We start from the raw sequence: 57,671 nt of genomic DNA on the forward strand, positions 1-57,671 counted from the left end.
TGATGTAGTCGCTTGGGCAATTCGTGCAATATGGCAGTCGATAGTATAGGCCTCGGAGGCGACAACACAGGGCAGTTTTGAGCAATAGCCTCGATAGATGCCTTCCCACAAACACCACAGCTTGAAGTCATATAAAAATTGCGGTCGAGCTGTTGCCAATTAACTACAACGGTAGGTTGTAGTTCCACCCGAACAATATTGTTGGCGTGGGCCTGTTTGCCTTGGTCGCTACAATATTTAATGCTATTAATTTGAGTGAAATCTTGGATTATTCCTTCTGTAAATAAAAAACCTGTGGCCAGTTCAAAGTCATGATTGGGAGTTCGCATGGTAACCGCCAAGCTTTTTTGTTGTCTGTGCTGACTAGAGCCATAGCCAATGCGTATTTCTAGGGGTTCTTCTATGGCAACAAGGTCGTCCAGATATTGCCATTCTGGATTAGCTTCAGAAGACCTGATAAGTTGTATAGGGGCAACACTTGGCATAATTTATATAAGTTATTGGGTGAATCGATGGTTTAATCGTACCATTGTTAATGTATCTTCTTATTGGGCAATCGGGTGTTTTACTTACTTACTTATGACACAAAATATAGCAAGATGTTTTCATAAAAATACTAATTTGTAGTACATTATCAGTGATAAGCCTTGGGATATGTCAAGGCTTATCAAAAGGGTAAGATATTTTGTCGAAAAATCTCCACCAATGGATGTGGGATTTTGAGATTGTGTAATTGATTATAAAAGTTGAAAAACTCAAATTCCTGTTGGATGATAAACCCAAATAAAGGTTTCGAGGGTTTTTAATGAAGTGCAGAGTGTCGTGCTTATAGGCCTTCTTCTGGTATTTTCTATGTTTTTAACAATTTCAGCTATAACTTAACAACGCAATGTATTATGAACAAGAAAAACATTTTATTGGGTTTTGTAGGAATATTGGTACTAATACAGTTTATCAGACCAGCCCGCAATGAATCGGTAGGTGTAAGTGCCAATGATATTACCAAACAATACCTTGTACCCGATAATGTACAAAAAGTACTGAAAACATCATGTTATGATTGTCATTCAAACAACACAAAATACCCATGGTATACCAATATTCAGCCACTGGGATGGTGGATTAATCACCATATTGAAGAAGGAAAGCAAGAATTGAATTTTTCGGAATTTGCTACTTACAAACCCAAAAAAGCAGCACATAAGCTAGAAGAAGTAGGCGAGGCAGTAAGCGACCACTGGATGCCTTTAGAATCATATACACTGATTCATAAAGATGCTATTCTGTCAGAAGACGATACCAAGGCGATTGCCTCTTGGGCAAAGGCTTTGCAAGATACCATCACAAAGACAATTCCTGCTGGCGAACTACAACCTCATAAGTAGAAATGCCAAATTGGTAGGGCTTTAATAATATAATGGAATCATGTTTTGTTACTAGCAGGTAAACTATTTATCTGCTAGTAATAGGCAAATAGAATTAAAGGTTGAATCATTGTTTTCAGCTTTACATTTTCAGATACATATTTAGCTCTTCTTGAATATCACTTCGCCATTTTTCTTGTCCAACAATATTGATAGAATGCCCGCTATCGCTGTCATATTGTTTTTGGAGCTGGTTCATAGTTCGGTACATATCTATAAATAGTAGCTGTAGTTCGCTGTCGTAATCTTCGGGCGAGCTAATAGTTAAAGCCTTTCTTTTAAATCGTTCAATAATGGTTTTGGTAATATCAAAATGGAGTTGTTCATGTGCTAAAGCACTCAGGCTATTGCCAGCCGTAGCGTTCCAAGACGAGGATTTGAGCATATAAGCCTTCATTTGTAAATCTATTTGGATAATACCTTTTACCATTTTGGCATTGCCAGTGTATTCAAAGTTGGTAAAAACCTGTGCTGCATATTTGTTATTGAGCGAAGGTTTGCCTTCAAAGTCGCTCCAACGAAGTTTTCTAGTAGGATGCCAAAATATGGTATCTCCTTTTTCTGGATTTTCATAACCATAATCGGGCAAAATATTGATTTTGATACTTTGTCCAAGTTGTGGATTAGCATCATAGTTTACTTTCATCCATTGGTTGAGATACAGAGCTGATTTGCGGAGGATCTTATCAATTATCTGCTGGTAATTGTCGTATTCACCTATCGAGCGGCTATAATTGGTAGAATTATTGAAATGAGTAATTTTGACAGGCTCGTTGGTACGATAATAGTGAAAGTCTAAGCCAATCGAGCATTTGCCTATAATTTTTTTATCCTGAATTTTTTCTTCAATCTCAAAAGTATGGATATGGATTTCGATAGGGTAGGCCGTAGAATCATTTTTAAATGTAGACTTATAATATTGAGGAATTATTTTACCAAGAGAAATACTTGGCTTTAGAGAAGCAACAAGGTTATTTTGCACAAAAACTTTTCCAATATTGCTAGTTTCCGTTCTTGTATCAATTACACGAAGGATATAGAACTTGTATGGAACAATAGGCTCGTTCATTTGGAAAGGCACAAATTTGGTTCGTGACTGAGCAAAAACACCGTTTGTATTACCAGTAAACGCTATTAGCAGCCACATAAATAGCAAATCGAATGAAATTTTCATTAAAATTTGATTATCAAGAAGTTCACAAGCATGAATATATAAAAAAATACTAGGAGTAATGTTTGAAATTATATATATTCCATAAAAAATATAACTATTCATTTTGACTATGGGAAATACACATCATTCGCACGAAACAGAAAATGACTTATCAACATTTGAACTCATAGCTTTGTTCATTGTATTCAGTACAATTTTGATTTGGCTTGGCGATACCTTTACGGCTACGGTAGGTATTATTCTGGAAGGGATTATTTTTGCAGTAGCCTACAATGCAAAGCATAACCAATTGTGATGTAATCAAATGAGCATTAGGGCATAAAAGATAAGTTATTATGATATAACAAAAGCGACCTCAGCAGGCCGCTTTTGTTATATAAGGGGTATTCTTAACGCATATTATGATATACGTTTTGAACGTCGTCATCTTCTTCAAGTTTTTCGATAAGTTTTTCAACGTCAGCGATTTGCTCTTCAGTTAACTCTTTTGTATCGTTAGGGATTCTTTCAAAGTCGGCACCTTGCAATTCAAAACCATTTTCTTCTAAGTATTTTTGAATAGCCCCAAAAGCGGCAAATTCACCATAGATATTTACTTGGTTGGTTTCTATATCCAAGAAAACCTCATCAGCACCAAAGTCGATAAGTTCGAGTTCGAGTTCTTCAACGTCGATATTCTCAGTTTTGGCAACTTTAAAAATACACTTACGGTCGAAAATAAAGTCGAGCATCCCCGAAGTACCAAGGCTACCACCACATTTGTTGAAATAACTACGAACGTTGGCTACAGTACGGTTGGTGTTGTCGGTAGTACATTCTACCAAAACAGCAATACCATGAGCACCGTATCCTTCATAAACTACCTCTTTATAATCCTCTTGGTCTTTTGATGAAGCACGTTTGATAGCATTTTCAACGTTTACTTTAGGCATGTTTACAGCCTTAGCATTTTGCATAATGGCACGTAAACGAGAGTTAGAGTTAGGGTCTGTTCCTCCTGCCTTTACTGCAATTGCAATATCTTTACCAATTTTGGTAAATGTTTTGGCCATTTGGCCCCATCTTTTAAATTTTCTTGCTTTACGGAATTCAAATGCTCTTCCCATTTTTTAGGTAATTAGTTTATCAAGGTGATTAGGTGATTAGGTAAAGTTGTTAGGGGAGGGCTGAAAAATACTTTCAACGACCAGTTCCCTAATCACTTAAAGGACTAATACCTAATGCCTAAAATTTAGAAAACGCAAAGGTACAAAAGTAGTTGGGAATTTCAGAGAGGAATTAATGATTTAGTATTGTAGAAGTATATTCATTCAGGCCTATGAGCTTGCCTGAATGAATATCGATAATGGTATTGGTTATTTTTACCAGCCGTCGTCAGCTTTAGGCTTCACATTGGCAGATGATTTTTTGACAGGTTTTGGAGCAGGAGCAGTAGCGGTAGTATTGCCAGCTACAGCACCACTTCCTTTTACGGTAGCATCCAAATCGGCACGACTAAATACACGGCTTACGATTTTCCAGTCGTCGCCAAATTTTAGCATACTCAATAAGTCAACATATTTGAATTCTCCAAAACGGAGCTCTACTGTTGCCAAAGCCGATACGCCAATATATGAATATGAAACCAGCTTGGTTGAGCCTCCTTTGGTTTGGATACCCCCTGCAGGTGTTGTTGCAACAAATCTTCTTACAGGAATATCTTGCAAAGCACCAGTGTTGGTATTGATGCTTCTAAGCATAGCTGTTGGGTGAAAAGCACGGTTCAAGCGAGCGGTATCGCCTTTTAGCACACCTTCTAAATAATTGTTAACACAGGTTTTGACAGCCTCGTCTTCGCTCTGAGCTTGAACAGAGAGGTTGAGGCCAGTCACCAATAGAAAAATTCCGAGAAGTAATGATTTCATCTTCATGATGTTGGAGAAATTTGGTTTTGAAGCTTTGGGAAATTTCGTATTTGAAAGAATAAGTGTTTGTCTAAATAATGGATTTTTGCTATCAATAACCTTACTCTTTTCAAAATATTAAGCAACCTGCCAACCAGAAAGGCATCATACTGTATTTTTGATTTGTTTCTATTTGTCGTTTTACTTAATGCTTGTAAAGTTATAGTAATTTTTATTGTTTTAAATACTTCAGTCCCTTAAACTTCATTTTAAACGTTGGTAGCAACAAAATATTATAGCACTATACAAGTGCCTTATTTTTCATGACCACCTTCTACTTCTTCAGGAATACTTTCGCCATTCATAAAGTACCATGCCTTTTCGGGATACAGAATAGACTGTGCCACCTTTACACGAGCCAAAGCATGATTGGCTACATTTTGTAAAATAATAATAGATGAATTATCTTTTTGATTGTGCAAATAGTAATTCTTGAAGCCATGCCACCAACCTGTATGAAAAGTAAGCCAAGAGCCATCGTCTAATAATTGCAAACGCCAGCCATAGCCGTAGTTTTTGTTGATAAGGTTTCTGAAATGATGAGCTGGCTGAAATGCTTCTTGTAGTGTGGCAAGCTTTACCAGTTTTTCGCTATTGAGTGCCATATCCCATTTGTACATATCCTCGACAGTCGAGTATATGCCTTTGTCACCGACGGCCCCATCGAGGTGGTCGAATGGAATTTGCCAATAGCCTCCTCTACGAGGAGTATGGCCTACGGCTGCATGGGCTACCTGTTCGGTATGAGTAGGGTCATAAATAAAGGTTTTTGACATACCCGCAGGAGCAAATAGCTTTTTCTGAGCATATTCTCTAAAAGACATTCCCGATAGTTTTTCTACAATATAAGCCAATACCACATAATTAGAATTGTTATAATTGAATCGGGCATTGGGCAGGTAGTTGATACCAGGCTTGTATTTGGCAAATAGACTAACGATTTGCTCGTTGGTCATAGGTGTTTTTTTGTCAACAACTTTGTCTAAGGCATAAGCATAATTAGGAATACCCGAGCAGTGTGTAAGCAAACTGCGGATAGTGATGCTTGGGTCGTAAGGAAAATTTGGAATAAATTTATAAACAGGGTCGTTGTAATCTATTAAGCCTTTTTCGTGCAATTGCATAATGGCTACCGCTGTAAACTGTTTCGATACCGATGCCAATTGAAAGAGTGTTTGGGTGGTATTGGTATCTTTTTTGCTAAAATTGGCATAACCAAAAGCCCCTTTATAGATAATTTTTCCGTACTGCGATACCAAAACAGCACCATTAAATTTGGCGGTTTTGTGCAAATGTTTGAAAAATGTATCAAGTTTGGCAGCTTTTTTAGCGGCTAATTGAGGGTCAAAAAATTTGGCAATACTGTCGTTTCTTACAGAAGTTTTGGAAGTTGCTTCATCGCCCCATTGGTTAGGCTGATGTGAACAGGCAATGATGCCTAAAACAAATAACAAGGTAAGAGAAAAAAACTGCTTCGTAATCTGAGTCACTATTATTAAGGTATTTAAGGATGTGTAATGTTGTTTTAGCGGTAGGTTTTATGTTTTTATTACAAAAACCGTACTGCAATTTACATCTCTAAACGTTTTTTTTCCAATTTTTGGTAGAGAATATATGAAAAATCAAAAGTGAGGAGGAAGGCATTACTGAATTGTAAGCAGTAGACGAAGAATTGCTAGAGGCTATGGTTAGTAGAAGGATATTACAACAGGATTTAAGGATTTACAGGAAAAGTATACAAATACTGTCATCCTGTAAATCTCTTAATGCTAAAAATCCTGTTCACGTACTATTTACTAATAGCTTAACCCATATTGTTTGAGTACCTCGTCGGGTACGCCATTCCATTCGTTTGGACGGTTGCCAACGTAGCCTATGTCGTTGATACCCATTTCGCTAGAGAAAAATCCAGAAGCGGTTAGGTTACGCATCAGGCTAAAAAAAGAAACCCCTTGTGAAAATTGAGGTTGAGCTTTTTCTGGATAGGCAATATCATCAACAATCTCCAATCTTTGTTTTTCGGTAAGACTGATAAAGTTTTTGTTGAAGCGTTTTATTGACTGAGAATCGAGCCAACGCAAACCTCCACGAAGGGGTGTTTTAAATTCCGTTGGGCGGTCTTTGGCCATAAATTCAATAAAGGCAGGCACACCAGCTTGCGAAGCACTTCCCGACTTATCGTCGGCAGGAATAATAATATCTACCAACACCGTAATAGTTTTCATTTCGTGGTCGGTAAAAAACTTTTCGGCCATTAATTTGGCATCACGGATTGCCTCATCTTTGGTACGTCCTCCCGGAATTTTGATTTCGGCATTTTTGGCCAATACCGACTTCCCTTTGGGTTTTGGTTTATCTAACAGTTCTGCTGCTTCGGCATCAGCACCAAGCACGGCCATACCGAGCGAGGTAAAACCTATATTTTTAAGATAATCTCTTCTTTTCATGGTATAATTGTTGATTGGAAAACCTCAAATTATAAATTTTTCTTTTTCACTTCATTGATAATAAACTCTGAAGTACGCATAGCCAAAGCCATAATAGTCCATGTAGCATTTTTGTCGCCTTGTGTTACAAAAGGAGCAGCATCGGCTACAAATAGATTTTTGACATCGTGTGCTTGGCAGTGTTTATTCAAAACGGACTTATTAGGGTCGTTACCCATACGAGCCGTTCCTACTTCGTGAATGATTTTGCCAGGATCTTCCAAGCCATAATTGCGGTCGGCACCAGGTTTTGCTCCTAGCGGAATAGCTCCTAGTTCATGGATAATTTGTTCAAAAGTATCCTGCATGTGTTTAGCCTGATTGATTTCGTGCTGACTCCATTTATAATGGAATCGCAAAACAGGAATACCATATTTGTCTACTACATTAGGGTCGATTTCGCAATAGTTACTTTCCAAAGGAATAGGTTCGCCACGGCCAGCCATACCAATATAAGCCCCATAAAAACGACGATAGTCGTCTTTGAGCGATGCCCCATATCCACCTGCAGCTTGCTGAATTCCTGAGCGGCTAGGGAATCGGCCGTTGATGCCCTCAATACCCCATCCAAAACCATACGCTGGCATACCCATACCCCCCCAGTATTCGATATGATACCCTCTTGGGAAGTCTAGTTTTTTGTTGTCGAGCCACCAAGGCGTATAAACGTGCATACCGCCTACACCATCTTCATTGTATCTTTTTCTGTCGAAAAGAGCAGGTACAATAGCAGCCCTAGACGCCCCCGTTGAGTCGTTGATATAACGCCCTACAATACCACTAGAGTTGGCTAGTCCTTGTGGAAAACGAGCCGATTTTGAGTTTAATAACAAACGAGCCGTTTCGCCAGCACTGGCAGCCAAAATCACGATTTTGCCTCTTACTGTGTACTCCTTCATATCGAACGTATTGACATACGAAACGCCCGTTGCCAAGCCTGTAGCAGGGTCGGTAAGTACCTCACGAGCCATTGCATAAGTAATCAGGGTTAGATTACCTGTTTTTAAGGCAGGCTTAATCAAAACCGATGACGACGAAAAGTCGGCATAGGCCTGACACGCTCTACTACATTGGCTACAGTAAAAACATTGGCCACGCTCGTTGTTGATAGGTTTTGTTAAAATAGAAAGACGTGAAGGAATTGTAGGAATACCTAAGTTTTTGTTGCCTTTCTGAATCATCAACTCATGTAAACGTTGTTTGGGAGCAGGTAAAAATATACCATCTGGCTCGTTGCGAAGTCCTTCTACCGACCCAAATACGCCTACTAATCTATCCAGACGGTCATAATAGGGCTTAATGTCGTCATAGCCAATCGGCCAGTCGTCGCCAAGACCATCTAGGCTTTTTCTGCGAAAATCGTCTGGTCCAAAACGCAAAGAAATACGTCCCCAGTGGTTGGTACGGCCACCCACCATACGAGAACGAAACCAGTCGAATTTAGTGCCAGCTACCCTTGTATAAGGCTCGCCATCAATGTCCCAGCCACCATACGCAGCATCAAAGTCGCCAAAAGGGCGAGTGGTATTTGCACCACGTCTTGGCGATTCCCAAGGCCATTTGAGTTGCGTAATATTTTTGGGGTCGGCAGGGTCATAAGGCTGACCAGCTTCCAAAACACAAACTTTTGCTCCTGCTTTGGTTAGCTCGTGGGCGGTCATACCTCCACCAGCACCCGAGCCTACAATTACTACGTCAAATACTGTGTTTTGCTCTTTTATTTGAAAATCAAGCATAGTTTTATAGTTTTCGATAATATTGGATGAATTGATATTCTTGGGTTTTGAAGGATTGAATCGCTGATAAATACTAGGCTTTACAATCAATCATTGTACTGTATGAAATATATTGGTTTCAAAATGCAAAATAGTACTTTTTATACTCAAATTTATACTTGTTTGGGATAAGTTATGGCAAAATTAATCAGAGTTATAAGCCACAATATTACAAACCCGTCTTGTGGTTATTGGAATGGGTAATAGCTTGTAGCTCGTTGCCTATCTATTTGTAGATAATTACCAAATAAATTTGCCAGCTAACAAGGAAAATACCTAGCATAGATTCAAAAAACTGATCTCGGGGAGTGTTACAAGGATATGAAACGAACCTAAAATCAGGCATCGTATAATTCCGTTGTACAAGTCTAGTTTACCACAATTTCATCTACAATAAGCCATGCTTTATTTCCTGCTCCGTACTCACCTGCTGGTACAATCCCTTTGTTGATACCCGTAATTTTTATATAACGTGCCGATATTGGAGTAATAGGTACTTTAATCGTATTGATGGCATTTGAGGGAAATGCTGTTTGTTGATACACTTCTATAAAGTTTTGCCCATCGTTTGAAATGGCGAAGGTCAAAACACTGGGTTCCCACATTCTTTGCCAATGATATTTTAATATACTAATACCTATTTCTTTGATGTTTTGGCTTTTTTCAAGGTCTACAACAGCCTCAAGGTTTTCGCCACTAAAGCCCGACCATTGCCCTTCATTATACCGATGTGTGCCAATAATCCCATTGTTAAGAGTAAAAGGATTTTTAGGGTTAAAATTTCCCTTAGGGGCATTGGTCAGCGTTATTTTTTTGCCTGTAGCTTTATTGATGTCGACCATTTGTTCAAAAACTTTTCCATAGGGTTTCTTTCCTACAAAGATTTGGGCTTTTACAGTATTGGTTTTTTCAATCAATAATTCTTTAGGAACAATAGGGTCGGTAATTTGTGGAATATGCCCATCGAGCGAATAGCGAATTTGGGCATTGGGCAAAGTCGTATTCATGATTATAGAGGTTTTTCCTGTGGCATAGGTTGTAAACGAATAGTCGATTTCTTCAAAACACTTGAAGAAATTCACCTTTTTGGCTGCTAGAATAGCCTGGTGTTTTCGTAAACGCTGTAAAAAAAAGGGGTAATTTTTTGCTACCTTAGGCGACCAAGCCGTTTCGGCAAGAGCCAAGGCCCTTGGAAAAACCATGTATTCGGCTTGAGCCTCAGAAATTAAATATTCAGACCAAACATTGGCTTGGATCCCCTTGATATACTTTTGCTCGCTTGGCAAAAGTACCGCTGGTACGGGTTCATAATTATATACCTTTTGTAGTGGGGTGAATCCTGCTGTTGCAATAGGCTCGTCGAGGTGTAAAGACTGGTAATAGTCGAGGTAATAATGGCTTTCGGGACTCATGATAACATCGTGTTTTTGTTGTGCTGCAGCAATACCCCCGTCTTCCCCTCGCCAGCTCATAACGGTGGCATTAGGGCTTAGTCCTCCTTCCAAAATTTCGTCCCAACCGATAATACTTTTACCCTTTTGGTTAACATATTTTTCAATTTTTTGGATAAAATAGCTTTGTAACTCATGCTCGTCGGTCAAGTGATTATCGTGTAGTACTTTTTGGCATTTAGGGCAAGTTTTCCACCTCACTTTAGGGCATTCGTCGCCTCCAATATGGATATATTTGGACGGAAATAAGGGCAAGATTTCATCCAATACATTGGTCAAAAAAAGAAAAGTACTGTCGTTGCCAGCACAAAAAACATCATCAAATACCCCCCAAAAGGTAGCAGTTTGATAAGGCCCTCCAGTACAACCCAGCTGAGGATATGCCGCTAAGGCTGCTCGTGCGTGGCCGGGCATTTCTATCTCTGGAATAATAGTTACATGACGAATTTGGGCATATTTTACCAGTTCTTTTACTTCTTCTTGGGTATAATAGCCACCGTACCTTTTACCGTCAAAGCGATGTGGTGAGTCTTTTTTGTGACCAATAATGGTTTCGTTGCGATAGGCCGATACGCTTTGTAGGCGGGGATATTTTTTGATTTCTATTCGCCAGCCTTGGTCTTCGGTCAAGTGCCAGTGGAAGGTATTAAGTTTGTAAAAAGCTAACAGGTCAATATATTTTTTGAGAAAACCTAACGAAAACATATTTCTGCCTACATCTAAATGCAAACCTCGATAGCCAAAACGAGGATAGTCGATGATTTTACAACTAGGCAACTGGGTTTTGTGCTGATACAAAAGTTGTATGAGGGTTTGAACACCATAAAATACGCCAGCTTCATCATGGCCAACAATTTGAATCTGATGGGGCTGTATCTCTAGTTGATAGCCTTCTGTTTGTTCTACCGTTTGCGGAGCAACGATTAGTTTGATGTGCTGTTGAGTATTTTGCGTAATGAGTTTTTTACCACCTGTCAGGGTCAAAAAAGCTTCCTGTAATAACTCGGCTTGAGTGGCTAAAGCAGTATTGTCCCATGAGCAAGATACCTGATTACCTATTACAAAATGCGTAGAATATTGCTGAATAGAAACAGGCTGGGGAATAATGTTTAGGGTATTTTGGGCATATACAAGAGGCATTAGCCAACAAAATAGTAAAAATATAAGGGATATTTTTTTCATAGGAAATTCGTTTGGGGCTGAAATAAGAAGAGATGAACGGATAGCTCATCTCTATGATCAAAGGGAAGTAGTGTTTTTGGGGCTTATTGCCATGCTTTTCTCAAAAATCTAAGCCAGTTGCCGTGCATTACGTTTTTGATGTCGCTTGGCGAGTAGCCTCTTTTAGTAAGCATATCAGGGATTTTTTGTAAATCAGCAATGGTTTCTAGGTCGTAAGGGCTTTGTTCTTTGCCAAAAGCCCCATCCAAATCCGAACCAATACCAATATGCAAGGCATTTCCTGCGAGCTGACAAATATGGTCGAGGTGGTCAATCATAACTTCCAAGTTACAGTTCATGCCTTCAGGAGTAGACACCCCTCTTACCCAGTTGGGTACCATCATCCAAGTGTCTAAAGCACCCCCAATTACCGCTCCACGACTAATAAGTTCTTTGATTTGCTCGTCGCTAAATTGGCGATTATGATTAACCAAACTACGACAAAGGTTATGGCTTGCCCATACATTTCCTTGAAAATTGTCCATTGCTTCCCAAAAGCTATCGTCGCATAAGTGTGTAGCATCCAGGATAATATTAAGGCGTTCCATCTCTTTGAGTAGAGCTTTGCCTTTTTCGCCCATAAAACCCGTGGCATCAGTACCTTGGGCGTATCTGCCTGGACCATAATGAGCAGGGCCAATAGCACGTAATCCATAATGGTAAGCTCGCTCAACGTGGTCGATAGTTACCAACGAATCAGCCCCTTCAAGGCTTAGGATATAGCCAATGGGTTTTTGATGGTTGGGTGTGCCGTCGTTCCACAAAGCAAGGTGATTTTCGAGGCTAGCCAAATCATTGATTTGAGTCATTTCGCCACATTCTTCCATCGCCTTGTACCATGATACCTGTGCTTGGGTTTGTGCCCATGCTTGTTGGGGCGATGCCCAACCCGGTAAGGGATTGTCGGGAGCAACGTATCGGGCAATTTGGGTGGCTACAACCAAACCTATATTTCCATTTCGTAATTCAGGAAAAGCGACAGTACCTTTGGCACGGTCGGGTTTGTCGGTCATGCCTATTTCTCGGTCACGAATTTCTTGTACTGTTAATCTCAAATCTCTGTTCCATTCCATAGCATTCATGCTAAGGTCAAGATGGGCATCTATTGTAAACATGGTAGTTGTCTGTTTTTATAAAAGAGATAAATAGCCGTTTGATAAAAGCGTTGGAAAGCCCTATGAGTATCCTTTCCTAAGTATTAATCTTTCTATCTCTTGCTACGATTTTCCATTCTGTTGGGGTAATTTGCTGTTGTTGGGCTGTGAAAGCTTTTTCATAAAGAGCCACAGTAGGGCAGATATGAATAGGCAAGCCATAGAAAATATCGCCAATTTGATATGAATGCCCTTGGGGTACATCCAAAACCAAATGTTCTTCGCTTTGTCCAACAAAAGGTAGGTTGGGCGTATTTAGAAAGTGAACTCGTTTGCTAAGTTCGTTTTCAGCAGCGACAGACTTATGTCCTAAATCCAAACATATTTTGGTGGCTTCGGGCAATGAAATCACTTTGGTAAGTACCAATGCCGCAGGCAAAAAAGGCTGTTCGGGAAAGGCCATTTCGTAGCCTTTGTCCCAAAATACAAATGTACCTGGGCTACATTCAACATCCTTTCGTTGGGCATGAATCGGAAAAGTAGGTGTACCGCCCGCTACAATTACCAGATTGCTGAAACCCTGCTGGGCTAAACGATAGACCAGTTGCTCGACAGGAGCAAAAGCTTGGTCGCAGGCTTTTTTGCGTGAATCAAGTGCCAAATCGCGGATATTGCCATCGTAAACATGAAAGCCTTTTACTTGAATTCCTGATAGTTTTTGGAGGTTTTGGAACAGTATTTCAGCCTTTTCGGGCATAATTCCTGTTCTATTCATGCCTACGTTTAGGTCGATATACACCCGAATAGGCTGATGCGTTGTAGCACTGGCAATAGCCTGTCCAACGGCGAGGGAATCGACCAAACAAGAAAATTGGGTATTGGGATACTGCTCAATTAAAGAGAGAAAACGCTGTATTTTTGCCCCAACAGGCTGATACGCCAACAAAACATCGGGGGCATTGGATAAAGCCAGCATTTCGGCCTCGGCAATAGTGGCACACTTAAATTTGGTAATACCTGCGTTTTGTAATAATTGTGTAACAGCAATATTCTTATGGGTTTTTACATGAGGCCGAAGGCGACTAATATCGTCTATCATTCCTATCAGTAAATCTATATTATGCTGTACTCGTTCTGGATATACTACCAATGCCGGAGTATCGAGTGTTTCGGGGTTTTCTAAGTTGTACCAAGTAGTATTATTCATATTGATGGTGCTATTGACCTTTAATAGCTTGGATAGTTGCCAAAAGAGTATCCACACGTTCACGGATTTTTTCGGGCGAACTCAAGCTTTCTGCTGAAAATAAATTTGAACCAATGCCTACACAATGTACCCCTGTGGCAAACCACGACATGAGGTTTTCTTCGGAAGTAGTAACACCGCCAGTAGGCATGATGTTAATACAAGGGCAAGGAGCTTTGATGGCTTTGATAAATGCAGGGCCGCCCAATGCATCGGCAGGGAAGATTTTGACCAAGTCGGCCCCAAGCTGATGGGCTTTTACAATTTCGGTAAGCGTAGAAGCCCCCGGACACCAAAAAATATCGTTGTCACGGCAAAATAAGCCAACCTCCTCGCTCAACATAGGTGCAACAATAAAATCAGCCCCTAAGGCCAGATACCTTTGGGCATCGGCTACCGTAATAATAGTACCCACACCAAGCATCATGCCGGGCATAGACGTGTTGGCATATTCTCGCAAAGCCTGAAATGTTTCGGGCGAGTTGGGGGTACGGCTCGCAAATTCAAAAACACGAATACCTGCCTCATACGATGTTTTGAGTACCAGTTTGCACAGGTCGGTATCGGCGTGTGAAAACAACGGCATGATACCTTGTTTTTTAAGGAGACTATTAATTAGTTCACGTTTATTGGTCATAATACAGATGATTTTTAAAACAAGGTAATCGTTTTAACGAATAATTCTTCCAGAAATACCCGCTACGATAAGCTGTTCTACCTCTTCTTTTCTGATTACAGCAAAATCGCCACGAATACTTTGTTTGATAACGCCACAAGCAGTAGCAAATTCTATGCTTTGGGCAGGTGAATATTGCTGTAAAATAGCGTACAGCAAACCACCTGTAAACGAATCTCCACTACCGATTTGGTCGGTAATATGGGGTAAAATATGCGTTTTAGAATACTGAAAAGTATTTTGGTGCATGATTGCCCCCGAATAGTGATGCAAAAGATTTTCGCCCGATTTTCTGAAGCTCATGGCCAATGTACTCAAATGTGGCATATAAGTTTTGAGCAATTGGGTACATTGTTCAAAGCGTTCTTCTAACGAAGCATGAATATTGGTTTCGATACCAAAATATACCTTTGCCGAATCGAGGTCTGCTACTACGATTTGGCTCTTTTCTAAGAGCTTGGGCATAATTTCGGACGGTAACTTGCCATAGTCCCAAAGGGTTGAGCGATAATTAAAATCGACCGAAATCGTGATGCCAAGCGATACCGCCGCCTCTATGGCCTCTTCGCAAACTTGGGCTGCCGATGCTGAAACTGCTGCCGCAATACCCGACCAATGGAATACCGATGCTCCTCTGAGTACCGTTTTCCAATCAATTTGCCCTTTTTGTAATTGAGAAAAAGAAGAGTTTTTTCGGTCGTATATAACCCTTGTAGAACGAATACCATTGCCGTTTTCGGTAAAATATAAGCCTATTTTTTGTCCTTCAAAAAGTATTTTGGAGGTATCTACACGTTGTTTTTGAAGGTGTTCGGTGGCTGTGTACCCCAACTCATTGGCAGGAAGGCGTGTAATCAATCGGGTATCGACTCCTAAGCGAGATAATAGCACACAAACGTTGGCTTCGGCACCAGCATAATAAGCGTCAAAAGAGTCGGTTTGGTTGAATCGCAACCCATTCGGACAACTCAGTCTCATGAGTAGCTCACCAAATGCGACTATTTGAGGAGGTTGAAAAACCATATTGGTTTTAAAATTTAGTGAATTGTGATTGACTTGATTGGGAGTTAGTTATTGATCGAGATTGAGTAAATTATGAATAGAACATCAATTAGATAAGTATTTTGGGATATGCCTATTATTGATAAATGGTTGTTTACCAGCTCTTTATTGGTTGAAGAATTAATATATAAATTCACAATTTACTCAATCATTTCTAATGAACTAGCTTAATCATGTAGTTCAAACAAAGCCTCTATTTCTACCGGAATATTGTCGGGAAGAGTACCCATTCCTACAGCACTTCTTACACCGATACCATTTTCTGTTCCCCAGATTTCGGCAAAAAGTTCGCTACAACCATTAATAATATAAGGATGTCTTTCAAAGGTGTCGACGCAGTTTACCATGCCCAAAATCTTGATAACTCTTTTTACTTTATCCAAGCTACCAATATGTGTTTTGATAGTAGAAAGAATGGTAAGCCCAACCTGACGAGCAGCCATTTTCCCCTCTTCCATGTTTAATTCACGGCCAATTCTGCCAATAATTAATCTTTTATCGTCTTGGACAGGGCCATGTCCAGAAACATACAAATATTTGCCGTCGATTAAATAAGGTTTATAAACACCCAAAGGCAGTGGTGCAGGAGGTAACGAAAGGCCTAATTGTTCAAAAGCTTGTTCTGGCGTAAGTTGTTCTGTGATTTGTTCCATAATTGTTTTTATTGAAAATTGAAGGTTATTACTGATTTTGTTGGGTTTACTTTGCTCCATCTATAGTACTTTGAGAGGTCTTGCTAGTAATATTTTTTCTAAATTTAGCATTTTCTATTTTCAAAACTACAGCATTGCCCCATTGATTGTTGGTATAGAAGCGTTGTCCATTGACGGCACTGATTACTAATCCTATTGAAGTAGGTGCCAAATAAGTACTAGCATCGAAGCCATTTTTGTATTCTACCAGCTCGCTTTTGTAGCCCAAAATACTCACCTTGGTATTGGCGTTACCCTCAAGGTGGGTTAGTACCAAATTTTTGCGAGTACCATACTTCCAGTCGTTGGGGGTATTTCTTTGTACAATAGCATAAATATACTTTTCATCATTCGACTGAGTGTACCAAATATTGTCTTCACGTACTACAGGCAAAGGCTTGACGGCATATATAGCTTCGGCATTGGCAAAGTTCCACAAAGCCACCTCCTGCAAAAGAGCCTGCTGTTCAATCTGGATTTCGCCATCTTGTTTAGGGCCTACATTGAGTAAAAAATTACCCCCTTTGGCACGCATTTCTACCAACATATTAATAATTTCTGTACCCGATTTATGAGGGTCGTTGGTTGGCTTATATTGCCAGTCGGTACCCATTGTGTAGCAAGCCTCCCATGGGCGGGGCATTGGCTCGTCTGGTGTGTTTTGCTCTGGCGTAGTCATAATATCACGAGTAATTACCAGCTCGGGGTTCAAGCTCCAAGCATATTCACGCAGGCCATCGCCAGGGCCATCAATAAACAAAATGTCGATTTTGCCATAGTTGGTCAATAGCTCTTGTAATTGCTTTTTATCGTAATCCATCAAACTAGGATTTTTGGCTGGAAAATGCTGAGGCAATTGCAAACGGCCAATAGGAATATTGTTTTTATGGAAAAAATAAAAATCTTCGGGCGAAAAGTAAATACCAATAGCAATCCCTTGCTGGCGAAAGGCATCTATTACTTCTTTGGTAATATCACGACCAAAGGGGGTATTCATGACATTGAAAGGCGTAGTTTTGGTATTGAACATACAAAAACCTGAATGGTGTTTTGTTGTAAAAACTACGTACTTCATTCCTGCCAATTTGGCCAATTTAGCCCATTCTTGTGGATTAAATTTTTGTGGATTAAAGAACTTTGGCAACTCGGCGATGTATTTGTTTACATATTCGGTAGAAGCCCCAGCCATAGAGTGACTAATTACAGCACCCAACGACACATCTACATTCCAGTGAATAAACATTCCGAAACCTAAATCCTGAAACCAGTTGACCCGATTAGGTAAATTATTGGTTTGTTGTTTTTGACCAAAACCATAAAATGCTAAACAAAAAAAGCCGATAAAGAGATAAGATTTTAGTTTCATAATTTATACATTAATAAGAATGAGTAAACAAGTATTAAGTGGTATGATATTGGCGTATATATTAGTAAAAAATGAAGTCGATGATTAATACGCCCATTAGGCCAGTAACTGCTACAATAGACTCCATCATCGACCACGAGCGTAGGGTATCTTTCATACTGAGGTTGAAATATTCTTTGAACATCCAAAAACCAGGGTCATTCACATGTGAAAACATGAGGCTACCAACTCCAATTGCCAATACCATCAAATTGGGGTCAACGTGTAGCTCGCCCATCAAGGGTGCCATAATACCAGCCGTAGTGAGTCCTGCTACCGTAGCCGAACCAAGGCAAACCCGAATAAATGCCGATATTAACCACCCCAATATAAGAGGATGAATCGCTATGTTTTTGAGTGTTCCTGCAATTTCGTTGCTTACGCCACTATCCATAAAAATTTGTTTCAAAGCACCAGCACCAGCAATAATCAGTAATACCATTGCTACGTCTTTTACCGAATCGCTATAGATAGTCATAGTGTCTTTGATACTTTGGTGTTGATTGACACCCAGAGTAAAAGTGGCCACTATCACAGCAATCAACATAACCATAGAAGGGTCGCCAATAAAATGGCATAGCCTGATAAGGTTGTCATGAGTTGAAAACAAGGTGGTGGCAAGTGTAGTACCTGTTAGTAAAAACACTGGCAATAACGATGTAAAAAAACTTATGAAACTACTTGGTAAAGGCTTATTCTGTAGGTTTTTACCCGAAAAAGACAAATTTGGTTCTGATTTGATATTTTTGAGGGTTCTGGCAAATAATGGCCCCGCAATAATAATAGCAGGAATAGCAATAGCAATACCATATAATAGGGTTTTGCCCATGTCGGCATGAAACTGTGCTACCAAAGCCGCAGGAGAGGGGTGTGGCGGCAAAAAACCATGAGCTACCGACAGCGAAGCAAGCATAGGAAGGCCTATATACACGGCTGGCAATTTGTACTGATACACTACCGAAAAAATCAAAGGAATCATCAATACAAAGCCTACATTATAAAACAAAGGAATACCAATAATAAACCCCGTACAAACTAAACCCCACTGAATGTATTTGACACCAAAAATTTTCATCATTACCGAAGCAATTTGCTGAGCAGCACCGCTTTCGGCTACCAATTTGCCCAACATAGCCCCCAAGGCAATAATAATAACTAGCGAACCAAGCATATCGCCCATGCCTTTCTGAATAGATTTGCTGATTTGGTCGAGAGGAATACCCATGAAGCAACCTGCCGTAATAGACGTAATTAAAAAGGCAATGAAGGCATTGGTTTTTCCAACGGTAATCAATAAAACAAGCAGTACAATACAAAGAATAACAATCAATAAAGTCATAGTCAGAAATGCGTAATTAGCTTAGAAATCTCATGCCAAGAAAACCCAAAGAGCTTAAAAAGCTCTTTGGGTCGGGTATTCATTTTTCACTTTATTTGTCCCACCATATTCTGGTAGTTAAGGTATTTTCACCTTGACTTGCCACAGCGGCTTTGAAATTAGGGCCGTTGAGGTTTTCCTCGGCCAAAGGATATAACAAACGGCGAGGAATACTACCGTTGGTTAGGTTGCCTGTAATATTGACAGGTGTTAACTTAGGATAACCTGTGCGTCGCCAATTAGAATATACTTCTACTTCGTTCGGGAATAATGATACCCACATTTGCGAGTGGATTTGTTCCATTTGGCTTTCAAAAGAACTAGCAAATAGATGACCCGCCAAATAAGTATTGATTTTGGCAGTAGAAATTGCAGCGGCGTCGCCATAAAGAGCCATACTACGCATAGAAGCTGCAATACCATTTTTGTAATAAGTGGCAGCGTCGCCACTAGCCCAGCCACGAATAACGGCTTCGGCCATCAACAAATTCATTTCGGCATTGCTCAGTACAATCAATGGAGCGTCTAGTTTTAATACTGTATTGATATTGGGTTCTGAATAAGTAATAAAATCAGCAGGCTTTTGTAAAAGTCCATTAGGCATCCCTTTCTGGATAGCCAACGTGGTGTCCTGTGTTTTGTTTACCCAAACTACCGAAATAGAATTCAGACGAGGGTCTTTGTTTGCAGTCAAAAAAGAAACAAAAGTTTTGGCAAACTTGCCTCCTTCGGTATTGTCGTTGCCATTGGCTACGGCATAGTTATTGCCACGCAAAGCCAACGAAATAGGGTTTTTGTTGATGTCTTGTCCATTGGCAATATACTGAACTTTGGCTAGGTCGGCATCGTCCAAGATAACACCACCAGCAATGGCTTTTTGAGCCCATGTTTTGGCCAAGTTAGCATCTACCTTTGTTAAACGCATCGACAACCGGAACATCATAGAATAAGCAAATTTTTTCCATTTTGTTACGTCGCCACCATAGATAAGGTCGGCCGAGCCATACGATGCTTTAGAGGCATCTAGGCTAGTGGCTGCTTGCTCAAGCTCTTTGAGCATATCTTCATAAATACTTTTCTGAGAATCGTATTTTGGTGTAAAATTGGCATTGGTATAGCCAGTTCCAGCTTCCGAGTAAGGCACATCGCCATACAAATCGGTAATACGATGAAAAGTAAAAGCTTTCCATATTCGAGCAATCGCATGCAAGTTGGCTTGGGTAGGGTCGTTTTTTACGGCATTAATTACCGCTCCGATTTCGTTTACACCAAGAGGATAGGCATTGTTGAAAAAATCGTAAGGGTATGTACCTTGCGAGAAAAAGTATTTGTCGCCAATGGCAGGAACATCTTTGTATGTCGAGAAATGTTGTACCGAACCACCACAAGCAAACTCGTAGGTACTAGCACAGCTATTGTTTAGGGCATCGTATTGGGCTTTGCTAAACATATACGAAGGTACAATAATCGGCGAAGTGTCGGGATTGATATTGAGTTGCTCAAAACCTTTGTCGCAAGCACTCAATAAAGCAACACTTGATAAAAGAGCTAGGGTTTTTATAGTAAAAAGCTTTTTCATGATTATATCTTTTTTAACAGGCTTTTTTCAAAAGAAAAGAGTTCAGCCTTGATGAGTTATCTGTTGTTGGTTTTATCAGAAAGATACTATTTCTTTAAAACTTCACGGATAAGTTGATACCATAGCTTCTTGTTCTTGGCAAACCAAAGGCTTCAAATCCTTGAGCATTGCTATTGGTATAGCTCGACTCAGGGTCAAAGTTGTCGGTCTTTTTGTACAGGATAAATAAATTTCTTGCTACGAAAGAAATAGAAGCTGATTGGATTTTGGCAAATTTTAAGTACTGAGCAGGAATCTTATAACCGAATACCACTTGGCGCAATTTGATAAAGCTACCATCGTAGATAAATAAATCTGAATAGTTTTTCAGGTTGTCATAATACAAACGCAGGTTCGACACAGGAATAGTTTTGGTGAAAGCCTCGCCTTTGGTATCGACCCCCGATACCTGTAAGCCCGATTCACGACCTGCCAAAGTACTTTTTTGTAAACCAAATCGAGTAGCATATACATTCATTACCGAGAATACATCGTTGCCAAATTTGCCATCCAATAATATATCTAATGAAAAGTTTTTGTAGCTGAAGCTATTACTCAATCCCATCGTAAGTGGAGCTACTCCCTGACCTATTTCGGTAATTGGTCCTTTTACAGGATAACCTGTCGATGGGTCAAATACAATATTGCCAGCCTTGTCTTTTACCATAGTGTACCCCTTAATAATACCATAAGGGCGGCCAGCGTCGGTATTGATAAATGCCCACGAACCTACCGAAGTTGCCAATTGAATCGTATTGACACCTTCTGTGAGTTTTACTACTTTGTTTTGGTTATAAGCAAAGTTGAAGCTAGCATTCCAATTGAAGTTTTTCGACTTGATAAGCCCACCTGTCAATAACAACTCGATACCGTGGTTGTCTACTTGTCCAACGTTTACGTAAGTATATTGATAACCACTTGTGCCAGAAATAGCCGTTTTTACAATATCGTTAGTAGTTCTTCTGAGATAATACGTAAGGTCGATTCCCAAGCGATTGTTAAACAATTTGGTATCTAAACCAGCCTCCCAAGTAGTTGATGTAAAAGGTTTTAAGCTTGGGTTGTTAAGAAGATATTCGCCATTGGTTGTTGTAATTTGTTGTAAAGGCTGTCCACTACTTGTTACCATACTATAAGTTTGGTTGAGTGTATAAGGGTCAGGAACACCACCACCTACTTGAGCCCACGAAGCACGTAACTTGGCATAATTAACAAACGAAGGCATTTCGGTTGCTTGCGATAGCACAAAGCTTGTCCCTACAGCAGGGTACAAAATGGTGTTGTTTTTGATACCCAAAGTAGAGAACCAGTCTTGACGAGCAGAGGCATTTAAAAACAAAATTCCTTTGTAGTCGAGGTCGAGTGACCCAAATACCGAATTGGTAGCCAAACGTTGTGTAACAGGACGAGTAGTAGCTGTAGCAAGGTTGGTGAAGCTATAAAAATTAGGTATAATGTATTGTGTACCAGATGTATAGATTTCTTCACGCTCAAAGCTACGTTTGTTGCCACCAATCATTGCATTCAAGTGTACATTATTGAAATCGGTATTATAATTGAGGGTTAGCATCGAGTTGCTTTCACTTACCGACGATTTGATACCTTGATATTCACCAGCCGCATTGATTGTATAAACCGTTCCAGTAGGAATAATACCCGTAAAGTTGTAGTTATAAAAATCACGACTGATATTTCCTTTAACAAAAAGGTTTTTCAAGATGTCGTATTTGATACCAAACTGACCGATAAAACGATTTTTGGTATCGTCGTTAGTAAATTTATTAACAACAAAGTAAGAATTAGAAGCGTAAGGCGTTTCGTTCCATTGTACTTCTCGGCCATTGGCATCATATCCTGGCGAAAGCCATCCAATATCTACAGTATTGGCAATCATGTAGTTAGCCCAGTTGGGGTTTCCAGGGGCATCGCCTGCACTTGGGCGATTATGAGCTTTTTCGAGGTTGTATTGAGCCAAGGCATCTATCGAAAGGCGTTCGTTAAGCTTTGAATTCAGGCTTAAATTGAACACCTTTCGGTTGAATGTAGAATTAGGCAAAATACTTTTGTTGTCGATATCGGCCAACGAAGCACGGAAATTAAGAGCTTCTGTTCCGCCACTAAAAGCAACGGTATTAGAAAAAGTAAAGCCCGTATTATAAAAATTTTTGATATTGTTCTTTTGAGGAGAATACGCATGTTGTTGCCCATCGAATGCTGTATACTGTTGCCCATCCATTTTGGCCCCCCACGAGCGACGGCCCCAGCTAATAGCCTGAGCCTGCGATGTTGGCTTTACACCACCGTCACCTTGCCCGTACTCGTACTGCCAATCTGTAAAATCTACGACATCGTCGATAGTTGCAGTTGAGTTATATTCAAGTCCAATACCTTTTTTTACAGTACCCTTTTTGGTTGTAATCAAAATAACACCATTGGCAGCACGAGAGCCATACAACGCTGCGGCAGTACCTCCTTTTAGAACACTGATACTCTCGATGTCGTCGGGGTTGATACCACCAATACCATCGCCACGGTCAACGTTGTGTCCGCTACCACCTGTAGTTGGGCTACCACCTGGGGTACTGTTATCAATAGGCATACCATTAATAACATACAAAGGTTGGTTATCGCCCGAAAGAGAACCATTGCCACGAATAACCACACGGCTAGAACCACCAGCACCAGTAGCCAAGCTAGTGGCATTTACCCCTGCAATTTTACCCGAAAGGGCACTTGCCAAGTTGGTTTCACGAGCCTGCGTAAATTCGCTACCACTTACTTCAGTAACAGAATAAGCAAGAGCTTTTTTATCTTTTTTTACGCCCAAAGCTGTTACCACTACTTCACCTAAGGCTTCAAAACTTTCTTTTAAAGTAATACTTAAAGAAGTTTGCCCCGATGCAATAGCTATTTGTTGTTGTTCATATCCAATAGTAGATACAACAATGCTGAATTTTGCACTAGCAATATTATCAGGAATCAGGAGTTTGAAATTACCCTGAGCGTCGGTTGTAGCACCCACTTTAGGGTTTTCTTTGACAAATACCGAAGCCCCAGCAATAGGTGTTCCGTCTTTGGCTGAAGTAACGTTTCCTGTCAAAGGAACAGTTGCAAGTGTTGTAGATTCAATAACTTTAGTTAGATGGTTAGAACCATATTCAACATTCGAATAGCCATTCAAGGTAATGCCGCCTAGTACAGAAAGCCACATCAACCGTTGAGAAAAATGTAATAGTCTAATTTTTTTCATGAGCTGTTGAGTTATTATGGTAAGTAGTTATTTTGCAAATTTTGCAATTAATTATTGCATTGATTGCACAAACGTACATAATATTTTGTAATAACAAGCATTTATTGCAAATAAAATTGGTTTTTTCTTCAAAAACTGAGTATTTATTCTCAAATTTTGCAAATTTTGAATATATGGTATTTAAGACAGGATGCTGAAAGTTGTAGTTTTTGCTATATTTGTATCGTAAAAACAAATACTCAAAACCTTATGTCGGTTAATCTTTTAAAGAAGGAGAGAAAGGATTTGATTTTGAAAGAAATCAATGTGCATACTCGGGTATCTTTCGCAGAATTAGTGGAGGTATTAAATGTATCGGAAGATACGATTCGTCGGGACTTGAATGAACTGTCGGAAGAAGGGGCTATTATCAAAATACGAGGCGGTGCTATGTCCAAAGCCTATCACCATTCGTCGCAGTTGAAAGAAACGTATGCCCATAATGCTAAATTGCAGATAGCTCAGAAAGCATTATCGCTTTTGAAAGATGGTATGCTAATATTGGTAGGTGGGGGTACAACCATTCGAGAATTAGTAAAAATCCTTCCCGATGATTTGAAGGTTACCTTCATGACTGTCAATCCATTAACGGCTGTAGAATTGCTAGATAAGCCTAATGTCGAAATTATTTTGATAGGAGGGCAGCTTTCTCGTTATAGCCAAATGGCCGTTGGGGGTGAAGTACACCTAAGATTGTCGGAAATGAAAGCTGATTTGTGTATTTTGGGAACAAATGCCATCGATGCCAAAGGTGGCCTAACCGACTCTGATTGGGAAACTGTGCAGGTAAAAAAGACCATGATTAAAGCTGCTGACAAGGTAGCGGTATTGTCTATTTCTGAAAAACTCAACTCAGTGATGAAAATGAAAGTGGCCGATTTATCAGAAATTAACTACCTCATTACCGAACTCCCTGCCGATGCCTTAGAGTTAATGGCTTACCAAAACCAGACAATAACTGTACTGTAAGTTTTTATGATAAATTGCTCAACAAAGAAGGATAAAACCATTCCTATTAGGATATGAATCTATTCAGATACTAATAGGAATGGTCAAATAGCTTTATCTTTCACAAACATATCCGAGCCTTTTTTCCTCAGTTTTGTTGTGCGGCCTCAGTGGCTTTCTTATCTTCTAAAGTTTTCTTTACCTGTTTGAGTTGCTCCAAAAGGTGTTCTCTCATCTGTACAAATTGCATCAATTCGGTATGATTTTCAGAGTATTTGAGATTTGGAAAAAACAAAGAAGGAAATAAGATAAACTCATGCACCTTTTCGTTTGCTTTTTTGGCTTTAGGATTTTTGGTAGTTACTGTTACTTTAGGAGCATTGAAATCTCGGTGCTGACTTTTGGTATCAATATGAATATCTTGAATATGCTCGAAAGGAATTTCTTGGGTAGTAGTTACCGACGTTCCTACGGTATGAATATGAATCAATTTTTGGTCGGATAATGCAACATAAACCGCTCTTTTTTTCTTAAAAATGGCATTGATAGAATCCTGCAAACTTTGCAAACCATTTAGGGCTGGGTACTGAACCGAAACAAGTGCGTGAATGGGATGATTAACGGAATTACTAATGTGAGAAAACGAATCTAATACTTGAAATCTTTTAGCCATACTATTGAATATTATGAGGGTTGAATCGCAAGAGAATCGTAAGGGTGGTATCTCAAGGATATGTACAGATTAACGACAAATGCTTGTGTTTATGATTTTGAACAATTGCAATTTACAAAGAAACGACAAAAAAGCCTTTACACGCAAATGTTATACTCACTTTCAATATTTATGCCAGAAACATTAGAAAAGTTAACATTACAGATACATCAGTGAGCCCAATACGAATACCTTGCTTGCTGCACACCAATTGTATGGCTTTGGGCGTTGGGTATATTAAGTGTTTCATCAATAGAATGATAAGAACAGTTTGTTGATAAAAATCAACAAAAAAAAGGCGTTAGATGTATGTTTTTGCTGGTTTATAAAAAAAAAAGCTAAAAAACTATACTTTTAACATTTTTTAACTACGAAAATCAAAAACAAATTTCTATCTTTACGCAATACAAAGTCACAAGAACTTTTTAACCCCAATATTCCATTTTCCTAACCCGATGGTATTAATGAGTTATAGAGTTCTATATAAACTTCTTTAAATTTTATTGGTAATTCGGCCAAGAATCTCAACAGTATATGAAATCTTTCAAAATCTATAAATGGCTACTCCCTTTTTTGCTATGGTCTATAGCAACGAACAGCTATGCTTTTGATGGAGGAAATACTAATAAAGAGATTGCAAAAGTTAAGAAAAGTATTTCTCGATTTAGCAAAAAAAGAACTTTTGGCCGTCACTTTGAAGTTGAAAATCACTGCTTATTAGATAACCAAGAAGAGAAAGATGAACGTTCGGAAGATTCACGTTGTCTTGCAGCTCCTTCAGATGTCTATTGTCAGGTATTAACAACTATTCAAAGCTTACAAGGAGTGGGTACTCGAATAGGAGTGGCCATATATCCTCCTCAAAAATTATTTGAACTTCATTGTGTTTATCTGATTTGAGATAAATAGCTTCACTTTTTTATTCCCTAAAACAATAATTTATATCAAAAGACTATCTTTGATTGGTATTTCAAAGCAACTAGCTGATAATCAGTAATTAGTTTGTTATAGAATGCTGTTGAGAGAATCGAGAAAAATCTTTTGAGAGAAAAGGTATATTACCAATCACGAAAGTCAGAACAAGGTTTGGGCAAACCGTTTTGAACAATCGGGTTTGTCGATAATACCCAAGTTTTGCTTATACATTGGCGTGGTATAGGTAATGTATTGTTGTGTCGTTAGTTTTCTTTCACCAGAAAGCTTGCTTGTCTTGTTGTGCTTTGTATTTGGTACAATAGGTTAATTATTAGGGAGAGTCCGTTTAACTTTTTAATATCACTTGACTATAAATTCTATGAAGTCCTATTTTGTGTGGATAATAGGCTTTTGTCTTTTATCGAGTCCGATAATAGCACAATCGTCTGATTCCTTAAAAATTTCGATTAGCGATGCTGAGCAACAGTTTGTCAAAAACAATTTAACCTTGCTAGCACAGAAGTATAATATAGAAGCCTCAAAAGCGGCAATTATACAAGCTAAGTTACTACCCAATCCTGAAATCAATATTGAGCAAACCCTCAATACTACACCAACAATTGCCAATGATGCTATGATTGGGGCTTTTGGGCAACGTGCTTTTCAAGTTCAACAACTGATTCAGTTGGCTGGCAAACGCAATAAGCAAGTAAACATTGCTAAAATCAATGCCGAAATTACTGATTATCAGTTTTTTGAAATCTTGAGAGGACTTTCGTATCAGTTGCGTACTAGCTTTTATGCGATTCATTTCTTACAAAAAACCTTGACTACCTACGAGCAAGAAATCGTAACCCTCGCAAGGTTGATTAGTGCTTATCAAGAGCAAGTTCTGAAAGGTAATGTACCTCAAAAAGAGGTAATTAGGCTACAATCATTCTTAGTAACCCTAGAAACAGAGCGTAGTAGTATCTTGATGGACATAGCTGATAATCAGGCTACATTTAAGGTACTAATAGGAGATGTAAGTGCCAAACCTATCGAGCCAATTGTAGACGAAAAGGTTTTGGGCGATATGGATTTGGATAACCTGAAGTTGGCTGATTTGACCAACACAGCTACCGACGGCCGTTTTGACCGCAAAATGCAAGAAGCAACAGTACGCCTTGCTTCGGCTAATTTGGCTTTACAAAAATCATTGGCAACCCCCGATATTACGGTAGGTTATAGCTATGACCGTGCAGGAAGCTACCTCAATAATTATCATGCCCTTACGGTGTCGATGTCGCTGCCGATATTCAACAAAAATCAAGGAAATATCAAAATTGCAGAGAACGAGATTTTGGCTAATAAACAGTATTTGGCACAAACCGATGTCCAAATTACCAACGATGTCCTACAGGCTTTATTAAAAGCCAAAGAAGCTGAAAGGCTGTATAGAACGCTCGATAAAAACTATTTGCCTAGCTTTAATAAGCTAATAGATGGAGTAATCGAGAACTATCAAAAGCGCAATGTAACCTTGATAGAATTTACAGATTTCTTAGAGTCGTATAAAAACACCGTTAGTCAAATTAATTCACTTAATAACACCAGAATTCAAGCATTTGAAAACTTGAATTTTGTAGTAGGTAAAAAGGTTCTTTAAGACAAAAACAGACAATAACGTATCATGAAAAAGCATATCATATATATATCAGTAGCGTTGGCATTTTTATCTGTATCGGCATGTACCAGTACTCAGGCTGATACCGAAACAAAAGATGAAAAGCCTTTTGAGCTTTCGGCTCGATTAAAACAAGAATTAAGCTTAGCAACAGCCACATTAGAGCCCATACAAACCCAATTACAGCTAACAGGAAAAGTAACGCCTTATGAAGATAAGCAGGTGAAAGTTTCGCCTTTGGTCGATGGGGTTATCGAAAAAATTAGTGCCAACTTAGGCGATTTTGTAGGCAAAGGACAAACTTTGGCTATCGTACATTCGTCGGAAGTAGCAGATGTTGAAAACCAAACCGTAGGGTCAACCTCCGATTTGTTGTCGGCACAAAAGAATTTACAAGTTCAAAAAGATATGTATAAAGCAGGCTTAGCATCGGAAAAGGATGTTACGTTTGCTCAAAATGATTTGCTAAAAGCTCAGGGGTCGTTGAAAAGAGCCAAAGAAGTAGCTAGTATCTATAATGTAAAAAATGCTTTTTATACCTTAAAAGCTCCTATTGCGGGTTATGTTATCGAAAAAAACAATGCTATTTCTGATAAAATGTCTTTTCATGAAGGCGAAACAGGTGCATTTTTTACCATTGCCGATTTGTCGCAAATCCAAATCGTAGCCAATGTTTATGAGGCCGATATTGCCAAAGTAAGAGTAGGATCGCCAGTAGAGGTTAAATTGATTTCGTACCCCGACATGGTACTAAAGGGTAAAATAGATAAAATGAGTAATGCCCTCGACCCCGAAACACGTACTTTACAAGTGCGTATTAATTTGGCCAACCCTCATTTTTTGATGAAACCCGAAATGTTTGCTCAGGTAAATGTAAGTTTCAGCACCGATACCCGCAGTATTGCTGTGCCGTCGTCGTCAATCATTTTTGACCAAAACAAAAATTTTGTTGTGGTTTACAAAGACGACCAGCACATGGAAGTGCGTGAGGTACAAATTGCCAAACAAAACGCTAATAAAACCTACATTACAAGTGGCCTCAAAGAAGGTGAGAAAGTAATGAACAAAAATCAATTGTTGGTTTATAATGCTCTTATTGAATAAGAGTATTTGATTTCAAATTTGGGAGAAAAGAAGGAGAAAGAGGGGCTTCCCCAGATTTTGGTTCATTTTTTAGCATCTAAAAACACGGAAGTTTTATGAAAAAGTTATTGGCGTTTTCGCTAAAATATAAATTTGCAGTATTCTTTTTTACTGCCGTAATTGTTATAGGTGGAGTATCAAGTTTTATGAATACACCTATCGATGCCTTTCCCGACGTTACCAACACACAAGTAACGATTATTACACAGTGGCCTGGAAGAAGTGCCGAAGAAATAGAAAAGTTTGTGACTGCTCCTTTGGAGATTTCAATGAATGGCGTACAAAAGAAAACAACTGTTCGGTCTACTACGCTATTCGGGTTGTCGGTAGTAGTAGTGATGTTTGACGATGGTGTTGATAATAATTTTGCTCGTATTCAGGTTAACAACGCATTACAAGGTGTCAGCTTGCCCGACGACGTAGAGCCCGACATACAGCCTCCTTATGGGCCAACGGGCGAGATTTTTAGATATACCCTCGAAGGTAAAGGCCTTACGTCGCGTCGGCTAAAAGAAGTGCAAGATTGGGTAGTTGACCGAAACTTACGGTCGGTTCCGGGTGTGGCAGATATTGTAAGTTTTGGTGGAGAAGTAAAAACCTACGAAATCAGTGTAAATCCAACCCTTTTACAAGATTATAAAATTACGCCACTCGATGTATTTACGGCTGTCGAAAAAAGTAATATCAACGTTGGGGGCGATGTAATTACTAAAAACAATCAAGCGTATGTAGTACGTGGGATTGGCTTGCTCAAAAACATTCAGGATATTCAAAATATCTTGGTGGATAATATCAATGGAGTACCAGTTTATGTAAAAACGGTTGCAACGGTAACAGAGTCGGCTTTGCCTCGTTTAGGACAAGTAGGCCGTGGTACCAACAACGATGCTGTAGAAGGTATTGTGGTGATGAGAAAAGGCGAAAACCCATCGGAAGTTATTGCTAATTTGAACCTAAAAGTAGTAGAACTAAATACCAAAATTTTGCCTAATGGTATCAAAATTCAAACTTTCTATAATCGTCAAACCCTTTTAGATTTTTGTATCGACACTGTAACCCACAACCTTATTGAAGGTATTGTATTGGTAACGTTGATTGTATTGATATTCTTGGCCGACTGGCGTGCATCGTTGATTGTATCAATGATTATTCCGTTGGCATTGCTATTTGCCTTTACGTGTCTAAAGCTATTGGGCATGAATGTCAACCTTTTATCGTTGGGTGCAGTCGATTTTGGGATTATTATCGACGGTACAGTAGTGGTAGTAGAGGGCCTGATTGTCGTGTTAGCACATAAGGCCGAAGAGGTAGGAATGGAGCGTTTTAATAAATTGGCTAAAATGTCGATTATCAAACGTACTGGCTCTAATATGGGTAAAGCGATTTTTACCTCAAAAATTATTATCCTGATAGCCCTATTACCCATCTTTGCTTTCCAAAAAGTAGAAGGAAAAATGTTTTCGCCTTTGGCTTGGACACTAGGTTCGGCTTTGTTGGGAGCTTTGATTTTTACACTTACACTTGTACCTGTTATGGTAAGTTTACTTATGAACCATAACGTAAAAGAGAAAAGTAACTTCGTGGTAAGTTTTGTGATGCGTTATTCAATGAAGGTTTTTCATTACTGTTTCTCGCATAAAAAATTCACTTTTATTGGTACGGCTATTATTACCATAGTAGGTTTTTGGACATTGACGATTCACGGAACAGAATTTTTGCCACAGCTCAACGAAGGCTCTATTTATGTACGTGCTACAATGCCTCGAAGCATTAGCTTAGACGAGTCGGTGCGGTATGCCAACGATATGCGAAAGGTTTTTGAAGGCTTTCCTGAAGTGAGACAAGTACTGTCGCAGGCAGGTCGCCCCAACGACGGAACTGACCCAACAGGTTTTTATAACGTAGAGTTTCACGTCGATATTTATCCTCAAAAAGAATGGGCTAGTAAACTGACCAAAGCCCAATTAATTGAGAAAATGCAAGAAAAGCTTTCGATTTTTCAAGGGGTAACATTAGGCTTTTCACAGCCTATCATGGATAACGTTGAAGAGGCCGTTTCGGGGGTAAAAGGTTCTATTGCCGTAAAAATCTATGGCAATGACTTTGATTATTTAGAAAGTCAAGCCGAAAAAGTGGAAAAAGTACTACGTCATGTACGTGGTATTGAAGATTTGGGTATTATCCGAAACCTAGGCCAACCCGAATTACATATTGAAATGGATCAGCAGAAAATGAATTTTTATGGTGTACAAACCGCCGATGCTGAAGCCGTAATTTCAATGGCAATTGGTGGGCAAACCGCCAGTCAGTTGTATGAAGGTGAAAGAAAGTTTGATATCCGAGTGCGTTTCCAACCTGAATATCGTAAATCAGAGCAAGAAATTCGTAACCTAATGGTTCCGTCTATGAGCGGCACTAAAATTCCTATCAAACAAATTGCCGAAGTTAAAACGCTTACAGGGCCAAGCTTGATTTTCAGAGAAGATACCAAACGTTTTATTGCTGTGAAGTTTTCGGTACGTGGCCGCGACATGGGTAGTACCATTGCCGAAGCTCAGGCTGGAGTAGCCAAAGTAATTACCAATTTACCCAAAGGCTACGATATGAAGTGGAAAGGGGACTTCGAAAACCAACAACGAGCTACAAAGCGTTTGGCACAGGTAGTACCTATTTCAATGATTGCGATTTTCTTTATTCTTTATATCATGTTTGGGAGCTTAAAAGATGCCGCCTTGGTGTTTTCCAATGTACCATTTGCCATCATTGGGGGGTCGGTAGCCTTGCTGGTAACCCATACCAACTTTAGTATTTCGGCAGGTATTGGTTTTATTGCCTTGTTTGGTATATGTATCCAAAATGGAGTAATCATGATAGAGGTGTTCAAAGAGAACCTCCATAAACGAATGTCGCTCATGGATTCTATTCAGGAAGGGGTAAAATCGAGGGTACGGCCAGTAATGATGACCGCCATGATGGGTATTTTTGGGATGTTGCCTGCCGCTACGTCGTCGGGTATAGGTTCAGAATCACAAAAGCCATTGGCGATTGTTGTGATTGGAGGTATGATTGGTGCAACGATTTTAACCTTATTTATTTTCCCACTTTTCTACGAAAAAGTGTATAGAAATAAGTAAAAACGTAGAAGTTAAATTGCGATTGAGTGAGCTGTAGGGCCTTTCTTTTGTGTTGTTTTGGGTTTACACAGATGCAAAGGCCCACAGATTTTTCAGAAGCATTAAAATATCAGGTTTGAACAAGAAATATTGTCAAATCAATTAAGATAATAAAATAATCTATTTGTCTGTTTAGGAATCGCTGTTGGTATTACCGACAGTGATTTTTTTTATCAAATGTTTAGGCGATAAGTTTGAACTAGAGATAAATACAATCATAAGTTATGCTTGAGTGATAAGAGAAGGGCTAGGTAAGTTTCTGGTTTTTTGTTAGTTGGGCTGATACTACAAATTCATCAAAAACCTTTACAATATTCAGTTCTAAAGCTTTGTCTTCAAAAGTAAATAAAATACAAAGGAAAATAAGACCTGTTTTTGGGGTAATTTATGCTAAAGTATTAATTATACTAGACCTAAATCTATATTTTATATGATAAAAGGGGATTATACCTATCAGCTACATGATAGCTTTGTTTGCCTTTAGCGTACTTATAATATTCCGTTTATTAAGGCATTAGCTTGTGTAATCTTGGCTATGCCTAGTGAATCTTTGAAGGCTACTCTTAGATTGCCTAGCTATATATTCCGTAGTTATGCACAAAACCCGCTAACTATATCTTATAGTCAACGGGCTAATATTTTAATGTGAGTTTGTTTTTTTCTTTTAGTAGATAGATAAAATCACAAACATATATTTTATTTAGAAGGTAGAGTTTTGTTTTTATTGATACTACAAATCTGTGGACTATGTTGAACAATAAATACTTTCATTATTTGACACTGGCATTGGTTATCCTAAACTCCCAGTTTAGTTTATCGTCCTTATAAAACTCTTTCTGTATATAAAATAGCGACGTTTGAGGTGTTGAAAAATTGTCACCATTTGATATTGAAAAATTATTACAAGGTAATCCATCACGCATGAAATAGGAAGTAGAGACAACCTGATTATCTCTTACAAAAACAAACATAAAATCTCCTTCTTGAAGAATATCCCAGTCAAAACTATATTCCCACTTAAATCCCAATCGTTTGTTCATTCCTTCTTTATCTTCACTCCCTCCGAAAATATACATTTTTTCCCATTTAAAATCTGTCAGAGTATCCAGCTTAAATCTGGCCTTCTCAGTGTTTTTTAAATGCTCAAATTTGATTAATAAATCAACAAACTTATTTTTGAAGGTGTTATCCTCAATGTTTTTGTATGCAGGCTGACAACTTAGTAATAAAAATGTAAATAAAAAATATTTAATCCCCTCCATGATAAATACGCTGTTCAGATTCCTGTTTTTGCATGATTTTAATAATATTCTTGATGATTTGAGTATGTTTTTCATATTTTTTTTCTGATAAATTGATTTTAGTTACTATTGGTGTTTTACCATCTTTATCAAAGGTGACAATAGATAAATTCCCTTGCATTCCAGTATTTAATACCTTCGATAATATTTCTGAATTTTCGGATCTGATATTTAAACCTTCTCCAATTTCGATTCCTACTGCATTATTAGCTTTATCCATTTCGGTTAAAGCTCCTAGTTGGCCTTTTTCATGTAATGTGCCTAATTCTGTAGCTGCACTTAAACCTAGTGATCTTGTCATTGATGCCATCCAGAAAGCATGCTTGATAGCATTTTTTATGCCCCCATCATGTCTTATCTCAGCGTCAACGGTTGTTCCATTCATTAAAGTGTTGTCTCCCAAGGTATTTGCAAGTCTTTCTGCGTCTTCGGAAATAAATTTTGCTCTTATTGCATTAACAGCATGCTCTTTAGCGTATTTACGTTCATGAGGTTTTAAGTAATTCCATCCAATTTTATCTTTTACATAGTCTTTCATATAATCTCGTAATATATTCCAATATGTCTCTCCAGGCCACATCCCATCAGGGTCAGATTTGAGGATCGGATTATTCCAACTATATTGATATAAAGATAAGTGTTCTTGTCCTTCTATTACAGGGTCTTGACTTATGAATCTTGCAATAGAAGGGTCAAACTGTCTGTGAATCAGGTCTATATATCCTGTTTCAAATTGCGTTTCCCTATTTAGGAATTGGAATTTATTGAAATTAGTAGGATTTCGTGTAATTGCCATCCCTTTCATCGACAAACCCCAAGGGTCGTAGAATAGGCTTTGAAGAGGTGCGGCTATACCAGAGGAATCTTTGAAGGCTATTCTTAGATTACCTAAGTGGTCTGTGATATTATACTCATAGATACCATTGACAATTCGTCCTTCATCGTGGGAGGTTTGGTATAAAACGTTGTTTACATAAATCTCATCTTCTTCATAATCGGTTGTTTCGCCATTAGAATCTATTTTTTTGAGTTTTGAGCCTTGTGCATCATACTGGGTGGTAATAGTTCTTCCGTTGTCGAATGTTATTGTTTTGGGGAGTTTGAGGTAATTGTAAGTGATAGAGGCTATCTTTTTGTTCTTATCCTTTTTCAGACTACCATCTTCCCAATATTCATAATCATTATCGGTATTAGTACCATCTCTAAAATCGCCTAAGTCTGGATTGCCAATGGTGGCATCTTGAATTTTTAGGAGCTTATTAGAATTGGTTTGATAGGTGTAACTTAGGTTATCGACATTGCCAAAACTGGTATAATTGGTATTTGTTGCCCCATTTCTACTAAGACTAAGGATATTGCCATTGGCATCATAAGTTACGTTATTTAGTGCATAGTTTTCACCAGCTTTGGTACTTCCATAAGTGGCAACGGTGATACGAGAAGCCCCGTCGTAGTTGTATTGATAGGCTCTTTGGATACCGTCGATATTACTTTTCCAATATTGGTTTCTGATATTTCCGTCGTAGTATGTACCGTCTTCTTCGTAGTCTAGTTTATAGCTAAATAGGCTATTGGTTAGGTTGTTATTGGCATCGAGGTTGATGCCTTTTAGCCCGCCTCTGATATGGTATTTGTAATCAAGGGTTTGTAATATTCCTGCATTGGTGTTTACCGACAAACTACCTAAGTTTAATGTACCATAATTCTGTAATGTACCTGCATTGAATAAACTTCCTGCGGTGGCTATTTTGCCTGTAGGAATGGTGATGAAATGACCTGTATTGATACGGACGTTGTCAGAGATGCTTGGGATACTGTAGTTTGAGAACTTGTAATGACTGACTGTGATTCTAGTATAACTATATTTTGAACTAGTAAACAACGAAACTTAACTTGTTGAGGGTATTGTTGTTGCAATATATATATAGTTATCCCCCAGTTAGACACTAACTGGGGGGGCATGTCTAGTGAGTGGCTTTGTTAGTACTTCTCTAAATATTCCTGCCAACTATTAGGATATTCTTCTTGGGCTTTTTTCTTGATGTATTCAGGAATTGGTGTTGTTCGATAATCTATCCCTTTAGTTTTTAAAAAATCTACTATTTGCATTTTGTATTTGTATTCGTCTGTATCAAGCTCAAAAAAATCTTCTCGCAACATATCTACTAAATATATAGACTTTCCTTTATCTTTAGAGTCTTGTTGGTCTGAATGTATTCCATAAGCTGGTCTGAAAAATATAGGTTGTTTGTAGTCTGCACCATTTTCAAGTAAATAAAGTACAATATTGTAGCGTTCTCTCATAACAGCTTCGCTTAGTGCAGTTTGTTTGTAACTATTTTGGTAATTTAAGTTAGCACCTTTTTCAATAAGCAATTTTATTAAATTGATGTTACCCGTTTTAGCCGCTTTCATTAACACTGATTTTATTTTATCTGGCTCATTTTTAATTTTTTGTACATCGTTTACATTTGCTCCATGTTGTAAGAGTGCTTCAACAAATTTTACATGATAGTATTTGGAACTTGCGGCTTCAATTAATGCACTAGAACCCTCGTATGTATCGTAAATATTTACATTTGCATTGTTTTTCAACAGTATTTCAAATGCTTTATATTGTTGGTTTTTAATAGTTAGCATCAAAAGGGTACTGCCAAACTTGGGTTCTTGATAATTAATGAGTTGAGGATTTTTAGTAACTATTTCAATTATTTTTTTTTCATTTTCGTCTTGTACAGCCTTGGCCAGTTCCCAAGCTGGAGTATTTTGAAAAAGACGATAATCATTGCCAGTTAAGTTTGATTTGTCTACCAACTCATCTCTATTAGAGCAAGAAAATAATAAACAAGAAAGTATAATTTGTAGTATAGTTGCTTTCATTATTTTTTGTAATCATTAGGTTGTCTAATACCAAAATTCTTTAATATGTTATCCATGCTATGTCCGTTGTAGGTTGATGGCAAATCCTTTGGCCATAAGTAATGTCTCCTACCATTTACATCAGGCATTATAGGGCTTTTATTCTGGAGATTATTCAACGGATCTGTTAGCAATATATAAGCATTGATATTTTTTTCGGATTTGAAAAGTGTTTTCCAGTTTCCTTCTGCCATTTTTGTCATATCACCAACACCTGCGGCATTAAATGTTATAGCTTTTCTATCAGTTACCAATGCGTTTAGTGCTGCTTCACCTCCACCTAATGAATGACCTGTAAATGTCAACTCCATATCACCAAGGACATTAGAAATTGCTACAGCATTATCTGCTGCATTAGTATATTGATTAGAAAAACCTAGTGGTTGTTTCACATCGGCACCAACATCTTTCCAATTAGCTTCTGTTCCTGCGGTAGCATAGGTATATTCAAGGTTTCCATCAGCTTTCAATCTCTGGTAAACTTGCGATTTCAAACCTGTGGCAGAATTATTCAAGTCTTTGTCTGATAACCCAAAATCTTTTTTTGATACCTGCCAGCCACCTATTAGAATATTATCCTTTTTATCTCCATAAACGTGAGCAGCCATTCTTGCAGCTTCTGCTGGAGTTGGTTCTAATCCATCGGGGTCGGTGTACCTTAATGGATTGTTAAAAAATGCACAGAATGGCGACCAACGTCTCATTCGTTCGCTTTTAGGGTCAGGAACAAACCAGCGTCCTTCTGCAGCTCCGTACATTCTTGCTCCGAAATCATTCCATCCTGTTTCTAGTTGTAATTCTTTACCATTATACTGGTGCTTATTAAAGTTAGCATAATTTTTGTTTATCTGCATACCCTTCATGGAAAGTCCCCACGGGTCGTAGAATAGGCTTTGAAGAGGTACGGCAATTCCTGCGGAGTCTTTGAGTGATACTCTTAGATTACCTAGATGGTCTGTGGTATTATACTCGTACTGTCCTTGTGCGTTGATACGCCCTTCGTCGTGCGAAATCTGGTAGAGACTGCCATTTACATAAATCTCATCTTCTTCATAATCGGTTGGTTCGCCATTAGAATCTATTTTTTTGAGTTTTGAGCCTTGTGCATCATACTGGGTTGTAATAGTTCTTCCGTTGTCGAATGTTATTGTTTTGGGGAGTTTGAGGTAATTGTAAGTGATAGAGGCTATCTTTTTGTTCTTATCCTTTTTCAAACTACCATCTTCCCAGTATTCATAATCATTATTGGTATTAGTACCATCTCTAAAATCGCCTAAGTCTGGATTGCCAATGGTGGCATCTTGAATTTTTAGGAGCTTATTAGAATTGGTTTGATAGGTGTAACTTAGGTTATCGACATTGCCAAAACTGGTATAATTGGTATTTGTTGCCCCATTTCTACTAAGACTAAGGATATTGCCATTAGCATCATAAGTTACGTTATTTAGTGCATAGTTTTCACCAGCTTTGGTACTTCCATAAATGGCAACGGTGATACGCGAAGCTCCGTCGTAGTTGTATTGATAGGCTCTTTGGATACCGTCGATATTGCTTTTCCAATATTGGTTTCTGATATTTCCGTCGTAGTATGTACCGTCTTCTTCGTAGTCGAGCTTATAGCTAAATAGGCTATTGGTTAGGTTGTTATTGGCATTCATTACCAATGCTCCTGCATAGGCTTAGAGATATTGTCATGAATATTATTGATACAATGCTCACTAAACAGCATTTCCCAAGTTTCTTTGAACAAAACTTGGCTGTCGCTCAATAATTATTTTGGTGCTTCTTATCCTCGAATTTTGGATATATTTGTCAATAAAAAAGCCCCGAATAGGGGCTTTTTTAATTATGTAAAATTTCGCTGTAAATGATTTTCAAGAGATATATGACCATGGCTACCATCTTTGAATAAAGAATCTGCTTCATTTTTAGAGATGTTCCTTTTCGCAATTTCTTCAAAATCTTCATTATAACTTATTGCATAATACTTATCAATAAGTTCATCATATCTTCTGAATTCTGGCATACCCCAATCCTCTTTTTGCCATCCTGAATATTTACCTAAAACTTGCCAGTTACTTAGTTCAAAGCCTAAACCCCCAAATTTAGTTGCTGTAATAGCATCGCTTTTATTCAAAACAAGATTCTCTCCAATGGTAAAATTCAGTTTCCAAAAATAACCGAATAATAACTTTGTACGTCCTTTACGTCTTGCAATCAAACCTAAAAATTTATTGTGATTTTCAGTTTCAATTATAAATAAATCCCCTTCCGAATATTTTATTTTTTTCTTTTCCATACTATTGTCTTTTTAGGTAATCATCTGCGGCTTGTATGTATTTTGCTTTATTTGGGTTTTTATCGCCAATAGCATTTATTTTGTTATGACCTCCATTTGCTTTTGATGCCGTTGATTCGTATTGTTTTGAAACTTTATGTTCTAACCCTCTTTGCTCTGCATAACTATCTGTTTTATATTTCGTTTCAAATTCATACTTCCCAAGAGTAGGGTCATTTTTATGTTGAGCCTCACGAGTCGCTAAATCTTTTGTTCTTCCCGTCCTTACTACCGTATCACCATCTTTTAAAACATAAACGCCTCCTTTTGCATTATCTGCACCTTTTACTGCATCAATAGCATCAGAAATTTTATCAATACCTTTGGTAACTTTACTAGTTTTGGCTAAATCACCTGCGAAAGGAATAGCAGCACCTAATATACTCGCACCTGCACCCCAATAGTCGCCACTTTTGGCAGAAAGTGAAGCTCCTAAAACATCTAAAGTTGGTGTTGGGTCAAAAACACCCCCTATATCTACAGCAACTTGTAAAATATCATTTCCAGAAAGTGTATGATTTCCACCAAAATCAATACCTAAACCACTGGCATTGATTTTTAAATCTACCAAATCAGTTTTTACGGTAACACTTGAATTATTCGCACCTAGTAGTGTTATGTCAGTAGCTGCTTTACCATCGGGGGCGGTGTACCTTAATGGATTATTCCAACTATATTGATATAAAGATAAGTGTTCTTGTCCTTCTATTACGGGGTCTTGACTAGTGAATCTTGCAATAGAAGGGTCAAATTGCCTGTGAATCAAGTCTATATAACCTGTTTCAAATTGCGTTTCCCTATTTAGAAATTGAAATTTATTGAAGTTAGCAGGATTTCGTGTAATTGCCATCCCTTTCATCGACAAACCCCAAGGGTCGTAGAATAGGCTTTGAACAGGCACGGCTATACCTGCGGAGTCTTTGAGTGATACTCTTAGATTGCCTAAATGGTCTATGATATTGTATTCATACACACCATTGACAATTCGTCCTTCATCGTGGGAGGTTTGGTATAAAACGTTGTTTACATAAATCTCATCTTCTTCATAATCGGTTGTTTCGCCATTAGAATCTATTTTTTTGAGTTTTGAGCCTTGTGCATCATACTGGGTTGTAATAGTTCTTCCGTTGTCGAATGTTATTGTTTTGGGGAGTTTGAGGTAATTGTAAGTGATAGAGGCTATCTTTTTGTTCTTATCCTTTTTCAAACTACCATCTTCCCAGTATTCATAATCATTATTGGTATTAGTACCATCTCTAAAATCGCCTAAGTCTGGATTGCCAATGGTGGCATCTTGAATTTTTAGGAGCTTATTAGAATTGGTTTGATAGGTGTAACTTAGGTTATCGACATTGCCAAAACTGGTATAATTGGTATTCGTTGCTCCATTTCTTGAAAGAGTTTTGATATTCCCATTAGCATCATAAGTTACGTTATTTAGGGCATAGTTTTCACCAGCTTTGGTACTTCCATAAGTGGCAGCGGTGATACGCGAAGCTCCGTCGTAGTTGTATTGGTAGGCTCTTTGGATACCGTCGATATTACTTTTCCAATATTGGTTTCTGATATTTCCGTCGTAGTATGTACCGTCTTCCTCGTAGTCTAGTTTATAGCTAAATAGGCTATTGGTTAGGTTGTTATTGGCATCGAGATTGATTCCTTTTACCCCACCTCTGATATGGTATTTGTAATCAAGGCTATATAGAGTAGTAGTGCTAGCATTAAGACTGAGAGTTCCTAATTGTAGCGTTCCGTTATTATATAGTGTACCAGCATTGTATAAACTTCCTGCTGTGGCGATTTTTCCTGTAGGAATGGTGATGTTATGCCCTGTATTGATACGAACATTGTCAGAGATACTTGGAATACTGCCTCCTTGCCATGTAGTGGAGTTTGTCCAATCGCCTGTTTGAGAACTCCCAATAGCCGATGTAGGACTAAATTGTTTGCTTTTTAACCGTCCTATTTCATCGTAGATATATTTGGCAATGGTTTTTTCATTACCGTTTAAAGAATGTCTAAATGTAGTTTTTCTGCCTAAATGGTCATATTCATAGCTGAGTATTTTAATGTTTGAGCCTTTGGTGATTCTCGTTGTTAGAAGTTCGCCATTAAAACGATATTGATAATCTTTTCTAATGATGTTCCCCCGAATGGTTTGTTGAAAATCTTGAATAACTCGCCCTTTATAATCGTAATAGTTGACAGATTTGTACCAGTCGTTGCTTTCAAGGTTTCGTACCAATGCTCCTGTTTGGAGGCCTTTGGTATTGGCTTGTGTATGGAAGGCATTGGCCGCCTGGAAGTTGTAGGCTGTTTCTGTTTGCCATGTGTAATCGTCGTAGTAGTTGACGGTTTTTATGTTGGTCTCGGCAGGGGTATAACTGCTTGGAAACGAGCGATTGGTATAGCCCAAAAGGGTTGAGCCTCTTTCTTCGTAGGGAACGCTTACGGCATCAAACTCGCTTTGTAATTGGCTACGGCTATAAGTACCAATGTTATTGATAAGTCCTGTTCGGATTACCCTTCCTAAGGCATCGTACTGGCTAAACTTCCAGTAGTTGGGACTGGTATTGGCATCTTTGTCATCGTTTTCAAGGACGATTCGGTCTTGTTTGTCATAAACGTAGCGTGTCCAGCCTGTTCCAGGGATATGTTTTTCGGTTAAACGCCCTTGGTTGTCGTAATGATAGCCGTAGATGCCTTCCAAAAATAAGTTATCGTTTTCTGTAAAGCTAGTAAAAGTACCATTTTCAAAGCCTTTGTAGGCATTTGGGGTAACAACGTAACTTAATTGACCTAAATTGTTATAAACATAAGCAGTGGTGGCAAAGTTGAAGGTATTAGCTTCCAATTGTTGTAACTTACCTATTATTCTACCTTGTTTATCTTTTACCTCCATAGTCCAAATACCCCGTTCGCTGGTGATAAGATTGTTGTAAAGCGAACTATTGGGATATCGAGTATTGCCATTGACCAAGCCATTTGCTTGAATATCAAAACGAATCATCTCGTTGCCTGCTAACCAATAATCAAACTTAGTGAATTTATCTGCGGTTCTCCATGCTTGTCCTGCCCCATACTTTCTGAGGGGTCTATTCAAAGGACTTGATTCAAAAACGGTTTCTGTAAAAGGAAAATTATCGCCATAGAATGTAATTCCCAAATTTTGAGCAGTGCTAGTGTATTCTGCGGTGGCAGTTTCGCTTGGTATTGGTAATATATCTTTATAGGGACGGCCATAAGTGTCATATAGAGTTGTTGATACAATTATATCTTTTGTTTTATCAGGGAGACCTTTCCAGATTAAAGATTGCAGACTTCGCCCTAATCCATCCATATACTGTATCTGTGTGGTGGTTTTTTCTATATCCGAACTTAAGCTAGCCGTACCTTGAGCCTCTTTGGCTGTACGACTTACTACATAATTCATGGTGTTGGTAGGTATAATACCCCAACCCGAAAGAGCCGTTTGGTTGGCATAATGATAATGAAAGTCCTTTAAAAGGTAGCCTTGGGTGTCTTTTATAGATTTTAAACGAGAGAATACATCGTACCAATAAGTGGTTGTATACCCATTAATATCGGTTTCTGAACTTCGGCCAACTAAAGGTACATAGTCATAAGACACCGTTCTGTTTAGTAATGTTGCTGTTTTTGAGCCATCTATGGTTTGAGATTTCAAAAGATCTGTTTTCCCCAAATCTAATGTACCATAATACTGCATGGTGGCGGTTTGCCCATTTCGAGTACTGTATTGTGTTAGATTACCTCGGGAGTCATAGTTGTCGAAGGTAATGGGCGTAATAATAGCACCACTACCAATCTGTGTTCTTATTTTTTGGGGTAATTGCAATGTTCCGAATGTTGCATAATCTGTAAATTTCCAAAAGGCTTGGGTATTATCTAACAAGTTGGTTTCTTCAATAACAGGAGCGATGATATTTTTATTGGTCATCGTCAGATACGGCTCTGTACCGAAATCATACGGATATTTATAATTCGTCAAAAGCGTTTCTCCTTTGCTGCTTTGGGTAGATACCGACGTAAGTTGTAGATAATTGGAATTACTGTAATGATAATTTGTGATGGTTTCAATAAAATTAGTAGGGTCGACATAAAGTCGTTCGGTTTCGGCTACTTTTTGTAGCCATCCAGAATACGTATAATATGTTTTTAGAAAATCTATGGTTTGCTGAATTGAAGGAGTGGCTGTAGCATTACCTGTATAGAGAGAACGAGCTTTATGCCTATCTACCAAATTGTAAGTGATTTTTGTCTCTTTGACTAAGGTATTGTTATTGTAATATTTTACTTCTTTTGGTAAAGAACGCATTAAAGAATAGTTGGCAGAACTTCCTATTTGGTTGTTGCCCCACCCAAAGTTTACCCCCCAAAAGTCGTTATAGTCGTTGTGAGATGTAAACGTCGTTTTTGTGATAGAATTATCGCTTAGGGTTTCGGTTACGTTTGTATAATAAATAGGTATTTCTGCCATAGTGTGCAAGCCTTCAGAATAATAAAAATCTTTGTTTGGTAGCACAGGAAAACGAGGTGTAGTAGGGGTATTGATAGGGGCATCGATATATCTCAGTTTGGTAAGACCAATCGATGATGAAATAACTCCACTGGATTTGTTGATATTGCTAAAAGAATCATACTTATATTCCTTTTTACTTAGAATATCGCCATTCACGTCTTTGTCAATAATCGTTTTTATACGGAGGCCTCCATAATCTTTTTTGTTAATCAATACTCCGTTTTCATACTCCGACTCCCGTAGTTGTCCATAGTCGTTTTGTTCATACACAAACTGCGTTGAACCTCCTGTTGGGTAAATGATGGTGGTTAAAGCCCCTTTTTGAGTAGCCAAAAAATTAGGATTTCGCTGTGCATTGAAAGGAGGATCGGCTATAAGAGTAGTATTGTTATAGGCACCATTATCAAAACCCCAATAATCAATGGCAAAAGGGTTTTGGTAGTAGAGATTTTGGGCATTATAGTAAGTAAAAAGATGTTGAGGTGCAATGGTATTATCAAGAGACGATTCTGTCAATGCCGATAACAATAGGCCATCGGGATTGGTTAAATTGGAAAAATTAAATATGAATTTTTTGATTTCTTGTTTGGGAATAGTATTAGCAAGGAGGGTTGTTTTTATCAAGTAGGTTACATTCTCTTTTTTGTCATATTCAAAATTAACCGTCCAGTTCGTTCCTTTGATTGAGGTCAGAAAATTTTCTAAAGAGCTCACACAGCTCCACATATTATCATAATAATAAGTTTGCTGAGATGTATTGTATTGTCCACGGGCTACAGGTGAGCTAGTATTTCTACCTCGCAAAGTGAAGTTGAAATGATTATTGTCTCCACTTTGGTATAGGTAATCGTTGGTATAGTTGAAGTTGATTTTACTCCCGTTTTTATCGGCTATTTCAGCTAAAAACCACGAAGTGATATTCATATTTCCACCTGTACAATCAAAGTCAGAGCCTGAGGAAGAAAATTCTACATTTTTGATAGGTAGGCTTATATTGGTATTGGTATCTCCAAATTTGTAGGTTGTTCCATTTTCATCGGTAATCGAAAATTCTACAAAATGATATAAATCAATATTGGGGTTGTTGGCTATGGTTTGAGTAAGTTTAACAACTCTGTAGTCAATCTTTATCTTCCTGTCAGATACGACATGAATGGTTCCATCTTCTCCAAAAAAGAACTTACCAGTCATTCCCATAAAATTAAAAACAAACATATCGGGTTCTCCGTCAGGAATACTGTAAAATAGCGATTGCCCTGCTGGCTGAACAATTGTTCCATCGTTATTAATTAAATTTGCTATATTTGTTCTGTTTTCAGCAGTAGCATACCCGTAGGCATTACTGGATACAGGCCTTCTTTCATCAGGTTTTGATTTAATAACGCGCGTTATCACTCCTCCAGCACTTAATGACCACCCCCTTCCAAGAATACTTGGAGATTCAAAAGGCTTAAACCCTTTATATTGATACGAAATACCCACATTCATCTCAATATTACCTTCCTTTAAATCCAATAAGGAGATACTGGGTGTTGCTAAACCCGAACTTAGATTGATAGGGGTATTGCCATAATTGCCGAGTGTAGCTGCATGAGGCGAAGGGAGAATAAGATTGGGAGTATATGTATTGGAATTGGATGGTGGCGGTACAACACTTTTAATTATAAGCGAGTCACGTCCTGTGGAGTCTTGTTTTTGTGCTAAAGAAAAGAAAACGGTAAAAACTGATAGTACAAAAGTTAGGTGAGTTTTCTTCATATTTACTAGGGTACAGCTTGTTGAAATAGTATTTTTCCCAAGTAATTGTTTGTAGAGAGTTACCCCCTTTGAGGTTTTTTTAGGCATAATATTACAGATTTGTTTAAAAAAGAAGAAGATTTTATTATTGTGCGTATAACACCTTTAAGCATATTAATCGGGGGAAGTGAATGTAACTAACTTTTATGATAGGGAAAATGTATAGAACGCCCACTATCACGAAGAAAATATTTGATAAATTAGCCAAATAGATGTTTTTCATATAGGTGTATTTATAGGTTGCAAAGCGTATTTAGTTGTATTTTACTACAATATTATGAGTTCTTGTGATTTCATACAAGTGTTTTTTGATTTTTGCTAAAATTAAGTAAATACACAAAAATTGTCGGGTATAATTTATTATGTTTCTCTTAGGTGTACTGTAACGGTAACCTTTACGGTTACCATTTGATCGAAATAAGAAACGGTAACCGCAAAGGTTACCGCTACAACGATTATTTCAAATAGTGTTAAGGCTCAATTTTGAAATGCCAGAAAATAGATGGTCGATTACTTAACAACCATTATTATCTATTTTAGTACTGGGGTGTAGACATCATTCACGAGTAGGTAAAAGATGATGATAAGATACCCTATTATCTTACAATTACGGCCTATGGCACAATTCAGCTATAGAATTCATCATGACCAATCGGTAAAAAGCCGTACTTTTGTGTTTCCTTCTAAAAATAGAAAAAAAGATGGCAATTGGCATGACAAATGCTCATTAACAACTAACAGATTACTGATAATGGCAAGACCTTCTAACAACACTGATAAAGATAAACCTGCAAAAAAAGCAACCGAAACACCACTAGCCAAACAATACAATCAAATCAAAACCAAGTATCCTGGTGCTTTATTGTTATTTAGGGTTGGCGATTTCTACGAAACGTTTGGGGAAGATGCGGTGCGAGCTTCTAAAATTTTGGGAATTGTGCTAACACGCCGAAATAATGGCAATGCCGATGACCATTTGGCGGGTTTTCCTCATCATTCGTTGGATGTATACTTGCCCAAACTGGTGCGTGCAGGCGAGCGTGTTGCCATTTGTGACCAGCTCGAAGACCCAGCCACAGCCAAAGGTATTGTAAAGCGAGGTGTCACCGAATTGGTAACGCCTGGGGTGTCGTTCAATGATAATGTCTTAGAAACCAAGCAAAATAATTATCTGGCATCGGTTTGTTTTTCTAATTTTTCCAAAGAAGTAATAGGTATATCTTTTCTGGATGTCTCTACGGGCGAATACCTTTGCTCGCAAGGCAACCCTGCTTATATCGAAAAACTCTTGCAAGGATTTATGCCTTCCGAAGTACTTTTTTGTAAGCAACATCGCCAAGAATTTACCAATTTATTTGGCGATAAATTCAATACTTTTGCCTTAGAAGAGTGGGTTTTTACCCATGATTTCACCTATCCTTTGTTGGTAAATCATTTCAAAACCAATTCGTTAAAAGGTTTTGGGGTTGAAAACCTTACCGAAGGCGTAATTGCCGCTGGGGTAATTTTACACTATTTGTCTGAAACGGAACATAAAGAAATCGGGCATATTGCTCGCATTAACCGCCTAGAGGAGGAAAAATATGTTTGGCTCGATAAATTTACGATTCGCAATCTCGAATTGGTATTTGCCCAGCAAGAAGGGGGTGTTCCTTTAATTCAGATTTTGGATAATACAACTACGCCAATGGGGGCTCGGTTGCTTAGAAAATGGCTAGTATTGCCTCTCAAAGAAAAATCTTTGATTCAAGAACGCTTAAATACGGTAGCTTTTTTCAAAAAGAATATCGAGCTACGTGAAGCTCTTCAACAATACCTTAAACAAATTGGAGATTTAGAACGCCTTATTTCTAAGGTGGCGGTTCGTCGTATCAATCCTCGTGAACTTGGGCAACTCAAAAAGGCCTTGCTCAATATTGCTCCTATCAAAGAACAAATCGGGCAACTGCTGCTTTCAGAAGAAAGCAAGCGTGGGGCAGGGGCAGAGGTACTGAAAAAATATGCCGACCAGCTAAACCCGTGTATCTTCTTGCTAGAAAAAATAGAAAAAGAGCTGCGTGACGAAGTGCCTATTGTAACCAATCAGGGCAACATGATTCGAGAGGGCGTTGATGAAGAATTGGACAGGCTATTGGCTATTGCTTATTCGGGAAAAGACTTTTTGATTCAACTCCAAAACCGAGAAATTGAACGCACAGGTATTACTTCATTGAAAATCTCGTTCAATAAGGTTTTTGGCTATTATTTGGAAGTAACCAATGCCCATAAAGATAAAGTACCAAACGACTGGATTCGGAAACAAACATTGGTAAATGCCGAAAGATATATTACGCCAGAATTGAAAGAATATGAAGAGACTATTCTGAATGCTGAAGATAAAATATTTGTCATAGAACAACGTATTTTTAATGAATTGGTAAATGTAGCCAACGACTACGTGCATCAAATTCAGCAAAATGCCCGTATTATTGCTATTTTGGATGTACTAACCAATTTTGCCAAAATTGCAGAGAAAAATAATTATGCTCAACCCACTATTTCAGATAGCAAAGTCCTGAGTATTCAGGAGGGGCGCCATCCTGTAATTGAACAACAATTGCCTCTGGGCGAAAGCTATGTGCCTAATGATTTGTATTTGGACGATACTGCTCAACAAATTATTGTGATTACAGGGCCCAATATGGCTGGTAAATCGGCTCTTTTGCGTCAAACAGCCCTTATTGTGCTGATGGCTCAGATTGGGTGCTTTGTACCTGCCAAAACGGCCGAAATTGGTATTGTCGATAAAATATTTACTCGTGTTGGGGCAAGCGACAACCTTAGCAAAGGTGAGTCTACTTTTATGGTAGAAATGACCGAAACGGCTAGTATCTTGAATAATTTGTCTGATAGAAGTTTGGTTTTGATGGATGAAATTGGCCGAGGTACAAGTACTTACGACGGTGTGTCGATTGCTTGGGCTATTGCCGAATACCTCCACAATCATGCCCAGTTTAGACCCAAAACTCTTTTTGCAACCCATTATCATGAGCTCAACGAGCTTGCTACCGATTTTAAACGCATCAAAAATTTTAATGTTTCGGTAAAAGAAGTGGGTAACAAAATCATCTTTATGCGTAAACTTACCGAAGGTGGCTCTGAACATAGTTTTGGGATTCATGTGGCACAGTTGGCGGGGATGCCACAAAGTGTGGTGTTTAGGGCAAACGAAATTTTGTCGGAATTAGAAAAAAATCGCTCGAAAGAGCAGCATCGTAATACCATCAAGGAAATGCCAAAACAAAATTTTCAGATGAATATTTTTGAGGCAGCCAGCAACCCCAAATTTGAAAAAATACAAGAATTATTAAAAAAGCTAGATATCAATACGCTGTCACCAATCGAGGCTTTACTAAAACTGAATGAAGTGAAAAAAATCCTAGAATAAACGATTGCATAACGAGCGTATTAACACTGTGTTAGAATCGTAGTTGAGGCTTCTTTTAAGCGTAAAGATTTAGTAAATTAACCATCCAATATTACAAAATGTGAACTTTATGAAAAATACCATTCTTTTGTTCTTTGTACTGGTGCTTGGCCAAGCAAAAGCCCAAAATATCATTGTTTGGAGTGAATTAAGCCCTTTGAAGCTAACTGATTTTGCAGCCAAAGCCCCTTCGTCGAGCAACAGTATTTATGGCTGTCGGGCAAGCTGTAATATAGATTTTGGCTATCAGATGAGTGCCGCATCTTTTATGCTGACCAAGAATTTTAATAGCAAGGTAAAAACAGTTTTTATCAAAAATACCTCTTATATTGTTGCTCCCGATGCCAATATTACCCAAAATTTGTTGGCCTATTCACAAACTATTTTTGATTTGACCGAGCTGTATGCTCGTAAGTTTAGACAGCGATTATTTGAACAAAAAAAGGCATTTTCTAATAGTGATTTCTATGTGGCAGCACAAGAAGAAGTCCAAAAAGAGCTGTCGGAAAGAGAAAACTTTATTTTGAGTTCAACCAACTTGGGGCAAAATACAGAAGAACTTAAAAAGACACACGACCAAATCTTACAAGAAATTCAGGAACTTGCCGACTATTGTATGGAATGCAAGCCCAAAAAGAAATAAGCACATTCAATAACTGACCACCCTGCAAAGTAATTTTTCAAAACCATGAAAATAGAGGCTTACCAAATTGCTGAGGTGATAAACCTCAAAAAATTTAAACAAGAATATGCTAGCGAACCAGCTTTGAATAACAATTCAGAGTTGTTTTATAAACGAGAAGAAGGGCAATATTTTTATTTGCTTAGCTATGGTGTAGTGGTTTTTGCAGGATTTAATGATTTGGAGAAAAGTGAGTTTTTGAAATTTGCCAAAAATTATGCCGAGGCCTTGGTTGAGGAAAAGTTTGAAGATGATTTTGATGTACAAACCGACACCGCCGTATCGGTAGTATTAAAGTATAATTCGATTACGGTGTCAGAGCTTACCGACGACACTATCCGTATTATTATGCTGAATATTGGGCAGTCGGTTTCCTTAGATTATTATGAAGCATTGACCTACAAAATTCTGACAAGTACCAAGCAGATGACCGACGAACTAGAGCAAAATGGTAAACTGAAAAGCTCGCAAAAAGAATTATTGATGTTTATTGGGAAAACACTCAATGTTAAAAATAGTATCATCGACAACCTGTATATTTTTGACTCGCCAGAAGAGGCTTGGGAAAACGAACACTTAGAACGTATCGATAAAGGGCTAAAGAAGACCTTCGACCTAAAAATGCGTTATCAGGATATAGACTACAAGCTCAAAATTGTACAAGAAACCCTCATGCTATTTACTGATTTAGTGCAAAACCGTGAGAGTACTCGCCTAGAGTGGGTGATTATTATTTTGATTTTGATTGAAGTTTTTGACTTGCTGATTACCAAAATTTTTTAGCAACAAAAAGGCTACCTAATACAATAGACAGCCTTTTTTATATTCTTGAATCAAAAAACAAGGGACACCTTCCTCAACCTTTTTCCTCAAAACGTGTGTCCCATTGATTTGCTCCACTATTATTCTACTTCTGTAGCAATATTTGAAAACGTTAGGGTATTATCTACGCCTGTATCCATCATTACTACTGAATCTTTGGTGACGTAATGACCAAGAATTTGTTTTGAAAGTTCGTTCAGAATTCTTCTTTGCATAACTCTTTTCAAAGGTCTTGCACCCATTGTAGGGTCGTAGCCTTCGTTGGCCAATAGGGTCAAAGCTTCAGGTGAGGCTTCTAGTGTAATACCTTGTTCCTTCAAACGGTCTTGGATTTGTTTGAATTGTATTTCAACAATTTTACGCAAATTACCTTTCGACAAAGGTTCAAACATCACAATTTCATCAACACGGTTCAAAAACTCAGGTCTTACCACTTGTCTTAGCAAGCTCAGTACTTCTTCTTTGGCTTTGTCCATCACAATTTGGTCGTTCCAGCCTTCCATTTCAGCCATTTTTTCTTGGATAATATGGCTACCAATATTAGAAGTCATGATAATAATGGTATTTTTGAAATTGGCAATACGCCCTTTGTTATCGGTTAGGCGGCCATCGTCCAATACCTGTAACAAGATATTCCAAACATCGGGATGAGCTTTTTCGATTTCGTCCAAAAGAATAACACTATAAGGTTTACGACGAACCGCTTCGGTTAATTGACCACCTTCATCATAGCCAACATAGCCTGGAGGTGCTCCAATCAGACGGCTTACCGCATGGCGTTCTTGGTATTCAGACATATCTATTCGTACCATCGCGTTTTCGTCGTTGAACAGATAATCGGCCAAAGACTTCGCCAATTCGGTTTTTCCGACACCCGTTGTTCCTAAGAAAATAAACGAACCAATAGGACGGCGAGGGTCTTGCATACCTGCACGAGAGCGACGAACGGCATCTGAAATAGCCTCAATGGCTTCTTGTTGCCCTGCTACACGACGACCGAGCTCTTCTTCCATGTGAAGAAGTTTTTCTTGTTCGGCACGCATCATTTTCGACACAGGAATCCCCGTCCATTTGGCTACTACTTCAGCAATATTTTCGGCCGTAACTTCTTCTTGTAGCATCGTTACCTCTTCTGATTTTGGATTTTGAAGTTGCTTTAATTTGTTTTCAGCTTCAATCAATTTTCCATATCTAATTTCGGCTACTTTGCCATAATCGCCAGCACGTTCGGCTTGTTCGGCTTCAAGTTTGAGGCGATCGATATTCTCTTTTTCTTTTCTAACGCTATCCAATACCGATTTTTCGGCTTGCCATTTGGCCATCAAACCGCTTTTCTTTTCGGTTAGTTCGGCCAATTCTCGACTAATAATACCTTCACGTTCTTTGTTATTTTCACGACGAATAGCTTCACGTTCAATTTCAAACTGCATAATTTTGCGTTGCAAATCGTCGATTTCTTCAGGAACCGAATCTATTTCCATACGCATTTTGGCTGCAGCTTCGTCCATAAGGTCGATAGCCTTATCGGGTAAAAAGCGGTCAGAAATATAGCGGTTTGAAAGTTCGACAGCCGCAATAACGGCATCGTCCTGAATACGAACACCGTGGTGGAGTTCGTATTTTTCTTTGATACCCCTCAAGATAGAAATTGCATCGGTAACATCGGGTTCGTCGACGGTAACGGCTTGAAAACGACGTTCAAGAGCCTTATCTTTCTCGATATACTTTTGGTATTCTTTCAAAGTTGTAGCTCCAATAGCGTGTAATTCGCCACGAGCCAAAGCTGGCTTGAGCAAATTGGCTGCATCCATGGCACTATCGCCACCGCCCCCTGCACCAATCAAGGTATGGATTTCGTCGATAAATAATACGATGTCACCTTCGGCATCGGTTACTTCCTTGATAACAGCTTTTAGGCGTTCTTCAAACTCGCCTTTGTATTTGGCTCCAGCAATCAACAAACCCATATCGAGGGTATATATGGTTTTGTCTTTGAGGTTTTCGGGAACATCGCCAAGCACAATTCTTTGGGCTAAGCCTTCCACAATGGCCGTTTTACCAACCCCTGGTTCGCCAATAAGCATTGGGTTGTTTTTGGTACGGCGAGATAATATTTGTAAAACCCTCCTAATTTCTTCGTCACGCCCAATCACAGGGTCTATTTTGCCCGATTTGGCTAATTCGTTAAGGTTTCGAGCATATCGCTCTAACGAACGATAAGTTGCTTCTGCATTTTGGTCTTTCACGTTGGTGTTACCTCTAAGTTCTTTAATGGCTGTTTTTAACGTATTTTCTTTGAAGCCACTATCTTTGAGCAAAGTGGCCACGTTGTCTTTTCCTAAAAATATTCCTAATAAAAGGAGTTCTACACTTACATACTCATCGCCAAAGTCTTTGAGTAGATTTTCGGCTTTACTCAAGGCTGCCGCACCGTCGTTGGCCAAATAAGGCTGACCACCCGAAACCTTAGGATAGGCATTTACAAGGGCATCTAATTTGGTAAAGAGTAATTTTTCATTTACGCCCATTTTCTTTAACAAAAAACTGGACGTATTGGTATCTTCTTCTAATATAGCTTTCAGCAAATGCCCCGTTTCGATGGCCTGCTGACCGTTACCCGAAGCAATGCTAGCAGCTTGCTGGATAATCTCTTGGGTTTTGGTGGTGTATTTATTAAAATTCATTGTATGAATAAGTTACGTATGAAAACATCGTAATAAGAATCTGGGTTAAGTAGTTGGTAACTTTTATAACTTTTGGTAGTAAGCTGCCCAACTTCTAATACTTGTATATTCACAAATAACTATCCAAACTAAAAAATCGGCAAAAATGTCTGGAAATAAACCTAGCTTCATGAAAATATCGGTCATTTTTACAGTATGTTTCCAGAATTACTGACTTTTTGGGAGTTGGGAGAATGGTGGATTGTTACAGAACAAAGTATTATGTATTAAATAGATATTCAAAATGTACGTTTTACCTTAACATCTTTGTAGGTTCTCGTTCAAATAAAAAACGGTTTACAACTTCTTTTAGCTACTCGGTATTAACGAATGTTGTAAACAGAGGCTAGTTATTAGCTGGCGATTTTATTTGTTAGTCATTACAATATTAATATCCTTCAACAAGGTCATTTTTTTAAAACAACCAACAATATGAGACAATTTCAATCAGTAAATATTTCGGAAGTGGGCTTGGGTACATGGCAACTAGGAAGTGCCGATTGGGGCAATGTGTCGGAAGAAAGTGCTTTCGAGATTTTGCAAAAATTTGTAGAATTAGGAGGAAACTTCATCGATACCGCCGATGTATATGGCAGTGGAGTAAGTGAACAAGTAATAGGAAAATTCCTAAAAACTCGTTCGGAAGAATTGTTTGTTGCTACCAAATTGGGTAGACGAGGCGACAATGGCAATGGATGGCCTCAGAATTTTTCGTATGATAATATCAAAAGGCATGTAGAAGATTCGCTTCGCAATTTGCAACAAGAGCAGTTGTTTCTAGAGCAGTTACATTGTATTCCTACCGAAGAGCTACAAAAAGGAGAGGTGTTTGAGCATCTACGCCAACTTCAGGCACAAGAGCTGATTCGTTATTGGGGCGTAAGTGTCGAAACTGCCGAAGAGGGCTTATTGTGCTTAGAACAAGACGGGATAGCTTCATTACAGATTATATTTAACCTTTTCCGACAGCATATTGCCGAGGAACTATTTGCCAAAGCCCAAGAAAAAGGAGTGGCCTTAATTGTACGAGTACCTTTGGCGAGTGGTTTATTGAGTGGAAGGTTTTCGGCCAATACAACCTTTGCCCCAACCGACCACCGAAATTACAATGCCAATGGAGAGGCTTTCAATGTAGGAGAAACTTTTTCGGGAGTAGCCTTTGAAAAAGGAGTTGAGTTTGCCGAAAAGATAGCACAACTTATGCCCGACGAGCGTTTAGCACAGTGGTCGATTCGATGGATATTGGACCATCCTGCCGTAACAACGGTTATACCTGGGGCGTCCAAAATTTCGCAAGTAGTTTCCAACATGGAGGCCGCCCAATTACCTAGCTTGAATACTACCACTCATACAGCTTTGAGAGCCTTGTACGATACCGAAATTAAGGCTTCAATCAGGGGGAAATATTAGCCCCAAAGGCTGCTTTATTTCTTAAAAAATGTTAAAACTGATACTTCGGTAGATTTTTTTTGCTGTTTTTTTTCTATTTAATATAAATCATTCTCGTTTGGAGGAGGAAACAAAAAAAATGGGCTATCCTGCAAGATAGCCCATTTTTTTAGGACTTACCCCCGCTATCGTATATCCAAAAATGTAAATTCTGTATTGTTAAAATACAATGCTATGCAGTTCTAGTGCTTTTACAAATTTGTAAATAACAGGGTTTTACCGTAATTTTGTATTCCACCATCCAAAAAACGACATGGTAAAATCCATTTTCTTGCTCATACTATGCAGTGTAATTTCACTAGCAGTTTTAGCAAAAGATGAAACGTCATTTCAGGGAAAAGCGTCGTTTTATGCCAAAAAATTCAATGGCAGAAGAACAACAAGTGGCGAACGCTACAAGAATAATGACTTCACTGCGGCACATCGTAGCCTACCATTTGGTACGTTGTTGGAAGTAACCAACAAATCCAATGGTAAGACGGCTATTGTTCGTGTAAACGACCGTGGCCCACATCGAAAAAAAATAGCATTAGACCTGTCTTATGCAGCAGCTAAAAAAATCGGTATTGTTAGGAAAGGTATCGGAACAGTTGTGTTCAAGGTAGTTTCCGAGCAAAATATCGACGATTCGATGGTAGCTCGTGCCAACAACTAGCAACTAAGGTTTTCCCTTTTATGTGTCCTCGTGTGGCTTGCCATACGAGGATTTTTTGTTGAGCCTACAGCCCTTGTATAAGCAATACCCTCGCTACAATTGAATAGGCTATTACCAAAAGCTACTCCAAGTTTGCGCCGAGTACCTCCTGAGTATTTCTTCTATAAAACTCCGTATATACATTTCTGTAACTTTGTGGACTAAGGAAAACTGCCTAGAACTCAATGTTGACCCACTTGCTTGTTTATCTTATTAGCTTAAAATACAGTCAATTATTGTTGAATAATCGAGATAATTTTTATTTTTATTGAAAAAATAGATTTATTACTTACCTCATATCAACAGACCGTTATCTATTTATGCAAAGACGAAATTTTATTCAGCAGATGATGCTGAGTTCGAGCGTGCTTACATCCGCACCACTGATTAGTACTTTGGCACAGTCAAATTTTGAAAAAATTGCTCAGGTTGCTCCACAAAAAGATGTTACTACCGACGAAGATTTTTGGGCTCATGTACAACAATCATTTTCAGCTTCGCCCAATTTGATTAATATGAGCAATGCCGGGGTAAGCCCACAACCTATCATGGTGCAAGATGCGCTGTTTCATTATACTCGCCTAAGCAACGAAGCTCCAACGTATTATATGTGGCGTATTTTGGACGAAAACCGAGAGGCTGTTCGTAGTAAATTAGCCGATTTGGCTGGGTGCTTGCCCGACGAAATAGCCATGAATCGCAATGCCACCGAAGCCCTAGATACGATTATTCTAGGACTAGACTTAGAAAAGGGCGACGAAGTAATATTATCGAAGCAGGATTACCCCAATATGCTACACGGATGGCGACAACGAGAAAAAAGAGAAGGAATTGTCCTAAAATTTGTGAATCATGACCCCTTACCTTGCGAAGACAACGATTTGATGGTAAAACGATATGTAGACTTGGTAACACCCCAAACCAAAATTGTTCATATTACCCACATGATTAATTGGACAGGGCAGGTTTTGCCAGTAAGGGCTATTTCAGATGCCGTAAAAAAGAAAAACCCTTCAATACAAATAGTAGTAGATGCTGCCCATACTTTTGCCCAGTTGGCCTTTAAAATTCCAGATTTGGGTTGTGATTATCTAGGAGCAAGCCTTCATAAATGGCTTTGTGCTCCTTTTGGGACGGGTTTGTTGTGGATAAAAAAAGAAAATATCAAAAAAATATGGACTCATACGCCTTCCGACAATCCAAAGAAGGATGATATACGTAAGTTTGAAGGATTGGGTACACGTTCGTTTCCTGCCGAAATGGCCATAGGTCATGCTGTCAATTTTCATAATGCTATCGGTACACTTCGGATTCAGAAAAGGTTACAATATCTTAAAAACTATTGGCTAGAGAAGTGTATTGACTTGCCTAATTTTAAAACGCAAACATCGTTAAAACCTAACTTTTCGGGTGCAATAACCATTTTTAGTGTTGATGGGCTCAGCACCAATGAGTTGCATGGGGCTTTGATGAAAAAAGGACGTATTTATACATCGCCAGTAACCTGGGAGAATATTGCAGGTGTACGAGTAACACCCCATATTTATACGCCTATTAAGGACATGGACAAGCTTGTAAGCGTAGTAAAAGAAATTACACAAGAAGCTCCTAAAGCTAAGTAAACCGATAAGCGTATTCCGAACTCTATATATATGATACCGAAGCTCAGTTATTTTGACTGGGCTTTTTGTTTTTACCCCACATAATTACCTAAGCTATTAAACGATTGCACAAATGAGCAAGTATAGAATAAATATAAGATTTTAGGTGAAATAACAGCCTAATAATGAATACTTCTCAAAACTCTGTACGTTTATTTATAGCATAATCCAGCAGAGGCTTAGGGTACTAATTATAACCCAAAGACTAATACCTTGCAACAATGGGCGAAGCCCGACGTGCCGAAATAGGGTATAGTGTAGGCTTGTACCTATAAAAAACAAACTAATGGTCAGGCATTTTTTGGCTAGCATATTAGCTCCCCCTGCGATTATCGGGGCAATAGGACAATAATGTTGCCAAACCACCACGCCAATAAAAGCAAAAATAAAATAAGGTACGGGTAGTTTTTGGGTATCGCTTTTCATAAAAATGGCCGATGCCAAGGCTACAGGAATAATCCATAAAGCTCGGGTTAGCTTAACTGTGGTAGCAATCTGAAGGGCTTCATTGCCATATTTTGAAGCTGCACCTACGACCGAACTGGTGTCGTGAATAGCAATAGCACACCACATACCAAATTGCTCCTGACTCAAATGCAGTTTTTGACCTATGGCTGGAAATACCAACAAAGCTATGGTATTCAATAAAAAAATCGTTCCTAATGCTACCGAAATCTGCTTTTCTTTAGCACGAACTACAGGACTGATGGCCGCAATAGCACTACCGCCACAAATAGCCGTACCACAGGCTATCAGGTAGGCCGTGATTTTGTCGATACCCAGTATTT

39 protein-coding genes (2 of these 39 only partly in view) are annotated in these 57,671 nt (G+C 38.6%); 13 read left to right on the plus strand and 26 right to left on the minus strand.

The genetic code is table 11. The features are described 5' to 3' along the window. On the minus strand, positions 1 to 485 hold the 5' portion of the coding sequence (gene fdhD, locus FLEMA_RS0157385; RefSeq protein WP_026997349.1) for a formate dehydrogenase accessory sulfurtransferase FdhD. 379 nt of this gene lie to the left of the window's left edge; only the first 485 of its 864 coding nucleotides appear in the window; it begins with the start codon at positions 483 to 485; its stop codon lies beyond the left edge, outside the window. Positions 486 to 896: 411 nt separating this feature from the next. Here fdhD and FLEMA_RS74600 point away from each other — a divergent pair, with 411 nt between their 5' ends. Continuing rightward, entirely contained in the window at positions 897 to 1,385 is a 489-nt protein-coding gene (locus FLEMA_RS74600) for a heme-binding domain-containing protein (protein ID WP_044173768.1), read from the plus strand. 121 nt (positions 1,386 to 1,506) lie between these two features. Here FLEMA_RS74600 and FLEMA_RS0157420 read toward each other — a convergent pair whose 3' ends face one another. After that, on the minus strand, positions 1,507 to 2,598 hold the full coding sequence (locus tag FLEMA_RS0157420) for a hypothetical protein (protein WP_144080165.1): 1,092 nt from the start codon (positions 2,596 to 2,598) through the stop codon (positions 1,507 to 1,509). A 109-nt stretch (positions 2,599 to 2,707) separates the two neighbouring features. Here FLEMA_RS0157420 and FLEMA_RS74605 point away from each other — a divergent pair, with 109 nt between their 5' ends. Continuing rightward, positions 2,708 to 2,893, plus strand: a complete 186-nt coding sequence (locus FLEMA_RS74605) for a hypothetical protein (protein WP_044173769.1) — start codon at positions 2,708 to 2,710, stop codon at positions 2,891 to 2,893. Positions 2,894 to 2,987: 94 nt separating this feature from the next. Here FLEMA_RS74605 and FLEMA_RS0157430 read toward each other — a convergent pair whose 3' ends face one another. From FLEMA_RS0157430 to FLEMA_RS74620, 15 genes are all read right to left on the minus strand, one after another. Then, the gene (locus FLEMA_RS0157430) at positions 2,988 to 3,704 is read right to left on the minus strand and encodes a YebC/PmpR family DNA-binding transcriptional regulator (RefSeq protein ID WP_026997992.1); all 717 of its coding nucleotides are present in this window, start codon (positions 3,702 to 3,704) and stop codon (positions 2,988 to 2,990) included. 255 nt (positions 3,705 to 3,959) lie between these two features. Continuing rightward, positions 3,960 to 4,502 (minus strand): nuclear transport factor 2 family protein, encoded by a 543-nt coding sequence (locus FLEMA_RS0157440; protein ID WP_159102734.1) that lies wholly within the window; start codon positions 4,500 to 4,502, stop codon positions 3,960 to 3,962. A 293-nt stretch (positions 4,503 to 4,795) separates the two neighbouring features. Next, a complete protein-coding gene (locus FLEMA_RS74610; RefSeq protein ID WP_159102735.1) occupies positions 4,796 to 6,031 on the minus strand; it encodes a serine hydrolase domain-containing protein in 1,236 nt (411 codons plus the stop codon). Positions 6,032 to 6,337: 306 nt separating this feature from the next. Further along, entirely contained in the window at positions 6,338 to 6,988 is a 651-nt protein-coding gene (locus FLEMA_RS0157460) for a gluconate 2-dehydrogenase subunit 3 family protein (protein ID WP_026997352.1), read from the minus strand. A 29-nt stretch (positions 6,989 to 7,017) separates the two neighbouring features. Then, positions 7,018 to 8,763, minus strand: coding sequence for a GMC family oxidoreductase (locus FLEMA_RS0157465; protein ID WP_026997353.1), 1,746 nt, complete (start codon positions 8,761 to 8,763; stop codon positions 7,018 to 7,020). 407 nt (positions 8,764 to 9,170) lie between these two features. Further along, positions 9,171 to 11,435, minus strand: coding sequence for a glycoside hydrolase family 20 protein (locus FLEMA_RS0157480; protein WP_044173770.1), 2,265 nt, complete (start codon positions 11,433 to 11,435; stop codon positions 9,171 to 9,173). 83 nt (positions 11,436 to 11,518) lie between these two features. Beyond that, positions 11,519 to 12,589 carry a dipeptidase gene (locus FLEMA_RS0157485; RefSeq protein WP_026997994.1) on the minus strand — a complete coding sequence of 357 codons (1,071 nt, stop codon included), beginning with the start codon at positions 12,587 to 12,589 and terminating at the stop codon, positions 11,519 to 11,521. A gap of 76 nt (positions 12,590 to 12,665) precedes the next feature. Continuing rightward, positions 12,666 to 13,775, minus strand: coding sequence for a D-TA family PLP-dependent enzyme (locus FLEMA_RS0157490; RefSeq protein ID WP_026997354.1), 1,110 nt, complete (start codon positions 13,773 to 13,775; stop codon positions 12,666 to 12,668). A 10-nt stretch (positions 13,776 to 13,785) separates the two neighbouring features. After that, a complete protein-coding gene (locus FLEMA_RS0157495; RefSeq protein WP_044173771.1) occupies positions 13,786 to 14,451 on the minus strand; it encodes a beta/alpha barrel domain-containing protein in 666 nt (221 codons plus the stop codon). Positions 14,452 to 14,484: 33 nt separating this feature from the next. Then, positions 14,485 to 15,513 carry a sugar kinase gene (locus FLEMA_RS0157505; RefSeq protein WP_026997355.1) on the minus strand — a complete coding sequence of 343 codons (1,029 nt, stop codon included), beginning with the start codon at positions 15,511 to 15,513 and terminating at the stop codon, positions 14,485 to 14,487. A 206-nt stretch (positions 15,514 to 15,719) separates the two neighbouring features. Next, positions 15,720 to 16,205 carry a RidA family protein gene (locus tag FLEMA_RS0157515; RefSeq protein ID WP_044175251.1) on the minus strand — a complete coding sequence of 162 codons (486 nt, stop codon included), beginning with the start codon at positions 16,203 to 16,205 and terminating at the stop codon, positions 15,720 to 15,722. Positions 16,206 to 16,251: 46 nt separating this feature from the next. After that, complete coding sequence (locus FLEMA_RS74615; protein WP_044173772.1) at positions 16,252 to 17,610, minus strand: alpha-L-fucosidase; 1,359 nt, start codon at positions 17,608 to 17,610, stop codon at positions 16,252 to 16,254. A gap of 61 nt (positions 17,611 to 17,671) precedes the next feature. Continuing rightward, positions 17,672 to 18,988: a gluconate:H+ symporter gene (locus tag FLEMA_RS0157525; protein WP_026997997.1), complete on the minus strand. Its 1,317-nt coding sequence runs from the start codon at positions 18,986 to 18,988 to the stop codon at positions 17,672 to 17,674. A 91-nt stretch (positions 18,989 to 19,079) separates the two neighbouring features. Continuing rightward, positions 19,080 to 20,606, minus strand: a complete 1,527-nt coding sequence (locus FLEMA_RS0157540; RefSeq protein WP_026997998.1) for a SusD/RagB family nutrient-binding outer membrane lipoprotein — start codon at positions 20,604 to 20,606, stop codon at positions 19,080 to 19,082. A 94-nt stretch (positions 20,607 to 20,700) separates the two neighbouring features. Further along, positions 20,701 to 23,895, minus strand: a complete 3,195-nt coding sequence (locus tag FLEMA_RS74620; RefSeq protein WP_052354298.1) for a SusC/RagA family TonB-linked outer membrane protein — start codon at positions 23,893 to 23,895, stop codon at positions 20,701 to 20,703. Between the two features lie 249 nt (positions 23,896 to 24,144). Between FLEMA_RS74620 and FLEMA_RS74625 the strand changes: the two genes are divergently transcribed. Then, positions 24,145 to 24,903: a DeoR/GlpR family DNA-binding transcription regulator gene (locus FLEMA_RS74625; protein WP_044175254.1), complete on the plus strand. Its 759-nt coding sequence runs from the start codon at positions 24,145 to 24,147 to the stop codon at positions 24,901 to 24,903. 127 nt (positions 24,904 to 25,030) lie between these two features. Here FLEMA_RS74625 and FLEMA_RS0157580 read toward each other — a convergent pair whose 3' ends face one another. Then, on the minus strand, positions 25,031 to 25,555 hold the full coding sequence (locus tag FLEMA_RS0157580) for a hypothetical protein (protein WP_026997358.1): 525 nt from the start codon (positions 25,553 to 25,555) through the stop codon (positions 25,031 to 25,033). Between the two features lie 573 nt (positions 25,556 to 26,128). Between FLEMA_RS0157580 and FLEMA_RS0157610 the strand changes: the two genes are divergently transcribed. From FLEMA_RS0157610 to FLEMA_RS74640, 4 genes are all read left to right on the plus strand, one after another. Then, positions 26,129 to 26,494: a hypothetical protein gene (locus FLEMA_RS0157610; protein ID WP_044173774.1), complete on the plus strand. Its 366-nt coding sequence runs from the start codon at positions 26,129 to 26,131 to the stop codon at positions 26,492 to 26,494. A gap of 394 nt (positions 26,495 to 26,888) precedes the next feature. Then, the gene (locus FLEMA_RS74630) at positions 26,889 to 28,157 is read left to right on the plus strand and encodes a TolC family protein (protein ID WP_044173775.1); all 1,269 of its coding nucleotides are present in this window, start codon (positions 26,889 to 26,891) and stop codon (positions 28,155 to 28,157) included. Positions 28,158 to 28,181: 24 nt separating this feature from the next. Beyond that, the gene (locus FLEMA_RS74635; RefSeq protein WP_044173777.1) at positions 28,182 to 29,279 is read left to right on the plus strand and encodes an efflux RND transporter periplasmic adaptor subunit; all 1,098 of its coding nucleotides are present in this window, start codon (positions 28,182 to 28,184) and stop codon (positions 29,277 to 29,279) included. A 95-nt stretch (positions 29,280 to 29,374) separates the two neighbouring features. Then, on the plus strand, positions 29,375 to 32,452 hold the full coding sequence (locus FLEMA_RS74640) for an efflux RND transporter permease subunit (RefSeq protein ID WP_044173778.1): 3,078 nt from the start codon (positions 29,375 to 29,377) through the stop codon (positions 32,450 to 32,452). An 809-nt stretch (positions 32,453 to 33,261) separates the two neighbouring features. On the opposite strand, the gene FLEMA_RS74645 is transcribed toward FLEMA_RS74640, so the two are convergent. The 6 genes from FLEMA_RS74645 to FLEMA_RS0157830 form a co-directional block, all read right to left on the minus strand. Then, the gene (locus FLEMA_RS74645) at positions 33,262 to 33,753 is read right to left on the minus strand and encodes a hypothetical protein (RefSeq protein ID WP_044173779.1); all 492 of its coding nucleotides are present in this window, start codon (positions 33,751 to 33,753) and stop codon (positions 33,262 to 33,264) included. Further along, positions 33,740 to 35,674 carry an RHS repeat domain-containing protein gene (locus FLEMA_RS0157800; protein ID WP_044173780.1) on the minus strand — a complete coding sequence of 645 codons (1,935 nt, stop codon included), beginning with the start codon at positions 35,672 to 35,674 and terminating at the stop codon, positions 33,740 to 33,742. The genes FLEMA_RS74645 and FLEMA_RS0157800 overlap by 14 nt, the downstream gene beginning before the upstream one ends. A 98-nt stretch (positions 35,675 to 35,772) precedes the next feature. After that, positions 35,773 to 36,672 (minus strand): ankyrin repeat domain-containing protein, encoded by a 900-nt coding sequence (locus tag FLEMA_RS0157810; RefSeq protein ID WP_026997368.1) that lies wholly within the window; start codon positions 36,670 to 36,672, stop codon positions 35,773 to 35,775. Then, the gene (locus FLEMA_RS0157815) at positions 36,672 to 38,369 is read right to left on the minus strand and encodes an RHS repeat domain-containing protein (protein ID WP_044173783.1); all 1,698 of its coding nucleotides are present in this window, start codon (positions 38,367 to 38,369) and stop codon (positions 36,672 to 36,674) included. The genes FLEMA_RS0157810 and FLEMA_RS0157815 overlap by 1 nt, the downstream gene beginning before the upstream one ends. 188 nt (positions 38,370 to 38,557) lie before the next feature. Next, complete coding sequence (locus FLEMA_RS0157825; RefSeq protein ID WP_026997370.1) at positions 38,558 to 39,010, minus strand: hypothetical protein; 453 nt, start codon at positions 39,008 to 39,010, stop codon at positions 38,558 to 38,560. A gap of 1 nt (position 39,011) precedes the next feature. Next, positions 39,012 to 45,347, minus strand: a complete 6,336-nt coding sequence (locus FLEMA_RS0157830; RefSeq protein WP_159102736.1) for a DUF6443 domain-containing protein — start codon at positions 45,345 to 45,347, stop codon at positions 39,012 to 39,014. 790 nt (positions 45,348 to 46,137) lie between these two features. On the opposite strand from FLEMA_RS0157830, the gene mutS reads away from it, so the two are divergent. From mutS to FLEMA_RS76660, 3 genes are all read left to right on the plus strand, one after another. Then, complete coding sequence (gene mutS / locus FLEMA_RS0157855) at positions 46,138 to 48,813, plus strand: DNA mismatch repair protein MutS (protein WP_026997372.1); 2,676 nt, start codon at positions 46,138 to 46,140, stop codon at positions 48,811 to 48,813. Between the two features lie 109 nt (positions 48,814 to 48,922). Next, complete coding sequence (locus FLEMA_RS74650) at positions 48,923 to 49,495, plus strand: hypothetical protein (protein WP_044173785.1); 573 nt, start codon at positions 48,923 to 48,925, stop codon at positions 49,493 to 49,495. Positions 49,496 to 49,540: 45 nt separating this feature from the next. Then, positions 49,541 to 50,317 (plus strand): RMD1 family protein, encoded by a 777-nt coding sequence (locus tag FLEMA_RS76660; protein ID WP_044173786.1) that lies wholly within the window; start codon positions 49,541 to 49,543, stop codon positions 50,315 to 50,317. Between the two features lie 119 nt (positions 50,318 to 50,436). Here the strand turns inward: FLEMA_RS76660 and clpB are convergent, their stop codons facing one another. Beyond that, positions 50,437 to 53,040 (minus strand): ATP-dependent chaperone ClpB, encoded by a 2,604-nt coding sequence (gene clpB, locus FLEMA_RS0157905; RefSeq protein WP_026997999.1) that lies wholly within the window; start codon positions 53,038 to 53,040, stop codon positions 50,437 to 50,439. 471 nt (positions 53,041 to 53,511) lie between these two features. Here clpB and FLEMA_RS74660 point away from each other — a divergent pair, with 471 nt between their 5' ends. The 3 genes from FLEMA_RS74660 (at position 53,512) to FLEMA_RS74670 (ending at position 56,844) form a co-directional block, all read left to right on the plus strand. After that, complete coding sequence (locus FLEMA_RS74660) at positions 53,512 to 54,489, plus strand: aldo/keto reductase (protein ID WP_044173787.1); 978 nt, start codon at positions 53,512 to 53,514, stop codon at positions 54,487 to 54,489. Between the two features lie 292 nt (positions 54,490 to 54,781). Further along, the gene (locus FLEMA_RS74665) at positions 54,782 to 55,183 is read left to right on the plus strand and encodes a septal ring lytic transglycosylase RlpA family protein (RefSeq protein WP_044173788.1); all 402 of its coding nucleotides are present in this window, start codon (positions 54,782 to 54,784) and stop codon (positions 55,181 to 55,183) included. Between the two features lie 359 nt (positions 55,184 to 55,542). Continuing rightward, positions 55,543 to 56,844, plus strand: a complete 1,302-nt coding sequence (locus FLEMA_RS74670; protein WP_044173789.1) for an aminotransferase class V-fold PLP-dependent enzyme — start codon at positions 55,543 to 55,545, stop codon at positions 56,842 to 56,844. Positions 56,845 to 57,039: 195 nt separating this feature from the next. Here the strand turns inward: FLEMA_RS74670 and FLEMA_RS0158020 are convergent, their stop codons facing one another. Continuing rightward, positions 57,040 to 57,671: the 3' portion of a YeiH family protein gene (locus FLEMA_RS0158020; protein ID WP_026997377.1), read on the minus strand. 313 nt of this gene lie beyond the right edge of the window; 632 of the gene's 945 nt are visible here — the last part of the coding sequence; the start codon falls outside the window, past its right edge; its stop codon occupies positions 57,040 to 57,042.

Source organism: Flectobacillus major DSM 103 (assembly GCF_000427405.1).
Classification (GTDB): domain Bacteria; phylum Bacteroidota; class Bacteroidia; order Cytophagales; family Spirosomataceae; genus Flectobacillus; species Flectobacillus major.

Coding starts and splice junctions, on each gene's coding strand:
- FLEMA_RS74600 (WP_044173768.1), top strand. CDS start 897: ATGAACAAGAAAAACATTTTATTGGGTTTTGTAGGAATATTGGTACTA.
- FLEMA_RS0157610 (WP_044173774.1), top strand. CDS start 26,129: ATGAAATCTTTCAAAATCTATAAATGGCTACTCCCTTTTTTGCTATGG.
- FLEMA_RS0157525 (WP_026997997.1), bottom strand. CDS start 18,988: ATGACTTTATTGATTGTTATTCTTTGTATTGTACTGCTTGTTTTATTG.
- FLEMA_RS74605 (WP_044173769.1), top strand. CDS start 2,708: ATGGGAAATACACATCATTCGCACGAAACAGAAAATGACTTATCAACA.
- FLEMA_RS74670 (WP_044173789.1), top strand. CDS start 55,543: ATGCAAAGACGAAATTTTATTCAGCAGATGATGCTGAGTTCGAGCGTG.
- FLEMA_RS0157480 (WP_044173770.1), bottom strand. CDS start 11,435: ATGAAAAAAATATCCCTTATATTTTTACTATTTTGTTGGCTAATGCCT.
- FLEMA_RS74615 (WP_044173772.1), bottom strand. CDS start 17,610: ATGAAACTAAAATCTTATCTCTTTATCGGCTTTTTTTGTTTAGCATTT.
- FLEMA_RS74645 (WP_044173779.1), bottom strand. CDS start 33,753: ATGGAGGGGATTAAATATTTTTTATTTACATTTTTATTACTAAGTTGT.
- FLEMA_RS0157810 (WP_026997368.1), bottom strand. CDS start 36,672: ATGAAAGCAACTATACTACAAATTATACTTTCTTGTTTATTATTTTCT.
- FLEMA_RS0157460 (WP_026997352.1), bottom strand. CDS start 6,988: ATGAAAAGAAGAGATTATCTTAAAAATATAGGTTTTACCTCGCTCGGT.
- FLEMA_RS74635 (WP_044173777.1), top strand. CDS start 28,182: ATGAAAAAGCATATCATATATATATCAGTAGCGTTGGCATTTTTATCT.
- FLEMA_RS0157505 (WP_026997355.1), bottom strand. CDS start 15,513: ATGGTTTTTCAACCTCCTCAAATAGTCGCATTTGGTGAGCTACTCATG.
- FLEMA_RS74625 (WP_044175254.1), top strand. CDS start 24,145: ATGTCGGTTAATCTTTTAAAGAAGGAGAGAAAGGATTTGATTTTGAAA.
- FLEMA_RS0157485 (WP_026997994.1), bottom strand. CDS start 12,589: ATGTTTACAATAGATGCCCATCTTGACCTTAGCATGAATGCTATGGAA.
- FLEMA_RS0157515 (WP_044175251.1), bottom strand. CDS start 16,205: ATGGAACAAATCACAGAACAACTTACGCCAGAACAAGCTTTTGAACAA.
- FLEMA_RS0157430 (WP_026997992.1), bottom strand. CDS start 3,704: ATGGGAAGAGCATTTGAATTCCGTAAAGCAAGAAAATTTAAAAGATGG.
- FLEMA_RS0157830 (WP_159102736.1), bottom strand. CDS start 45,347: ATGAAGAAAACTCACCTAACTTTTGTACTATCAGTTTTTACCGTTTTC.
- FLEMA_RS74620 (WP_052354298.1), bottom strand. CDS start 23,895: ATGAAAAAAATTAGACTATTACATTTTTCTCAACGGTTGATGTGGCTT.
- FLEMA_RS0157580 (WP_026997358.1), bottom strand. CDS start 25,555: ATGGCTAAAAGATTTCAAGTATTAGATTCGTTTTCTCACATTAGTAAT.
- mutS (WP_026997372.1), top strand. CDS start 46,138: ATGGCAAGACCTTCTAACAACACTGATAAAGATAAACCTGCAAAAAAA.
- FLEMA_RS0157465 (WP_026997353.1), bottom strand. CDS start 8,763: ATGCTTGATTTTCAAATAAAAGAGCAAAACACAGTATTTGACGTAGTA.
- FLEMA_RS76660 (WP_044173786.1), top strand. CDS start 49,541: ATGAAAATAGAGGCTTACCAAATTGCTGAGGTGATAAACCTCAAAAAA.
- FLEMA_RS0157440 (WP_159102734.1), bottom strand. CDS start 4,502: ATGAAATCATTACTTCTCGGAATTTTTCTATTGGTGACTGGCCTCAAC.
- FLEMA_RS74630 (WP_044173775.1), top strand. CDS start 26,889: ATGAAGTCCTATTTTGTGTGGATAATAGGCTTTTGTCTTTTATCGAGT.
- FLEMA_RS74650 (WP_044173785.1), top strand. CDS start 48,923: ATGAAAAATACCATTCTTTTGTTCTTTGTACTGGTGCTTGGCCAAGCA.
- FLEMA_RS0157490 (WP_026997354.1), bottom strand. CDS start 13,775: ATGAATAATACTACTTGGTACAACTTAGAAAACCCCGAAACACTCGAT.
- FLEMA_RS74660 (WP_044173787.1), top strand. CDS start 53,512: ATGAGACAATTTCAATCAGTAAATATTTCGGAAGTGGGCTTGGGTACA.
- FLEMA_RS74640 (WP_044173778.1), top strand. CDS start 29,375: ATGAAAAAGTTATTGGCGTTTTCGCTAAAATATAAATTTGCAGTATTC.
- FLEMA_RS0157420 (WP_144080165.1), bottom strand. CDS start 2,598: ATGAAAATTTCATTCGATTTGCTATTTATGTGGCTGCTAATAGCGTTT.
- FLEMA_RS0157540 (WP_026997998.1), bottom strand. CDS start 20,606: ATGAAAAAGCTTTTTACTATAAAAACCCTAGCTCTTTTATCAAGTGTT.
- FLEMA_RS0157815 (WP_044173783.1), bottom strand. CDS start 38,369: ATGAATGCCAATAACAACCTAACCAATAGCCTATTTAGCTATAAGCTC.
- FLEMA_RS0157825 (WP_026997370.1), bottom strand. CDS start 39,010: ATGGAAAAGAAAAAAATAAAATATTCGGAAGGGGATTTATTTATAATT.
- FLEMA_RS0157495 (WP_044173771.1), bottom strand. CDS start 14,451: ATGACCAATAAACGTGAACTAATTAATAGTCTCCTTAAAAAACAAGGT.
- FLEMA_RS74665 (WP_044173788.1), top strand. CDS start 54,782: ATGGTAAAATCCATTTTCTTGCTCATACTATGCAGTGTAATTTCACTA.
- clpB (WP_026997999.1), bottom strand. CDS start 53,040: ATGAATTTTAATAAATACACCACCAAAACCCAAGAGATTATCCAGCAA.